The organism is Rhizobium mongolense USDA 1844 (assembly GCF_000419765.1).
In the GTDB taxonomy this organism is placed as follows: Bacteria; Pseudomonadota; Alphaproteobacteria; order Rhizobiales; family Rhizobiaceae; genus Rhizobium; species Rhizobium mongolense.
This window is the reverse complement of record NZ_ATTQ01000016.1, coordinates 56,694-114,364: the sequence shown is the minus strand read 5'-3', so window position 1 is coordinate 114,364 and position 57,671 is coordinate 56,694. Positions and strand designations below refer to the sequence as shown.

The following is a 57,671-nucleotide window of genomic DNA, read 5'->3' as shown; positions in this document are numbered from 1 at the left end:
CGAACTCGGTGCAGTCAACCAATATTGGGTTCACTACCGCCTTTTGGAAGACTGGGGCTATACCAAGCTCGCCAGGAAGGAGCGCGCCGAATCCATTGAAGAGATGCATCATGCCGACCGTCTTGTCGCGCGCATCATCTTCCTTGAGGGGCATCCCAACCTGCAGACGCTTGCTCCGCTGCGCATCGGCCAGAACGTCAGGGAAGTTCTGGAAGCCGATCTTGCCGGCGAGTATGATGCCCGCACAGCTTACAAGAAGTCGCGTGACATCTGTCATGACGCCGGTGACTATGTCTCCATGAAGCTCTTCGAGGAGCTCCTTGCCGATGAGGAAGGCCATATCGACTTCCTCGAAACGCAGCTCGACTTGCTCGAGAAGATCGGCGAAGCCAAGTATGGCCAGCTAAACGCCGACTCGGCCAACGAGGCCGAGTGACTGAACCCTCAAAGCCAACCGGCCGCATATATGCGGCCGGTTGGCTTTTCACGTCGAGGACGCGTGTTGCCGCAGGATGGAATTGTGTTCCGTCGAGCGCCGCATCCAGGTCCCCCAGCCAATTCCGGTTAATTTCTCTCAGTTCCTTGTTTTTTGGACGTGCCGGGTCGCGTTTTGGCGTCATCCGCGACCTGACGCACGCACGAGGTCGGCCATTTTCATTGCGAGTGCCGGTGGCGCCTCGATAATGCCGGAGGGAGGATCGGGATCTTCGATCCAAGTCTCCTCGTCCTTCGCGGGAACGGTGCCCTTCCCATCGCGCGGTGCCCGCCCGCCATAAGAGATGCCGAAAGCGAATGGCGTATCGTTGCTCTGACTTTGGTCGATTCGCTGATAGTCACGCGTCGGACCCAATCGACGATTCTTAGGCCGTTGCACCCTTGAGACTGGAGCCCTTGCCATGCCCCGTTCGAATTAGGTCTCAGCAAGCGAAGCCTGAATTGAGCCAGAAGCGGAAGGTGTGGAACGGGTGGAGTGGCGCTGCACTTGTCTGAAGCGTGCCACTCACGCGCACCAATACGACGCCACACTACAAGAACACAACCATTTGGTAATGTCTTTTCGATGTAGTTGAAATAAATAGGAACTTCATTTCGAAATGGCTGATTATGAGTTTGTTCAATTCAATTTCTCACGATCTAATCGATGCGTGGTTGCAGTCCAGTTCAATGGACAGCCCTGAAGATCTATATTCCCGGGTACTTGAAAGTTTGAGCATAAAGATGTCGATCTCGGTCGTCACCACGGCCGCTGACGATCCTTACGACTGGCACTTTCGTCGTATCAAGGATTTTGGGTTCAAGAGCCGAATGCTGGACCGATTGCGAGGACAATTGCCGAACTCCTACATGCGCGACCTCGACAGATCGTTCGTCGACGATGCGATCATTCCTACCTTTTCGCGCGCTGTGGAGTCGCGGCGCCCGACGATCGACCTTGTTAGGACAAAGCTTATCGGCGTTCGCATCGGTTACGAACGCCTGATCCTGCCGCAGAAATGCGATGGCAAGCCGGCATGGTGTGTCAGCTTTATCGAGGGCAGGTACTTCATTCCTCCGGTGCAGGAGACAAAGGTTGACATGACGGATGAAGGAATCATTCAACTCCTCATCGAAGGTCAGACTGCGAAGGAAATTGCAGAATTTCTGAACTTGTCGCCAAGAACCATCGAGCATCGCATCGACAAGATGAAGTTGCGGCCCGACGCCAAGAATCTCGTGCATCTGGTGGCGAAGCTCGTCGCCACGCAGTTGGATCGTCGACAGTCAGGCAAACACGTCTGAGAGAGGACCGCTCATGTTTCACTATCTGGCAGCCTTTCTTGCGCCCGCGGCGCGTGCCAATAGTGCCTCAATAGATAAGCCGGTGCTCGCCGATGCGATGCTATAAAGTGCCTTGGTGACATCCTTCGTCTTGAAGGCAATGCCATTGTCGCCGCGGTCACGATCGAATCCGAGCGGGTTCCCGAACCTGTCTACAATGATGTGAACGCCATAGAACATCTGGCCGAAATCACGGTTGACTGGCTTGTAGAAGTTTGCGCCCTCGGAAGTGTCCAGATCTCCATCGAAGTTGGCGATGAACATCTGCGTCACTGCATATCTGTCCTGACCGCGATCGGTGACGATCTCACCGAACTTGCAGCTACCCAAATAGGGAATCCCTGGCAGGAGAGAGGACCGAATGGTCTTGCGCAACTTGTGCCCAGCGGGAAGTTTGGACGTGAACAGATCGCTGGCATCATCGCCCAGAATGGAGAGGTTCTCTTTCGTGGCAGCGGCGACCTCGGCAGCCGCCATATTGGCGGTGATCGTTTTGAACTTCCGTCTCGATGTGGCCATCGGCTCCGGTGCAGCGTTTTCCCCATGGAACCAACGGGAGTACTTGGTAGTCGCAACTTCGGCATCGGACGAAGTAGAGGCCACGGAGAGCGATGCCCGCGCGATCTTGGTCACCTCTTCACCGAAGCGTTCACCGTACTGGAGTTTCGAAACTGCGCTCATTGGCACCTCGCTGTTTTTGCTGTCTTGCTGGGGACGACCCTATGAGGGAGTCCTTAATGAGGCGCCTTTGACCGATCGGTAGTTTTACCCTTTATCGTTTCATCGGAAGTAGCAGTTAACGTCTTTTCGGGACTTGCAGTTCAGCGAACTCCTAAGGTGAGCAAAATTCGAGTGTAGGCAGATCTCATACGAACCGGCTTGTGGACTCGTTGCGCCCTTCTCTATGTTGTTATTTACTAATAATTCAGCATGGGTTGCGGTTTGTGACTGCCCGCGGGGTTGGAGGGTAAAACTACCGTGTTGATTTCTTCAACACTTAAAACTTTGAATGGAAATTACTTCAGGCGAGCAATCGACAGGTCCGGTCTCGCTGCTGATGTCCCGCGAATGCGGCAACGGCAATGTGGGGGTTGGCTGATGCCATGAAAACAAACCCGCCAATGATGGGCGCACCACCTCGACCAATCGATCATGCGTTCTTCTCAGAGGCAGTTTCTCAAAATGACAGATATTTCTTCCTCCGCCGTCAACCCGACTGACAATAAAACGCTTGGCTATATCGCTGGCATATTGATGATCCTATGCGCGCCTGCTGGCGTCATCATCAGCTACATAGACCGTGGGAAGGCGACACCGCTCGTTGCATCCCACTATAATTATCTGATTGGCACGTTCTGGAAGGGCCTGCTGTTCATGATGATTAGCGCTGTTCTAACGTTTCTGGTGATTGGCATTTTTGCCTATTTCGCCACGTCGCTCTGGTATCTTTTCCGCTGCATAAAGAGCTTGGTCTACCTACATCGCGGTGAACCTATTGCCATCCCCTCCACTTGGCTGGCCTAACATTTAGGCTGTCGCATGCGGAACAGCGAAGCCACGAAAAGTAAAGATCGTGTGTGGCGTTAACCTCCATGACCTCGTCAATATGACCGGCATGTCCCTTGGGGGCCGCTACAATAATCTCACCTAAAAAACAGGACATTACCATGAACAACGAGATCGCCTCGAGCGTACAGCCGGGTGTTCCGGCCTCTATTCACACCGTCAAGATGCGCATCGCGCTGCTTATTTTGGCGCTTGCCAGCGTCATCTTCCCGGCGGTCACGGTCAAGGCCATGGGCATGTTCAGCCAAGGCGTCAGTCTGCCGGCTCTGGCAGGTAGCATCGCATACCTCATCCCCGTGGTTTTCGCCGCCGCTCTCGCCGCACCTTTCACGGCACAGCTTCAGCCCTATTCTCGTGTTGTCGACCTGGTAGCCGCCGCAGTCGGCGTCCTGTTCCTGGTCTGGGGAGTTTGGTCGCTTGTCGACGCATATAGCACGATGGCCCAGCAGGAACGCGCGCTCTCCTCCCTGATTGGTGGCAGTTCGGCGTTCCAAGCTCCCCGCGTCAGCGATTTCGGCTCGTTTACGCCGTCGATCGGCGCCTTCGCACTGCTCGCGACTGCCGTTCTCTCAATGCTGCAAGCCCGCAAGGCCCTCGAGAAGAGGGCGTGAAATCCGCGTGACTAGAGAGAGGCATATCTGCTGCGCAACCACCAACAAATCGAACGACCAGGAACACGACTATGACCGTATTTGACACCAAGAAAATATACATCGGCCTTGCCGCGGCCTGCATTTTGGCCGGCTCTACGCTCGCTTCCGCCGCCGCTGACTTTAGCTACAACGCCCTTCTGCCGGTCTATCTGAAGCTCGACAGAACGCTGATGCCGAACGACATCGTCGACGGTTATATGGAAACCTACCGCCCTGAAGTCTGGTCGCGCTTCCGCGATGACGAATTCGAGCTGCAAGAAAAACGAGAAGAAACTCTGCAGATTATGAAGGACGCCATTGCCGCTGCCAACCCGGACGAAGTGTTCACGATCCAGACCCGTTTCGAATTCGGAGATTACAATTTCGAAAGTGAGAAGTTCGATTTCCAGCCGCTGGGGGAAGGACTCTATTTCAACGTCGATCAATGCTGTACCTCGCTGCCCCGGCAATTGAAGGTGTTCTTCGCCAACCCAAAAATCATCGACGGTATCCCTATGGAAAAGGCCAAGGCCAAGGCGTTTCTCAACGCCCGAAAGTCTTCATACGGCACAGTCGACCGTGTGGTTCTCGCCAAAGTGAACATCCGCATGAAAGAAGTGCGCTCGCGCGGCGAGATGGTGGCGGAAATCCAGGAAATGCAACTCTACGATCGCGAAGGGCGCAGCCTGATTATGAAGCTCGACGGCGTGCAGGCAACAGCGGTTTCCCAGTAAGGCAAACGGCAGCTCCTCGGAAACTCTGTAATCCGGGCGTGAACCTATAGCCTCTGCCTACGAGCGGCAGGGGCGCGTTCATCGAGATTATCCATCCTTCAAGGAAGGGTTGGCTCCGTATCATCGAACGAACGGCGTTAGCCCGAAAACACTTTACCGGCCTGAGCCCGGAGGCGAACCTGAATGTCGAGCATTCTTTCCATCTTCTTCTTGGCAGCAGCTATTCCGGCTATGCCGCCAGCACCCATCGGCGACACTCTCCCAGGTTACCCGAAGTCTCCTGACGCTATCATTTTCGAGTTCACCGATATGGGCGGCACGACGTCATCCGCCAAAGCGAAAGTCACCCCTGAATCCGCTTTGAGCTGGTGTGAAAATTGGCGTGCCGGCACTGGCGAGAACATGCAGGCCTGCGCCAAGGCGGTGTTGGATTCCGATGCGGGCCGTGTTTACGAAGCCTCAGCCAACTGCCAGACCGGTGACCTGTGGGTTGATGGCAAGCATTACCTGTTTAATGGCCCAGACGAGAGCAGTCAGTTCTTCGCGGGTTATGCGAGTGTTAGAGATGCCGAAACAGGTAAAAACGTGGGCATGTCGAATGCCGAGGGCGGCCGCGAGCTAGGCGCCAAATGGCTGAGCCTGTGCCCGATGGGACTGCCCTACGATGTCTTTCCTGTGCAAAGCACGTTCAAACCTGGACCGGACGAATCTCTTTTCGGGGAATATATGGGTCACAATCGCTCTGTTATGTTCCACCATGAGAAGCATCATGTGATCGTTTACTCCGACCCTAAGCCTGCCATCGCCGGCGCCATAAGGCCGGACACAGTCCTCTTTCGCGGGTGGCACGTTCCAGGTGAGTGGTATTCAGGCGTCGCCTACAGTTTCAAAAAGAACTGCGACCCGGCTCCTTACCTCGTCAGTGGCCACTACCAGGGAGGCCCGACACTTACACTTCGGGGCAAGGCGCCGATACGCGATGGCTGCAAAGTCGTTGGTTACAGCGATAAAGGTGCGAACGCCAATCTGGTCTTTGACCTTGCTCAGCATTGAAGCCGGCTTGCTGCTGGAGACAGGCCGAGGGCGGGACTTACCCTTGCGGCTGAGCACCCGGGGTAAAAATCGCCCTGCTTCCAGATGCCCGCGACCGGGCTGGATGGGGATCCTCCTGCGGAGAGGAACTATTCCCGCTTCGCACCATGTGTGACGGCCCGCGGTTAGGAAGAGTATTTGACGTTTTTGCATGCTGCTGGTCGGAGCTGCCATATTCGGCCTTTGGATGCGCCACAAAACTGGCCGCAGGCCATAATGCTCTCCGTGGATCGGGTCCCGGTCAACATGTGCGCGGCGTCGCCGGGGGCGAACTAGGGCACTACCTAATGGCGGCCCCCACGCCGTCGGGAACCTCGGCCCTTGCGCGTGCTTGGCCGAGGATCCAACCTTCCCACTGACCAATAACCCTATCATCCGGCACGCCGTCACCACGATAGCCATCGACCACATCAAGCATACCGAACAGGCCGACCGTTGCGTCGAAACGGTCCTCGCCGGTCTTGTCTGACCCAAATCCGTCGGAAATGGCGCAGAGTATCGCCGTCCCGTCGAACTGTGGGCGTGCAGCCAGCCAACGGATGAGATGGTGGCCTATGAATTGACGGCCTGATTGCTGTCGTTTGCTCCAGATGGGTCGGCGGGGGATACCGAGCTGGCCATAGACGTCGCCGGGATAGGTCTCGGCGATGATGGTGACGTCAGGGTTCGCGAGGGCGTCGATCCCACCGTCGAAAGGCCAGAGGGCGATCTCAGCAAGGTTGGGGATGATGATCTCGCGCCAACCGGCTATCGCGGCCTTACCCACCTGATTGCCGCCCAATGTCCAGAAAATCATGCAGGCATTTCCCCGCTCGCCAGTGGCACGCTCGCAATGTCGGAGAAGATCGTTACCTGTCGCGACTCCCAGCGCGTCGAACAGATGCTGGCGTTGCGTGCCGCCCGGGCGCTTTGGATAGAACGGCCGGTGCAGCGAGATCTGGCTGCGATGCTCGGCGACCAAGAACCACTCGGCAAAGGAACCCGTGCCGAAGGTTTGCAAGGCCTCTCGGAAAGAAAAAAGCCCGATCGCCCTGCCATAAGCCTCTGGTAGTCCGATCGGAAAGTCGAAGCCCACAAGCGTCGCACCATCGACGTTGGCACGTTGCCGTAGCCGGGAAAGCAGTGTCGCCGTATCACTGACGGGTTCCGGCGCCGATATTATCCAACCGCTGCCGTCGCGAACAGCGACGCACTTCCAGCGTTTCTGTCGATCGACGCTCCAGTCGCAATGTGCGACGAGGGCTACGGACATCATCCCCTCCCGGATTCGATCGGCGCACTCGCTGACCCGGTGAGTAAGGTCGGGGCGACAAGATAGAGGATGGTGGCGATCACCACGACGCCAGTAAACCCCATATGCATGGCAAGCAGTACGGCGAGGATTGCGCTCAGCACCGATGCACAGCCATTGATCGCCCACGCCCAGGGAATAAACGCCTCCGAGCAGGCGCCAACGTGACCGAGGCCGAGGGGGAAGGGCATGCCCATGAAGACGGCGAGCGGCGCTATGAGGAGGAGTGCGATCGCGATCTTCGCGGCATCCGGGAGTGCCAGCAGCCGTTCGAATACCAAAGGTAGCGCGAGCAGGTAGCTGGTAGCCAGGCATGCGATCACCCCGACGGCGAGTGCAATGCCGCGCACCGCTGATCCGCGTCCGACGAGCGCCATCCAGCGTGCGGCTACGGCGCTACCCAGACCCGCGAAGGCAAGGAATCCCGCAAGCACGACGGCGACAGCGTAAAGCGGATGGCCGAGGAACAGCACGAAGCGCTGAATGAAGGCGATCTCGATAAAGAGGAAGGCCAGGCCCAAGGCAAGGAAATAGAGCCCGAAGCGCAGCCGATGTACTCCTCTCCCGAGTGCCCGCCGGCGAAGCCAGAGCGGCAGCAGAATTAGGACGACGCTGAGGATCGCGGCCTGGACGAGCGTCGTCGCGAGGATCAGGTAGCCCCAGTCGAGCATCGCTGCCCCACCTTGGGTGCGCAGCGTCAAGAGTTCGGGCAGGGCGCGCCAGCGGAAAAAGTCGAAGAAATAAGGCCGATCGTCGGTGGCCGGTGCAATATCGAACTTGTAGCGCTCGATGAAGTCGGCCCGCTCGGGGCCGAGGAGAGCGAGGGCTCCCTCGTAGAGATATTCCTGGTCGAGCTGGTTGAAGCGGTTCACGTCGGCTGACGAGATGCCCGGCGCCCAGGAAATGTCAAAGAAATTCTCGGCCGCGAAGCCGCGGATGGCTGCGACGTCTTCGCCGGTGAACGCCGACTTGGCGACGAGGAGGGTTGCAGTGTTCCAGCTGCGGATCAGCGCGAGGTGCTGGCCTGCCTCGGCCACGCCATCAGCTTCAAGCGCTGCGGTAGCGGTGGCGAACAGCTTGAGGATGTCGCGTGGCGGCGCCCGCAGCCATCGCGTGATGGCAATGATACCACCCGGTCTCAACACTGCGAGGTAATCCCGCAGCGCCTCCAGTGTGTAGGTGTAGTTCTCATGCATGGTCTGTACGCCGGCCGCGGCCGCACTGAAAGAGTCAAGAAGCGGCATCTGGATCAGGTCGTAACGCTCGCCAGTAGCCGCGGTGAAGGCGCGCGCCTCGGCCAAATGCAGATGCACATTCGGGCGGCTAAAGATGCCGCCGGCGAAATCCGCGAAGCGATTGCGAACAAGGTCGATCATCTGCGGGTTGAGCTCTACGGCGTCCACGGTGTCGGCTCCGGCGCGTAGCGCGAGCAGCACCTGCTCGCCGCCGCCGGCACCAAGGATCAGCACTCGCGGCCGACTAAGGACGCGGTACGGGAGCGCTGCCGTTGTCCGGTCGAGATATGCGACTGTCGCCGGATCGCCGCCATAGGCGGTGATCGTCGTAATGCTGTCGCCATCGGTGAAGACGGCGAGTTGCGCGGGCGGCTCTTGGGTGTTGGCGAGGCTGAGGCCCGGCGCGTACCGGAAAGGCACGGTCGGGCTCTCGACGATCGTCAGCAGTCCCAACGGGCTTGATCGCTCCTCGACCACTCGCGCGTTCGGCACTTCGAGCGCCATGCGCAGGCCCTTGTATTGCGACATATGCGGGCCGGGGGCCGTCCAGGATGGTGGTAGCCACACCGCGATGAGCAAGGCTGCAAGCCCCAAACTGCCCACGGCGAGCCACCGATGACGAGCCATGTCCGTGGCGGCGAGGGCCGCCGCAGCGAATCCCAGCGCTGCGACGAAGTACAGTGCTGCAGGGGGAGGGACAAGGAACAAGAGCCCGACGGTACCCAGCGCACCGATCCCTGCGCCGACCAGGTCGAAGGCATAGACGCGTCCAATCCGGCCAGGGTGGCGGATAAAGGCAAGGCCGATACAGGTTGCACCGAAAAAGAACGGCAGAACCAGGAGAGCATAGTTGGCCGCGAGCCAACCGAGCTGCCCCGGATTCCAGATAATCTCGAGCGCGTTGAACGGAAGCCGTTCGGCACCGGCGACACTGGCAACCGCAGTAATGCCGAACAGGGCTGCCGACGCTGCGAACGCGGCGGGATAGCGCTCCACCAGAGGGCGGTGGGCAAACGCAAGGAATGTACCGCTCGCGCCGATGCCTAGGAGCGCGATGCTTATGATCATATAGGCGAAATGATGCCACTGAATGATCGAGAAGAGCCGCATCAGTAGCACTTCGTGGGCCAGGGTCGCCGCCGATATGAGACCGACCGGCAGCAGGCGACCCGCTCTCATCGGGCCTGACCTCCCCTCAGCGGCACAAAGCTCACCGGCAGCAGCTGCCGGGTCGTGATGCTTCCGTCCACTCGCTTCTCGACCAGCATGAGAAACTGGGTCGCGAAGGGACCTCCAACGGGGACGACCATCCGGCCGCCCTTTGCGAGCTGTTCGACCAGCGGCGGGGGGATGTGGCTGGCAGCGGCAGTCACGACGATCCCGTCGAATGGCGCGTGCGCAGGCCAACCATAGTAACCGTCGCCTACCTTCACCTCGACATTGTCGAAGTGGAGCTCTGCGAGCCGGGCGGCTGCCCTTTCGCCCAGTTTCGGTATGATCTCAATCGAGTAAACCTTTGCTGCGAGGGGCGACAAGACGGCTGCCTGATAGCCCGAGCCAGTGCCGATCTCGAGGACAACGTCACCAGGGCCGACGTTGATCAGGTCGGTCATCAGCGCGACGATGAAGGGCTGCGAGATTGTCTGACCGTATCCGATCGGCAGTGGTCGATCTCGATAGGCCGCCCTGCGCAGCTCCTCGGGCACGAAGAAGTGGCGCGGCACCTTCCCCATGGTCTTCAGCACCACCGGATCGATGCCTTGGCCCTCGACGGCTGACGGCGCTGAGCGGGCGTGCATATTGATTGTTTCGATCATCGCCGTACGCTCGGCGAGGCGGTCCTGAGGGGACGCAGATGTCGAAACCACAGCGGCAGCGCCCGCCAGAACCGCGGCCAATAACGTTTGGCACTGGGCTAGTGGACGCATGACTTTCTCCCGTCCAAGGCAAAGAGTATAGTGGCTGCGGAGGCAATTTTGAACAGGGTTCGCTTGGCTCTCAGCCGCTCTCCGGCTTGAGACTTCGCAACAAATGCGACCTGGCTGATGGAAAGTGGCCGCGCCTGCTATAACCGTCCGCTCTCGATGAATTGCAGAACCTTCAACCAATTGAATCAAAAGAATTTCTATGTCGAACACGATCGGACAAAGGGAGGATCGGGAGGCGAAGAAGGACTGCGGTTGAAAGGTTTGCCGGCGGCTATCCTGTTTTCTTCAAATTTCCAAACTTGAACAGGAAAGGCCAAAATCATCCACGGCAAGCCTGGCGTCCTCGGTTGTTCGGGGCCCGGCAAATCGGACTTGGATTGAGAGACTGCTGCCGCCGTCAGTCCGCCGCTCGCAGGTCGGCCAAGTGACTGAATTCCGAAACGACCCGATCGTAGACGGCGCGTTTGAAAGGCACGATCAGCCCAGGCAGCTCGTGCATGGATTTCCACTCCCAGGCATCAAACTCTGGCTCGTGGCCGCCGGGCGGCGGGTTGATGGCGATTTCGCTTTCGTCGCCTTCGAAGCGAAAGGCGAACCAGCGTTGCGTTTGGCCGCGAAACTTTCCCTTGAGGCCAATGCCGATCAGCTGCGGCGGAAGATCATAGTTGATCCAATCTCTCGCCTCCGCGAGCAAGGTCACCGTTCTGATACCGGTTTCCTCGTAGAGTTCGCGGTATGCCGCTTCGAGCGGATCCTCGCCCTTGTCGATACCACCTTGCGGCATTTGCCACAGTTGTGGTGAGCCATCATATTCGGAATTGCCAACCGGGACACGCCGGCCCGCCCATACAAGACCGTCGCGGTTGAGGATCATCACGCCGACGCAGGGACGGTAAGGAAGGTCTTCGGCTTTGATTGTGGCCTGGTTCAAGGGGAAGCTCCTCAAGGATTCTTTGGATCTGTAGAAAGTGCTGCGATGCCGACGATCTCGATGCCGCGCATGCCCGCCTCTTCGCTCCATTTGGATATTGCCTCAATACTCTCGTCGAAAGCCGCCGCAACGCCAATTGCCTGGCCGTTGCGCTTGGCAATGCGCTCGAGCTCGTCAAGCCTCTTCAGGATGGCATTGACATCGACCTGACCATCGAGCTGCAGATCTGCAAACGCATAGGGAAGCTCTGTTCCCTTCGCCACAGCTTCCGTCTTTGATTGGGCAGACGAACCGTCGTCGAGAAACAGCAGGCCGCGCTTGCCGATATCGCGCATCACCGGCTCCATCGCGTCTGGATTGGAGAGGAAACGCCCTCCCAGATAGTTCATGATGCCCGTATAATTGGTGATTTCGCCCATCGCGCGGTGCAGGTTTTCGATATTCCTTGCTGGCGACTTCGAGGTCAGCAGTGTCTCGGGGCCGGGATCGTTTGCCGGATAATCGAAGGGTTCCAGTGGAACCTGCAGGAGGATCTCATGGCCGCTGCGGCGCGCTTCCTGCATCCAACGCTGCAGGCTGTTGCCGCTCGCGGCGAATGCGAGGGTGACTTCCTCCGGAAGTTCCTTGATGGCGCGCTGCGTACCCGTCTGACTGAGGCCGAGACCGCTGACCACGATGGCCACACGGGTACCGCGTGCGCCGGACCATGGACGCGCATACTGATCCATCGGGCGACGGCCATCCGGCCCGATGACGGGTAGGGGACCAAACTGGCTGTCTTCCAGAAGGCTCTCATTCGGCATGGCTGCCACGCGCGGATCCTGGCCGACCTGCATGGCGTCCACTAGCGCCGGGCCGTTGTCATCGCGGGGCCGCGGGCTGTATTTGGTCACAACCGAGCCGTCCCCGGTCACCATCCGCTCGACATTCGCACCGGAATGCGGATCGGAGCGAGGCATGCCATTTGCGGCCTGGCTCTGCGGCGGGGGGTTCTGGACGGTATCTGTTGGTGGTGACGCCGCTCGATCGGCCAGAGGGGGCTGTGTCCGCTGAAGGCCATCGTCATTGAGCATCGTGTAGAGAGAAAAGCCGCCGATCGCGATCAGACAGAGGCTGGCGGCAATCCGGCCGATCCGCAGGATATTCGGCCGCTTTCGGCCAGCCTTGCGGTTCTGGCCCAATGGTGCATGCAAATCCGTTCCCAATTTCCTCGCCCGCTCCAAAACCGGGAAACAGCAAAAAATCAGGCCGGATCAAAAATCCGGCCTGATGACCCATGAAAGTTACTTGGCGGAAACCGCCTTGTCCGGATTCGGGGGGAAGGCCGGGTCGGTCTTCTTGCCGCGAAGCAGGTCGAACGCATAATTCAACTGCACGTCGTCCTTGGGATCCGGGGGAACATAGGCAACGGAACCTGAGCCTTCATCTGTCTCGCTCTGACCCTTGATATGGCCGCGCAAGCTGGATTCGCCCTCGGTTGCCATCTTGTCCTTCAGATCGTCCGGCAGCGGCTCTTCGACCTTGATGTCCGGCGTAATGCCGGTGCCCTGAATCGAGCGGCCCGACGGCGTGTAGTAAAGCGCGGTCGTCAAGCGGAGTGCGCCGTTTTCGCCAAGCGGAATGATCGTCTGGACGGAGCCCTTGCCGAAGGACCTCGTGCCGAGAACTGTCGCGCGGCGTAGATCCTGCAGGGCACCGGCGACGATTTCCGAAGCGGAGGCTGAGCCGCCGTTGACGAGCACGATCACCGGCTTGCCATCCGTGAGATCGCCGGGGCCGGCATTGAAGCGGCGGGTCTCGTCCGGATTGCGGCCACGGGTCGAGACCACTTCGCCGCGCTGCAGCAGAGCGTCAGAAACCTTGATTGCCTGATCGAGCAGACCGCCGGGATTGAGACGCAGATCGAGCACATAACCCTTGAGCTTGTCGGCCGGAACCGCCGCCTTGATCTTGACGATCGCCTTTTCGAGGTCCGGATAGGTCTTTTCGGTGAAGGAGATGACCCGCAGATAGCCGACATCATCCTCGACGCGAGACTTGACGGCCTGTACGGCGACGATGTCGCGAACGATCGTCAACTCGATCGGCTTATCCGCACCCTTGCGGATGAGCGTGAGCTTGATCGGGGTGTTGACGGCGCCGCGCATCTTTTCGACAGCTTCTTCGAGCTTCAATCCGCGGACTGACTGGCCGTCGATCTCGGAAATATAATCGCCGGCAAGAACGCCTGCCTTGGCCGCCGGCGTATCGTCAATCGGCGTGATGACCTTGACGAGTTCGTCTTCCATCGTGACTTCAATGCCGAGCCCGCCGAATTCACCCTTCGTCTGGGTGCTCATATCCTCGGCATCCTTGGCATTCATATAGCTCGAATGCGGATCGAGGGACGAAAGCATGCCATTGATGGCATTTTCGATCAGTTTGTCTTCTGCCGGCGGTGTGACGTACTGGGCGCGGACGCGCTCGAAGACGTCCCCAAACACGGAGAGTTCCTTGTAGGTGGATGCCCCGGCCGCTTCGGCCGGCACTCCTGCCGCATAAATTACGCTCATGGCAGTCGCACCCATCAATGCGCCGACCAGAACAAGAGAAGCCCTACGAATCATTGCGTGCCTTTCCAGTGTCTTTGGCGGACCACCACGGTCGGGAATCGACCGGTTTTCCGTCTTTTCGAAATTCAATGTAAAGCGTTGGCCGGTTGGTTTCCAGCGCCAATGCTGTTGCGCTCGCGACTCTTTTTGCACCCATCACCGCAAGCGGTTCGCCTGCGAAAACGAATTTTCCTTGGCGCGTGCTGATTATGTCCATTCCAGAGAGGACCAAGTGATATCCGTCGCCTGTATCGAGGATGATCATCTGGCCGTAGCTGCGGAAGGCGCCGGCGAAAACCACCAGTCCATCCGCCGGCGCAGTCACCACCGTATCCGGATTGGTGGCTAGCGTCATGCCCATGGCCTCGTGTCCGGTGCCGTCGGCGTCGCCGAAGTGGCGCAGAATATCGCCCGCCACGGGCAGCTCCAATTTCGCCTTCAATTCTCCGAACGGATATGCGGGCGCAATGCGGTTTTTATCGGGCACACCGCTATCGGCAAGTGCCCTGGCCTGTGCCCGCTGCTCGTCCGTGAGCAGCTTCCGGTTCTCTTCCTCGCGCCGGGCCGCTTCAGCGGCTCTGCGCACGGAGGCGATCTCGGATTCCATCGAAGCCACGAGGCCCTCGAGCGTTGTCGCTTTGCCTGCCAATTCCTCAGAGCGTTTCTTTTCGGCTTCGAGATCGGCAGCGTTGCTGCGGCTTAGCTTGTCGTTTTCGGCAAGGAGCAGGTCCATGCGCCGCTCCTCTTCGATACCATTCGTCATGGTGGCGGTCAGATTTGCCTTCTCCACCACGCTCGCAGCCTGCAAGGCCGCGAGGTTGGCGAGATCTGCGGCAAGCTTGTCGGTCTCCTTGCGCATGCCGGGCACGACAGCACCCAGCAGGATGGCGCTACGGACCGAGGCAAGCGCATCGTCCGGCGTCACAAGCAGAGCGGGCGGCGGATTGCGGCCCATGCGCTGAAGGGCGGCGAGCACTTCGGCAAGCAGCCCGCGCCGCTCATGAAGCGAGCGGCGGATGGCATCTTCCTTGATGCCAAGATCGGCAAGTTTCTTTTCGCTTTCGAGGATCTGTTTTTCGAGCGCCTTGCGCCGCGCGGCGGAATCGATCAGCGCCTGGCGGATGTTTGTGCTGCTTTTGTCCAGATCGGCGATGCTTTTTTGCAGCGCCGCCACTCTATCTGACGAAAGATTGATCGTTTTTGATATGGCCTCGAGCTCAGTGCGCGTCTCGTCGCGCTTATTTTTGAGCTCGGCAGCCGGGTCCGGCAACGTCTGATCGGCCTGTTCAGATGTTCCAGCCACAGGCGCTGCGACTGGTGCATCCTGGGCGAACGCGCCCGCTCCACCAAAATCGAACTGGGCGAAAATGACTGTCGCGCCGAGGCCAGCCGCGAATGCGGGCAGGATCAGTCGCGTTCGCTTGCGGGCAGTTCTCGTCATGCGTGTTCAGGGGCAACTTTCAAATCGCGCGAAGACTATGCCGATTTGCCGTCATTTGCCAGAAAGATTGGCGAACAAGGCCACAATTGGCAAAACACGGCTGCGTGACTGATCAGACGCGGTGATAGGGGTGACCGGACAGGATAGTGACGGCGCGGTAGAGCTGTTCGGCAATGAGCGTCCTCACCAACTGATGCGGCCAGGTCATCTTGCCGAGGCATAGGGTCATGTCGGCACGGTCGTAAAGCGCGGGGTCAAGGCCGTCAGCTCCGCCGATGGCAATCATCAGATCCCGCTTTCCCTGGTCGCGATAATTGCCGAGGACCTTTGCAAAAGCTTCGCTGTCCAACGCCTTGCCGCGTTCATCGAGGAGAATGAGAATGCTGCCTTCAGCCAGCGTCTTTTGAAGCATGGTTGCTTCTTCGCGCTTGCGCGTTTCTGCATTGGCGGCGCGACTCTCAGCAACCTCGGCAACGCGGGAGAATTCGAGACCGATCGCAGGACCAGCCTTGGCAAAACGGTCGAAATAGCGGGCCGCAAGATCCTTCTCGGGGCCGGACTTCAGCCGTCCCACCGCAAAAAGACCAACCCGCATCCATCCGCTCCTGTCCTGCGCCCAGAAGGCACAATACCGGCTTTGGGCCGGGTCCTCATGCTTCCGGCCTGTTTACTGCCGCGCTCAGGCGCCGGACAAGCCGGCCCGGCTATCAGTGCCGCGTTTCTTCGTCCATATCCGGCGCTGCCCACATCTTTTCGATGTTGTAGAACTCGCGGATTTCGGGGCGGAAGACGTGCACGATGATATCGCCGGTATCGATCAGGACCCAATCACCGCCGTCCTTGCCCTCAACGCGGGCTGCGCCAAAGCCCTCGTCTTTCAAGTCGGTGAGCAGATGATCCGCGATCGCCAGGACATGGCGGTTCGATCGGCCGGAGACGACGACCATATAGTCTCCCAGCGCAGATTTCCCAGCAATGTCGATGGTGACGATATCTTCAGCTTTGGAGTCCTCAAGGCTCGTGAGGACAGCTTGCAGAGCGCGGGCGGCAGCATCGGCGCCACGTTCCAGGCTCTTCGGGACAACGGCGAGCGTTCTTCCCTTGGCGTGTACTGTTGTCAGTGCTTTTCCTTTCCTGCAATAACAGAACATGCGCATCACTGATTTGGGCGAACCAAATCATGGTTAAGATAGGCATCAAACCGTTAATCTTTCAAGACACGAGCCGGTTATCATTTCGCGAAGACTTAAATTCGCGTTCAAGATTTATGTCGTTACCGGCAGCAAGGCGCCTGTGTACAGCGCCAACGGCCAAGGGTAAAGTGGTTGCGATTTTCCGTAACTGCAGAACCGAATGGACAATACCGCCAGAAATCAACTCGTTCCCATCCTACGCATCAGCTTTCCACATGAGGATCGGCTGGGCCGCGGCAAGATGGAACTCCTGGAGCACATCCGCGAAACCGGCTCGATCTCGGCAGCCGGCAGGGCGATGGACATGTCCTACCGGCGCGCCTGGTTGCTCGTCAGCGACATGAACCGCATGTTCAACGCGCCGGTCGTCGAATCACAGCGCGGCGGCCAGAAGGGTGGCGGCGCGGCGCTGACGTCATTTGGCGAGGAGTTGCTGTCGCGGTTCCGACATATGGAGGACGCCATGCGAACTGCCCTTGCGGGTGATCTTGCCTGGCTGGAAGGCAACCGCAGTCAGGCCGAGGCGGCAAGAAAATAGTCAAGGCTGCAGCGCGACTGTCTTGATGACAGCGAAGACAGGCTTGTTGGGCACAAGATCGAGCCTCTCAACCGACAGTGCCGTGATACGCGACAGGATGATATTGCCGCCGCAGTCGATCTGGACCTCGACCGTTCCGTCTTCCGCAGGCGATATCTGTCGGACGATGCCGTCGATAATATTCAACGCGCTTAAACCTTCCGGCCTGATGGTCGCCAGCATGACATCGCGGGAAGGAATGTGGACGCGAACGCGCTTGCCCGGCGGCACCGTGGCACCCGGTACATAAAGGCGGGACGTCTTCAATGCGAGCGTCGCAAGGCGATGTTTTTCATCGAAGCTTTCGACAACGCCTTCCAGAAGGGCGCCTGCTTCGCGCCGGTCTTCGGCCGCCGAAGGACGGCTCAGCACATCGGTCGCGCTGCCTGCCGCCTCAACCTTGCCATCGCGCATCACGACGACCTGATTGGCGAGGCGCGCCACTTCGAAGATCGAATGGCTGACATAGACGATCGGAATCTGCGTCTCGTCACGCAGGCGTTCGAGATAAGGCAGGATCTCGGCTTTGCGGGCCTCGTCAAGCGCTGCGAGCGGTTCGTCCATCAGCAAAAGACGCGGAGAGGAAAGCAGCGCACGGCCGATCGCCACCCGTTGCTTTTCTCCGCCTGAGAGATTGGAAGGGCTCCGATCGAGCAGGTTTTCGATACCGAGCAGGTCGACGATGTGGTCAAAGTTTCCGGTTGGCGAAGCCTTCGGCGCGAACCAGCTTCCATAGGAGAGGTTCTTTCGAACGCTCAAGTGCGGGAAGAGCCTGCCATCCTGGAAGACATAGCCGAAACGGCGGCGATGGCGGGGAACAAAGATGCCTTTGGCCGTGTCGGTGAGTGGCGTACCGTCGAGGAGAACCCGGCCTTCATCCGGTCGGACGAGGCCGGCAATGATGCGGATCATCGAGGTCTTGCCCGAACCGGACCGGCCGAAGAGGGCGGTCACGCCGACTTCGGAGGTAAAGGCTGCATCAAGGGTGAAGGCGCCGAAGCGGTGCCTGGTTTCGATGGTGAGCGTCATTCCGGGTCTATCCTCCGGCCCGCGAGATGCGCCATGAATTCAGACGCAAGCAGCGCTGCCATGGAGATGACGATAGCAACCAGGGTAAGGCGCATAGCGCCGGCATCGCCACCTGGGACCTGGGTGAATGTGTAGATGGCGGACGACAGCGTCTGAGTCTCGCCCGGGATGTTCGATACGAAAGTGATGGTTGCGCCAAATTCGCCCATGGCCTTGGCAAAGGAGAGGATCATCCCAACGATGATTCCAGGTGTCGTCAGCGGCAGCGTGACGGTGAGGAACACCCATAGCGGGCTCGCGCCAAGGGTGCCTGCCGCTTCCTCGATCCTGCGGTCGATCGCTTCGATCGAAAGCCGTATGCTTCGGACCATCAGCGGGAACCCCATGACCGCACAGGCGAGAGCTGCGCCCGTCCAACGGAAGGAAAAGACGATCCCGAAATATTGATCCAGCAAGCTGCCGATCGGTCCCCTGCGTCCGAAGACGATCAGAAGAATGAAACCGGTGACGACCGGCGGAAGGATCAGCGGCAGATGAACGATGCCATTGACAACAGCCTTGCCATAGAAGCGGCCGCGGGCAAGAAGCAGCGCAACCGCAATGCCGAAAGGCAGGCTCGCGAACATGGCGACAACAGAAACCCGCAGGCTGAGCAAGATCGCCGTCCACTCATCATTGCTCAGGCCAAGATCCAAGTTGGGTATCTCCGATAGATCGATTCGAAGCTGCAGATAAAATCCCTATTCACTTCAGGATCGTAAAGCCCTGCGCAGTAAAGAAAGGGGCGGCCTTATCCGACTTTAGAAACTTTAGATAGGCAACCGCGTCCGGGTTCTTGCTGGCGGCAAGCAGCGCGATGGGGTAAATGATCGGCGGATGCGAATCGGCTGGAAACATCCCGACGATTGCGACGCCTTCATCTGCCGCCGCATCTGTCTGATAGACGATGCCATAAGGCGCTTCGCCGCGGGAGACGAGCGCAAGAGCAGCACGCACGCTTTGCGCACCGGCAATCTTCGGCTCCACCGATGTCCAGACGCCGAGCTTTTCGAGCGCGGCCTTGCCATATTTGCCGGCGGGGACGGATGTCACTTCTCCCATGGCGAGCCTGCCATCGCCAAGAAGACCGGAAAGATCGAAACCCGGCTTGATATCGACCTGCTTTGCCTTATCGTTGGCAGTCACCAGCACGATGCGGTTGCCAAGGAAGTCTGCGCGGGTGTCGTCCCTGATCAGGCCTTTCTTGGCGATGTAATCCATCCAGTCGAGGTCGGCGGGGATGAAGATGTCGGCTGGCGCGCCACTTTCGATCTGCTTGGCGAGTGCGGAGCTCGCTGCATAGGAAGCAACGGCTTCCTTGCCGCTTTCCTGTGCCCAGGCTGCATCTGCGGCATCAAGCGCATTCTTGAGGCTCGCCGCCGCAAAGACGGTAATTCTATCTGTGGCGCCTGCTGGCTGCGGCAGCAGCCCGGCAGCGCCAATCCAGGCCACGGAAAACATCCCGACGACGCGTTTCATCCACTGCCGGCGATTATGCATGTCTTCAATTCTCCTTCGAAATATTCAGCGGAATATATCGATATCGATAGAATTGGCTAGGGATATGTGTTGAGGAATATATCGGCTTCCAGATTGTTTGAAATCGGCCAGACGGACGGCAGCTTGCCGCAGTACAACGGTCGGGTTTGCAGTTTTCCTGCGGGGGCGAGGGCGTGATTTTAGTTGACGCTCGGCCGGTGCGAACGCGCCTCGCACGAGGACCCCAGCGGTTGTCGACCTCTCGGAGCGACTCGCGACCCAACGGCGTGGGCGAGACAGAAAGTGCCCCAGTTGACTCTCAACCACAGCGGCTCAACACTGATGGGTTGCCACTTTTCAGAACAAGTTGGTTAGGGAGGAAGCAATGGAAGCCATCAATCGTAGATCCACAATCGCACTCGGCCTTACAGCGGCCGCAACGCCTCTGATCGCCTGGGCGACACCTGCTGCCGCCCAGACTTCCGGCAGTGACGAGGGCAAGGAGCTCGCGCCGGGTGTCAGGGAGATAACGCATGGTGAGCGGGCTTCGGTCATCCCAGCTTATGCGATGGTCAAGCTGCGCGATGTCGTTATCCAACCCGGCGCGAAGACGCCGGACAATATGATGGCGAATGACATGCTCTGCCACATGACTGAGGGAGAACTTTCGGTCGTTCAGAACGAAAAGAAGTTCACGGTCAAGAAGGGCGACGTTTGGACCTGCGCTAAAGGGAATACGACCGAAGGTACCCAGAACACGAGCAGTGCGGTCGCGATCATGCGTGTCATCGATTTGATGACCTCGTAAGGAGGCGACGCGCCGAAGTGGGCAACGGCGGCTCTAAAGAGGGAAGCCCCGAGGCGTCGCTGCCGTCATGCGGGCGATCTGCATGCAAGGATGTCTGGCGCCTGCACGTTCCGATAGACGTACGGCAGATAACCACGGATAGGTCACTGCCAGGAGGATTACCATTGGGCGGCTTGAAGGTTGAGCGCTGCGGCAGTGGAGGGTGGCTCTTGGGAGAAAGGCTATGTCTAGCTGGAACTCAGGCCGCATGATCGGTAAGCCTCCATTGAAGCCGAAGGAGGTCCGGGCGCAGGCTTGTCGGCGCTTTTAGGGAGCGCGAGGGGTTCCAAGTAGTGCAGAGTTCGACCCCCTGCGAGATATGGCGGAAAACACCAGGTGCGGCATCGGATGGAGCGAGGGCTCTGAACGCTTGGTCCAAGATCTGCTTTTGGGCGCTCGTTGGCCGTTCCAATCGACGGCAGTTCTTGTGAGCTTTCCACCCTGAAGAGACATCTGACAATACCCGGTCAGGAATCGATCCGAAGCTGCCCTCAAGGAGGAATAATTTGCCCGATCGAGGACTTTTCGTTGGCGAATGGTCTGGGAAACGATGGAATTTTGCCTTTCAAAGCAGCGGAGGACGCATGTCTGTCCCGTTTGATTTTAGATGGAGACTCCGGCCCCGCGGAGTCCGTCCACCAGCCGATCGAGCAGATCGGGATCCCGGTAGGGTAAAGTCCTCTTGAGGTGATCGACAGAAAAGTTCGGGTTAATCTCCAGTATCTCCCGCCAATAGCGCCGCGCTTCTTCGTGGCGCCCGGTGCGACCATAGAGGCAGGCGAGATAGAAGCGCGTCATGTCCGATCGCGGCGCAAGCGTCAGCCGACGCGTGAAGGCGATCTCGGCCTCGTCAAAGCGCCCGAGGCTCAATAGAGCTCTCCCCAGGAAATGCAGCGACAGGTCGAATTGCGGGTCAAGCCGGTGCGCTCGTGTATACAACGCCAGGGCGTCTTCGTGCCGACCCTGGAAATCTCTTATAGTGCCAAGTGCGGTATAGGCGTTGGCCGAATTGGGGTCGAGTTCGATCGCCCGCTCTGCAGGACGCTCCGCCTCGTCCAGACGCCGCATCCAGGAAAGGGCAAGCGCGAGCGTGAAATGGCCTTGCGGCTCGGTATCGTCCGTATCGATTGCCTTTTCGGCCAGCTCGAGCGCCTGTGTGAGATTGTCAGGCGTCGCGCCGTTCCACAGGTTGATGAAGTCGGTTAAGGCGATGATCGAAAGCGAAGCATAGGCAGCCGCCAGTCCCGGATCGATCGCGATGGCGCGCTGCAGCATGCTGCGCGCCTCCATGGACGACACGGCGTTGAACTGCAGGGTGATCTGACGCGAGCGGACGAGCAGGTCATAGGCTTCCGGATCGACCTTGCTGCGGCTCTCGCGCCGTTCCTCTTCGCCGGCCGTCAGCTTCACTCTGAGCGCGTCAACGATAGTGCGGGTGACTTCGTCCTGAACCGCGAAGATATCTTCAAGCCCGCGATCGTAGCGCTCGGCCCACAGATGACCGCCGGTCGTGCCGTCGATCATCTGGGCGTTGATGCGGATTCGGTCGGCGGCCCTGCGCACGCTGCCTTCCAGGACGTAGCGGACGCCGAGTTCCCGGCTCACCTTGCGGATGTCCGGCGTCTTTCCCTTGTAGGCGAACGAGGAATTGCGGGCGATCACGAAGAGGCCGGAAACCTTTGAAAGATCGGTGATGATGTCCTCGGTGATGCCATCGGCGAAATATCCCTGTTCCGGATCGCCGGACATGTTATCAAACGGCAGAACGGCTATCGATGGCTTCTTTGGAAGCTGCGGCGGGGTTTCGACAGCGGTCTTGATGGGACTCGTGCGGTCGTTCGGCGACCAGGTCCAGATGTGCACCGGGCGTTCGATGTTCTTGACCTCGTGATAACCGCGGTCGATGAACTCGAGGCCGATGCGACCGTGCATATATTCATGAATTCCATCCGAAATTGCCATGCCGCCGGGATCGGCAAGCGCTTCGATACGGGTAGCCACATTGACCCCATCGCCATATAGATCGCTGTCCTCGACCATGATGTCGCCGAGGTTAACACCGACACGAAGCACGATAGCCTGCTCTTCCGGCATGTCGCTGTTCGCGGCCTCCATCGCCTGCTGAAGTGCTGCGGCGCATTCGACCGCGTTGACGGCGCTGCCGAATTCGACAAGCACACCGTCGCCAGTCCTCTTGAAGACGCGGCCCTGATGGATTGCGACGAGCGGCTCCAGCACCTCTTTCCACCGCGCCATGAGCAGCGTGTGGGTGCTTTTTTCGTCCCGCTCCATGAGCCGGCTGTAACCGACAACGTCAGCGGCCAAAATGGCAGCAAGCCTGCGTCTGATGGATTCGTTGGCCATATGCAAAGGCGCCTTTCTAGCACCCATTAGTCAAATTTTAATGGCGTCTTGCTTCCATGTCTATTGCAGTGCCGTCAGTGTGTGGTGCGTTTTCGCAGTTGAAGGGACGGATCGGGACTTCCGCTGCCCCACCCTTCTACGACCTTGCCTGTGGGACGCAACCAATCTCCGCCAGAGAACTTGCGCTCGTTCGCCGTTTGATCTTGCTAATGTCCGTGCCCCTTTAATATTCAGGGGCTATGTTGCCGCTGCGATTTCATCGGTATCACGTATCATCAGCGTGTGACGCCAAGGCATCTGACCTGATGGCTTTCGATCGATGATCCACTCAGAGATGAGCGCCTGCCGCTAATTGAAATGCCGCAAAAAGCGGCAACACCGCGGTATGGATTCGAGAAGCCTTGCGCACATCGCATTGCTGCAATGCAATATACGATATTACAGATTTCCGAAGTTATGATAAAACATACTTATCGAAACGGCGATCTCCTCCTCCCAAAGCCGTTAGATATGGGTCGGCAGCACTCCTCCTCCCAGCTGTCGATCAAGTTTATAAAGCCCGACGGATCCTCCCCCGTCGGGCTTTTCATTTGTCAACCTTCCTGAAATTGCCGCTACTCAGCCGCTTTGCGAATAGCGGTCGAACTCAATGCCGATCGCGGGCCATGAATAAAGGTCCAGGCAGGGGCGGATTTTTTCCAGAGCACGCGGGCATCGTCCTCGTCGATACGGGCGAAGTCGAAGGTCTTTGCCATTTTCGACGAGAGATAGGAAAGCGTCGCCCCGGGTCGATCGATGACGGCGATCGGGAAGGTGCGGGCGATCTCTTGCCACTTTTGCCATTTGTGGAAGGCCTGCAGGCTGTCGGCACCCATGATCCAGATGAAATGGATGTTTGGATTGCGCGCCTTTACCCTTGCAAGTGTATTTGCCGTGTAACTGACGCCGAATGCCTGCTCGAATGCAGTCACCTTGATATGCGGATCGGTTGTGATCGCTTCGCTGAGTGCGATCCGCTCGGCAAGCGGCGCAAGATGATTGCGGTTCTTCAGCGGATTGCCAGGCGTCACCATCCACCAAAGTTGGTCGAGGCCGAGGCGCCGTATGGCGATCTCCGCAACCAGCGCATGCCCCTGGTGCGGTGGATTAAAGGAACCGCCGAAAAGACCGACGACCATGCCGCGCTCGGTGTGCGGCATGCGAAGATAGCGACGATCTATTTCGTCTGTCGTCACGTCAGGGCCGCGTCTGTCCGGTGCCGCGCACGCGGTATTTGAAGGAGGTAAGTTGCTCGACACCAACAGGACCGCGGGCATGCATCTTGCCCGTCGCAATGCCGATTTCCGCACCCATGCCAAACTCGCCGCCGTCGGCGAATTGTGTGGAAGCGTTGTGCAGCAAAATGGCCGAATCGATCTCGGTGAAGAATCGCTCGACGACGGCCGGATCATCCGCGATCACGGCTTCCGTATGGTTCGACGAATAGTTTTGGATATGTGCGATCGCGCCGGAAATGCCGTCCACGACGGCAACGGAAATAACTGCATCGAGATATTCGGTCGACCAATCCTCCTCGGTCGCCGGCTTTATGCCCGGGGCAACCTTCAACACCGTGGCGGATGCGCGGATTTCACAGCCGGCCTCGGCCAGCACTTTAAGAAGCGGTGTCAGATGCGTGCCGATTGCAGCGCCGTCGACAAGCAGGGTTTCCACGGCGCCGCAGATGCCTGTGCGGCGCATCTTGGCGTTGACGATAATCCTCTTTGCCATTTCGATATCGGCAGACTTGTCTACATAGATGTGGCAAAGACCTTCGAGGTGGGCAAAAACCGGCACGCGGGCTTCGTTCTGCACGCGGGCGACGAGGCTCTTGCCGCCGCGCGGAACGATGACGTCGATTGCACCTTCCAAGCCCCGCAGCATGGCGCCGACGGCGGCACGGTCCGAAACCGGAACGAGCTGTATGGCATGCTCCGGAAGATCGGCTGCCTTCAGCCCTTCAACGAGGCAGGCATGGATTGCCTGCGACGAACGGCGCGAATCCGAACCGCATCGCAGGATCACAGCATTGCCTGCCTTCAGGCAAAGCGCACCGGCATCTGCCGTCACATTCGGCCGGCTTTCGAAGATGACGCCGATGACGCCGAGAGGCGTGCGGACCCGCTCGATCTTCAGTCCGTTCGGCCGATCCCAGGCGGCAATCACTTCGCCGACCGGGTCCTTCAGCGCGGCAATCGCCCGAATGCCTTCCGCCATTTCCGTGATGCGCTGGTCATTCAGTGTCAGGCGGTCGATGAAGGAGGCAAGCATATCGGTGCCAGCGACATCCTTCAGATCCTTGGCGTTTTCGGCAAGGATGTGCTCCTTGCTTGCGAGGATCGCGTCGGCCATCGCATTCAGCGCCTCGTTCTTGGCCTCGGTGGACGCAAAGCCTAACGGTCGTGCCGCAGCCTTGGCCTTGCGGCCGATGTCGTTCATCAGCGCGTCAATGTCAGGGCTGTGCACAACGGTCTCAAGCATGGGCCGTGTCCTTCTTCTGTCTTTCCGATTTCGAATTTACCTGTGACGTCATCACCATATCGTCGCGATGGATCATGGCGGTACGGCCGGGATAACCGAGGATCGCTTCGATCTCCGTTGATTTTCGGCCAACGATCTGGCGGGCGTCTTCTGCGTCGTAGCTGACAAGGCCGCGGGCGATCTCGCGCCCAGAAGGGCCGATGATTGCCACGGTGTCCCCTCGGCTAAAAAGCCCGATCACCTTGCGAACGCCGGCGGGAAGCAGGCTCTTGCCCGCACCCAGCGCCGTCACGGCGCCGTCGTCGACATGCAGTTCTCCGGCTGGCTGCAACTGACCTGCGATCCAGGTCTTGCGCGCGGTTACGGGGGTGCCGGAGGGTGCAAACCAGGAGGAGCGCGCGCCGTTCGAAATCGCCGATAGCGGGCTATCCGTTTTGCCGGAAGCGATGATCATTGCGCAGCCCGACGTCGTCGCGATCTTGCCGGCGTCGATCTTCGTGCGCATGCCGCCGCGCGAAAGCTCGGAAGCGGCGCCGCCTGCCATGGCTTCGATCTCCGGAGTAATCTCGGCGATCGTCTCGAGGAATTCCGCCTCTGGATCGAGGTGCGGCGGCGCCGTATAAAGCCCATCAATATCGGATAGAAGGATCAGCAGGTCGGCGCCCGTCATCGTTGCGACACGGGCCGCGAGGCGATCGTTGTCACCATACCGGATTTCGCTGGTCGCGACGGTGTCGTTCTCATTGATGATCGGAACGGCGCCGATCTTCAGCAACTGGTTGATCGTGGCGCGGGCGTTCAAATAGCGGCGGCGTTCTTCAGTATCACCGAGCGTCAGCAGGATTTGGCCCGCCACGATCTCATCGCGCGAAAGGCTTTCCGACCACGCACGCGCGAGAGAAATCTGGCCGACGGCTGCGGCCGCCTGGCTTTCCTCCAGTTTCAGCGCACCAGAAGGCAGATCCAGCACAGAGCGGCCAAGCGCGATAGCGCCCGAGGAGACGACGAGCACATCCGCGCCTCTTGCCTTCAGTGCGGCAATATCGGCGCACATTTTATCGAGCCACGCGCTTCGGAGCCCGGTCTTGCGGTCAACAAGGAGTGCTGAGCCGATCTTGATGACGATGCGGCGGTAGCGATCGAGCGGCTTACGCGTCGTCATCCGTTCTGTCCTCGTCGGCAGCGATCATGTCGCGATGCCGCAGCTTCGGCGCTTTGGCCGGCTTCTCGCCGCCCGCATTCGCTTCGACAATGATGTCGCGCAGGGCCCGCAGAACCTCGGTCATGCCCTTGCCGGTCACGGCCGAAATCTGGAACGGCGTCTTGCCGCAAGCCTTGGCGAGCTCCTTCGTCTTCTTCTTCAGCGTCGCGTCGTCGAGCACGTCGATTTGTGAGAGCGCAACGATTTCCGCTTTGTCGGTCAGTTCGTTGCCGTAGGCCTCAAGCTCGTTCTTCACAGTTGTATAGGCTTTGCCGACTTTTTCCTCCTGCGCCGAGACCAGATGCAGCAGCACGCGAGTACGCTCGACATGGCCGAGGAACCGGTCGCCGATGCCGACGCCCTCGTGCGCGCCTTCGATCAGCCCCGGGATGTCGGCGAGAATGAATTCCTGTCCGTCGATGGTTGCCACGCCGAGATTCGGATGCAGCGTGGTGAAGGGATAATTGGCGATCTTCGGTCGCGCGCGGGTGACTGCCGCCAGGAAAGTCGACTTTCCGGCATTTGGCAGACCGACGAGGCCGGCGTCCGCAATCAGCTTCAGATGCAGCCAGATCGTCTTTTCCTCGCCAGCAAGGCCGGGATTTGCCCAATCCGGTGCCTGATTGACCGAGGATTTGAAATGCGCATTCCCAAAGCCGCCGTTGCCGCCGGCGGCAAGCCGGAAACGCTGTCCTTCTTCCGTCAGGTCGCAGATCAGCGTTTCCTGGTCTTCTTCGAGGACCTGTGTTCCGACCGGGACCTTGAGCGTCACGTCGTCGCCATTGGCGCCGGTGCGGTTTTTGCCCATGCCGTGCATGCCGATCTTGGCCTTGAAATGCTGCTGGTAGCGGAAGTCGATCAGCGTGTTAAGCCCGTTGACGGCTTCAACCCAGACATCGCCGCCGCGTCCGCCGTCGCCGCCGTCCGGCCCGCCGAACTCGATGAATTTCTCGCGCCGGAACGAGACGCTGCCTGCGCCCCCGTCACCGGACCGGATATAGACCTTTGCTTCGTCGAGAAATTTCATTTTACTTCCATCATCAGTGGCTTTTTACGCGCCCCATCCTGCCGCTTTCGATATAGGCGGTTCAAGCTAAGGTCAAAGATTATCGTGAAGTTTGCGAGCTATAACATACAGTACGGCTTCGGTCTTGATGGGATTTATGATCTTGGCCGTATTGCGGACAACCTCGATGGCGCGGATATCATCGCGCTTCAGGAGGTGACCAGAGGCTTCTCGCGAAACGATTTTTCCGACATGGCGGCCGATCTCGCGGCCTTCTTTCCCAACCATTTCTGGGTCTATGGCCCGGCCTGCGATCTGCATGTCGACGCCGGTGACGAGGGCTTTCCGCCGCGCGGCACGCGCTTCCAGTTCGGCAACATGATCCTTTCGCGTTGGCCGATCCTGTCGGCGCGCACCCTGCTTTTGCCGCGCAGCCGCACAGTTTCGAAAATCAATCTGCAGCGTGGGGCGAGCGAGGCCGTCATTGATACGCCGGAGGGCGCGTTTCGCGTCTATTCCGTTCATCTCGATCACGTTTCGCCCGATGAGCGTATCCGCCAGCTCGCCTATTTGAACGAGCGCATCAATGCGTTTCCGTTCGAGGGCGGTTGCGTGACCGGTGCCAGCGAATTCGAGATTGCGGATCTGCCGCTTCCGGAAGACTACGTCATCTTGGGTGATTTCAACATGGTGCCGGAATCGCCGGAATATTGCTCGTTTGCCGGGACGAGGGAAGGATATTACGGCCGCGTGCCGCGCATCGGAACACCTGTCGATGCGCTGGCCGCTCTCGAAGGCTATGCGCCCGCAAGCTATAGCTGGGTGGACCCGAAGAATCACGGCAAGCGCATGCATCTCGATTACTGCTTTGTCAGTTGCGGCCTGCATGGCCGCCTGAAATCTGCTCATGTGGACACAGCTTCGGTGGGCTCCGACCATTTCCCTGTCTGGGTCGAGATCGGCGGATAGGAAAACACCGCAGCGCCGGCTGCGGTGTTCTTGTCTGGTCAGGCAGCCTTCGTGATCTGCAGAGCGCCGGGCTGAAGCACGGTTTCGACGTGCGATACCATGGTGTTGCGGGCGAAGCTGTAGATCTCCACACATCCCGTCATCCGGAAACCCAGCTTCTCCTGCAATCTCAGCGAGGCTGGATTGTCCGCAAACACGCCCGAATGAACGGCGCTTTCCGGCATCCGCCGGGAAAAGCGCTCCAGCACGGCTGCGACAGCCTCGCTCATAAAGCCGCGCCGCCAATAGTAGCGGTTCAGCCAGTAACCAAGGTGCCAGCGGCCGTGGCGGAGCTCGACGGAGACAACGCCGATATGCGTGTCGTCGCCATCGGTGACCGCCAAGTGCCAATCCGGCAGACTGCCGGACGTCACGGGCACCAGCCAATCAAGCGCGTCCTGCCTGTCATAGGGCGCGGGCACGCGGGAAAGCATGCGAGTGATTGCGAAGTCGGACAGCGATTCCGCAATTGCATTCGCATCGGCCAGCCTGTGCGGGCGGAGCGTCAGCCGGGGCGTGGTGACGACCGGCGCGGGGCCGGGCGTCACTTGCTCGCTCTTGGGTCGCTGCAAGATGGCGGCGCTCATCACAGGCTCCCCCAACTTCTCAGCGACATCCAGGTCTTCCGGTCGAGCCGGTACCATTCCACGGGCACGTTGCTGCCGAGTGCCAGAGACGCGGCAAGGCCTGAGCCCTGGAACTGGAAGCCGCACTTCTGGATAACCCGCCGCGATGCGATGTTCATCACCCGGCAACGGGCATCGATCTGATCGACGTTTTCGCGCGTGCGAAAGACCATATCGACCAGAGCGTGACATGCCTCGGTCGTATAGCCCTGGTTCCAATAGGGTTCACCGAGCCAATAGCCGATTTCGACGGTACGCCCGTCTGCATGCGGCTCAACTCCGCAACACCCCATGAAGGCGCCGTTTTCAGCTTTGGTGATGGCATAGACGCACTTACCAATCTCGCCATTCTTCGTCCGACGCACGAAGTCGGCTGCATCATTGGCGGTATATGGGTGCGGCATACGCGATACCATCGTGGCGACTTTGGCGTTGTTGGCGAGATGGGAAAGGGCGTCAATGTCTTCCTCGTGGGGCGCGCGCATGACGAGCCTTTCCGATAATAAGACAGGGCAATCGGTCCTTAACCGCTCCGGCCTCAGCCGTTCTTGGGGTGACCGTGATTGGTCAACCCTTATCAGTTCGCCTTGCATGTTCAGTCCTCCTTATGGACAAAGAAAAAGGGGAGACGGTGCCCCATCTCCCCTGTTTTCTGGACTGAACCTGGTACGGCCAGCCGGGTCGATGAGACGCCGGCTGTTTTAGAGCGCTACCGGCTTATTCCGCTGCTTCCGCTTTCGGCATTACAGACACGTACACGCGACCATTGGCCTTCGTTCGGTAGTCCACATTGCCTGCCGTAAGCGCAAAAATGGTGTGGTCCTTCCCGAGGCCGACATTGGCGCCCGGATGCCACTGCGTACCGCGCTGACGCACGATAATGTTGCCTGCGATGACGGCTTCGCCGCCGAACTTCTTCACGCCAAGGCGCTTGGATTCGGAATCACGACCGTTACGCGATGAACCGCCAGCTTTTTTGTGTGCCATTGGAGTTCTCCTTTAAACCTTTAGTCCCGTGATCTTACTTGGCAGCCACGATGTCCGTGATGCGGACGACCGTATGATGCTGGCGATGGCCGCGCGAACGCTTCGAGTTCTGACGGCGGCGCTTCTTGAAGGCGATGACCTTCTTGCCGCGGTTGTGCTCGACCACTTCGGCCTTGACGGAAGCGCCCGTGACGAAGGGAGCACCAATCGCAGCGTCGGCGCCTTCGCCGATTACGAGGACTTCGGTGAATTCGATGGAGTCGCCAGCGGTTGCTTCAAGCTTTTCGATGGTCAGCACGTCGTTGGCTGCCACACGGTACTGCTTACCGCCGGTCTTGATGACTGCGAACATTTTTTAATCCTTTCATGTTCGATCCAGCTCTCCCCGCAAACCGCAGGTGGCTGTCTTCTTATCAGTCGAAGTTAAGCAGGGATTTCAGGGCGTTCGCCCGGAACTCTGTCTGCCGGTGAAACCCCGCGCGGGCGCGAGGCTGGCAAGGCACGGACTTCTCCATACCTATTGCGTGAGCGGGATACGCGAGTGTCAAAAAGCTGTCAAGGCAAAAGGATGAAAAGCTTTACAATTTCGTCTTGCCAGCCCGCCTTTTGATCGCTATGAGACAGCCCGCGCGAAACAAGCGCCAACCAGCACCGCGGAGAGGTGGCAGAGTGGTTGAATGCACCGCACTCGAAATGCGGCATGCCTGCAAGGGCATCGGGGGTTCGAATCCCCCCCTCTCCGCCAGATTTTATTTGAAATCAAATGATTGTGAAACCTCGGCATCTGCCGAGAGCCTTTGGCGTCGAGTGGCTTCGATCACAAATCATCGCAGGCCACGCTGACGGCGCGTCCGTTGTAGTTGGGCACTATTCAAGCCGTTGTGATGTGATTCAGCCGAAGCTCTCGACTGCCCTCTCAATCCCGGGCCGGGCCTTCGCCAGGTCATCGCGGTTCATGACCGCCTTGATCTCAACACTGGCATCAAACGCAAGGAACCATGGCTCAGCAACGGCCGGCATCTCCGAGGTGTCCGTCATGTCGAAGAAAATCAGGCCCGTTCTTTTCCCGTCGAATTCAGTGAAGTAGGCCGCTTCGGGTTTGAGATCAGCAAGGATGGATTGAATCTTGGTGACGAGGCTGCCGTCTTTGATTGCTGCGTTTCCCTTGTCAACGGGAAGCGAAACTTTGAGCATCATTCGCATTTCTATTCTCCTTTTTCCTGCATATGTTGCGTTCAGCGACGCCTCATGCCCGACGAGCGGGTCGATGAGGCCGTGCTTTACGCTTCTTTAAGCATCTCCGTATATAAGAATACGATGAGATACGTCATCGCTGCTTTTATTCTAGCGTGTTTCGTTACCTGGGATTTTGCCGAGAAAAAGGGATCCTTCTCTTTGGCGGCTCTGGATACCATCACTCATTATGCGAAGCAGCCATCTCGAATTCTACAAAGGCTAGCGCCTCGATAATAAGGAGCGCACGCTCCCTTATTCCATACGCATTGGAATCTTGGAGATTTGGATTTTCTAACTTGCGTTCGGGATTTCTGCCGCATCCATAGCTCAGAGGCCGATGGCAAGCACAAGTGCGCCGGCGCAGTATGAAGCCTCGCTGTAGGCTACGTTGAACCAGAAATCCTCCCGTTCTCAATCAACCGAGATTTGCCTCGGGCGCTGATCTGGGACACAGCGGGAGGCACTTTTCATCCAAGAACGCAGTAGCAGTTCGAAGCACGTAACGCTTTTATTAGATATTAGATATACGCTTACAAGGAGAAGTATTAGCAGACGTGAGGAGTCGCTAATCGTGGTTCTGCGTATTCGAAAATCCTTGCTTCGAAAAGGAATGTATATTGAAGCGGTAGAATGCGCTGACTTGGAGTTCTCCGGACGACGCTTCCTGCTTGAAACGGATTCCGCCCTGCATTCCATACTCGCCTCTTCGGCGGAATACGTTCTGATCAACCGTGCGAAAAGCAATGTCGATTGCGGCTTGCCTGTTTGCCGCCAGCCGGACGAGCACGTCCAGCCCACATCCCTGCGTGAATCAGACCAGCGCACACGGATCCAGCATGCGGTATCTCAAGTAACCGCGACTTTGCGGGACGGTTTTGACGAGATCAAATCAGGCAAGTTCGATATCGATCGATTCGCCCCCGCCGCCATGAACATCACCGCTTCCTTAATCGCCTCGCCCCATGTCTTGGTCGAGGTCACGCGGCTAAAGACCAAGGATGAGGGAACTTATATCCACTCGCTCGCGGTCAGCGGGCTCATGACGGGGCTCGGTCACCTGTCGGACCTGGGAGAGGAAACGACAAGGGAATTAACCATAGCCGGGCTGTTGCATGATCTTGGCAAGTTGCTGATACCCAACGCTATCCTCAACAAGAGCGGACAGCTGACAGAGGCCGAGCGGCATGTAATGCGCACCCATCCTGAGCGTGGCTACCTCCGCCTTAAGCAGCACCCGGAGGTATCTGACCTGATTCTCGAAATCTGCCGATTTCACCACGAAGCCCTTGACGGAAGCGGCTACCCGCTTGGCCTTCGAGCTGATCGACTGAGTTTGCCTGTTCGCATATGCACCGTGTGCGACGTGTTTGACGCCCTTACGAGCGTCCGCCCCTACAAGCGCGCATGGACCAGCACAGAAGCGCTGAAGTGGATGTTCGATAGGGGGCATCTCTTCGACAGGAGACTGGTCCTGCGGCTCGGAAGCCTGATTAACTAAGTGCAGTTTGGTCTGATGGTTGCCGAGGATCCGTTCCAGGAGTTCAAAAGTCGATCCGGCTCGCCGAGCAGTGAATAAAGGCATGAGATTTTAATAGGTGAGGATGCCGGGATAATCCTTGGCTCTCCTCCCGGGGGGCGTCCTACGCGCGATCTTCAACATCCGCTGGAGACCGCATCGCGACAATCAGAAATCTAAGAGGGCGTCTTGTTGGTGCCGTTGCAGATGATCCTTCGTCACTGTCCTGCGGCCGTCCAGAATCCGGCCTTCTTCGCGTGCTTGCCTCTCAGATCTGCAACATAGCCGGGATGTGACGTAAAAGTGTCGAAGTCGCAAATCTTCGTCGACAGTCGCTCACATTGAACCAGATGTCGCGCGGCAAAGCGATAGCGACTGGATTTCGCTCGATCGAGCGTAAAGTCAATCATAGCCCGCAGGACGATGGTCGCTGCCAACGGATACTTCTCCTGCAGATGCTCGGACGCCGGTGTCAAAAGTTCGTAGTGATCGCCATCAAGTTCGGCTGCACGCGCGCGAATGAGAGTCGCAGCCCTGTCGAGCGCCGGCCATGACAGCAGGAAGGCGAGCGCCTGGTGGACATCCGAGAAGTGGCTCACACAATCGAAGGCGTTTTCCTCTGCTTCGAGATCATCGAAATCCGGTAGGCGCTTCAGAAAAGCTCGCAGGTGCCGCTCGTTCAGCGATTGTTCGAAGCACTGCCAACGAAAGGCCTGCGCTTCGTCCCTCCGCCCCAGAGCTTCAAGCACCTCGAGGCGGGCTTTTTCCCACTCGAACGGGGATTGTCGGCCCTTCATCTCAATGCGATTGATGGCATCCCATGCCTCTCCGGCCCGGCCCGCCTTCAGCAGTCGCTGGGCGATTTCTGCCGCAATCATCGGCACGGATCTCGCCTGCTCGCTCTGCTGCGCGATGAAGGCATCAACGTCGCCCTGGGCATCGGCGATCTGCTCCAATGCTGACCTGATGGTTCTGTCGCGATGGCGGAGATTGAATTCGTCTTCGTAAACCGGGCCACTGCTTGCCCAACCGATCACGGCAGGGCCTGCCTCAGTCGGCGTATCGACCGGCGCTTTTGCCCAATCGTCGAACAACGACTTCAGCCGGTCGAGGCCTTCCGCACCCAGCGCCGGCGACAGATTCTCGATCAGGCGATCATACTGTCCGTAGCCATTGTCCTGCAGCGCGCGGAAGGTTTGTTCGCCGAGCAGGCGCGGGTCCGGTCTTGCCGCGCTCGCTATCGTGCCCAGATCAACGCAGGCCTGATGAAAGACATCCATGATCGTGCCGTTGCCATCGTCGCATCGCTCGAAAATCGAACGCGCCAGGCCCATGAAGCGCCACATCACCTCCACCGCCTCGTCCGGATCGCTGCTGGCGATCGTATCAACGATCACGTGCCGCTGCGTCTCCAGATCGCTCTTCAAGGCCCTCACCCGGCGCCAGTTGATCATGGAGCGGGAGCGCTCGATCGATGAAAGCCGCTTTGTTACTTCCCTTGCAACTTCAGCGCTGCTCTGCGTTCCGGCGAGCTCGATCCGCAGCCGGCGTTTGGTCGCGGCGCTGCCCGTGCTGATCTCGATCAGCAACTCGGCCAGCCTCTCGGCGCCTAGCACTTCCAGGTTCTTGGCGTTCAGCGTCGTTTTCGGTGCCATCCATTTTTCCAAGATTTCAGTCGTCGAGAACCATATACCCCGGCAGCATTCAGGGCGACAACGGGTTGTGCTTTACGTCGACAACCGTCCGTCGACGAAACATCGATGTGTGCCAGGGATAATCCTTGGCGCCCCTTCAGGGTATCCTAGGCGTGATCTTCAACATCGATTGGAGATCACATGGCGGCGACAATCAGGAAACTCAGGGGACGCTGGCAAGCAGGTCCGCCGGCGCGGCATGAAGCTATGATTTCCAGTAGTAGACGGCGAATCGTCTTTGGCCTATCGATGGCCCATGCGATCGTCCTTGGAACATCTGCCGGAGAACAAGCAGCGCGAGCTTGCCCGCGTCGTTGCGATCATCCATGAGGAGTTCGCCGACGCGCTGTCAGGCACGTCGGCCGCCTTCAAGAAACGCGGCCGGATCTTAAAGATCATCCTGTTCGGCTCCTATGCCCGCGGCACCTGGGTCGACGAGCCGCACACGATGAAGGGCTACCGCTCCGACTACGACATCCTCGTCATCGTCAATTCCAAGCAACTGGCTGACCCGCAATACTGGGACAAGGCGACCGACCGGCTGATGTGGGAAAAGGATGTGAAGACGCCGGTCGGGCTGATCGTCCACGGTGCCAGGGAGGTGAATAATTTCCTGGCCGACGGCCAGTATTTCTTCGTCGACATCTTGCGCGAGGGCATCGTGCTCTACGAGCTCGACGACCGGCCGCTCGCCGAACCGAAAAAGCTCTCCGCCGTCGATGCGTATAGAGTGGCGAAGGAGCTTTTTGAGAGGCAGTTTGCAAATGCAAAGGATTTCGCCGACGGAAGTAGATTTTATCTGAACAAAGCCAATTTACCCTTGGCCACGTTCATGCTTCATCAAGCGGTCGAAACGGCCTATTCCTGCTTGCTCCTGACGCTGACCAACTACAGCCCGCCGTCGCACAATCTGAAATTCCTGCGGGGGCTGGCTGAAGATCAGGACCGCCGGCTGATCGACGCCTGGCCGCGCGACCAGCACCGCTATACTGCCTGGTACAACATCCTCAACGAGGCCTATGTGAAGGCGCGATACTCGAAACACTTCGCGGTCACCGAAGAGGCGCTTGCCTGGCTGCTGGAGCGGACGGAACACCTTCACCGGCTCGTCGAGGCCATTTGTAAGGAGCGTTTGGCGGAACTGGAGCAGGCAAGCGGCGACAACTGACAGCCCGCCTCCCGTCTCGCTTGCTTCCACCGGGCGTGGGTAGCGCTGCCGGAGAAAATTTCCGGCGTGTTTGTCCGGTGCCATAGAGCTTTTGCGGACATTGGCATGGTGCGCTGCAGCATGTTTTGCGGATTCCTTCTTTTTCTTGCCGTCGATCTCCTCTAAGTCTTCTCAATCCGATGTGGTAACAAAGGTGATATATGGCAGGTGAAACTGTTCTCGTGGTCGGCGGAGCCGGCTATATCGGCTCTCATACGTGCCTTGACCTGGCGAACAAGGGTTACAAACCCGTCGTCTTCGACAATTTCTCGAATGGTCATCGTGAATTCGTCAGGTGGGGTCCCGCCGAGGAGGGCGATATTCGTGACCGCGCCCGGCTCGAGGAGGTGCTGGCCAAGCACAAGCCTTCGGCGATTTTGCATTTTGCAGCGCTGATCGAAGTCGGCGAATCGGTGAAGGATCCTGTTTCCTTCTACGAGAACAATGTTATCGGGACGCTGACCCTGCTTTCGGCCGCGCAGGCCGCAGGCATCAAGGCTTTCGTCTTCTCATCCACCTGCGCGACATACGGGCTGCCGCAGAGCGTGCCGCTTGACGAGACGCACCGGCAGGTGCCAATCAATCCCTACGGGCGCACGAAATACATCGTCGAGCAGGCGCTCGCCGATTACGATCAGTACAAGGGTCTCCGATCCGTGATCCTGCGGTATTTCAATGCGGCGGGCGCGGATTTCGAAGGACGGATTGGCGAGTGGCATCAGCCCGAAACCCATGCCATTCCGCTTGCAATCGATGCGGCACTCGGCCGCCGGCAGGGTTTCAAGGTCTTTGGTAGCGACTACGAGACACGCGATGGCACCTGCGTGCGCGACTATATCCACGTGCTCGATCTGGCGGATGCGCATGTGCGCGCCGTCGAATATCTGTTGAAGGGCGGCGATTCCGTTGCGCTAAACCTCGGGACGGGGACGGGCACGACGGTCAAGGAGTTGCTCGGGGCGATCGAAGATGTGTCGAAGCGCCCTTTCCCCGTCGAGTATATCGGGCGCCGGGAAGGCGATTCGCACACGCTGGTTGCCAATAACGACAAGGCTCGCGATGTGCTTGGCTGGGCACCGCAATATGATCTTTTGCAGATCATCCAGTCGGCCTGGAACTGGCATTCCAGATCCAATCACTGAGGCGGCTTTCATGAAGAGGCCGAACGTCCTTCTCATCACCGCGGATCAATGGCGCGGTGATTGCCTTTCGGTCGCCGGCCACGCCTGTGTCAGGACGCCGAATGTCGACGCGCTGGCAAGGGAGGGCGTGCTTTTTCGCAATCACTTTGCCGGCGCGGCACCCTGTTCGCCGGCGCGGGCGACGCTTTACACCGGCCTTTACCAGATGAACCACCGGGTTTGCCGGAACGGCTCGCCGCTCGACCGCCGCTTCGACAACCTGGCACTGGCGGCAAGGCGCGCCGGCTATGACCCGACGGTGTTCGGCTATACGGATACCGCGCCTGACCCGCGCGAACTTGATAGGAACGACCCGCACCTTGAGACCTACGAAGGTCTGCTGCCAGGGTTTACCGCGCGCCAGCTCCTGCCCGAGCATGAGAAGCAGTGGCTTTCGTGGTTGCGTTCACGCGGGCATCGCGATGCAGTCAGCCGGGACATCCATGTTCCGCCTGGTGCCGCCCGCGGCGAAATTTCGGCGGAACCGACCGCTTACTCCAGGCAAGAAACGCAGACTGCTTTTCTTGCCGGCGAATTCATTCGCTGGCTCGGCGAACAGGATGCGCCGTGGTTTGCCCACGTTTCCTTCCTGCGGCCGCATCCGCCATTTTCGGTGCCTGAACCTTTCGGCCGGATGTTCAAGCCGGTCGACGGACCGGAATTTTCACGGGCGAAAAGCCGTGAGATTGAAGAGGCCCTGCATCCTTATCTTGGCTATTCGATGCCGAAGAACGACAAGGGCAGCTTCATATATGGCGCCGAGGGTTCGGTCAGCGACTGGGGAACCCAGGACTTCGCGGCGATCCGGGCGATCTATTATGGGATGATTGCCGAGGTCGATGCGCAGCTCGGCCGGATCTGGCAGGCGCTGAAGGATGCCGGCGTGTGGGACGATACGATCGTCATCTTCACCTCCGACCATGCCGAGATGATGGGTGATCACTGGACGCTTGGCAAAGGCGGTTTCTTTGATGGCAGCTATCACATTCCCCTGGTCATCCGCGACCCGAATGCGACGGTGAGGGGTCATGTGGTCGAGCGCTTCACGAGTGCGGCGGATATCTTTCCAACGCTTTGCGAGAGCCTGGGCGTCGAGACAGCCAACCATGTCGACGGCCGCTCATTGCGCTCGTTCATCGATCATGGAGATGCGATCGACTGGCGAGAGGCGGCATTCTTTGAATTTGATTTCCGCGACATCGCCAATGGCGAAGCGGAGCGCCACTTTGGCCTGAAATCGAACCAGTGCAATCTCGCAGTAATCCGGGACGAACAGTTCAAATATGTGCATTTTGCCGCCCTGCCGCCGTTGCTCTTCGATCTCAAGGCCGATCCGATGGAGCTCAACAATCTCGCTCCCGATCCAGCCTACGCGGCGACGCGCCTGGAGTGCGCCGAAAGGCTGTTATCGCTCCGGGCGCGGCATCTCGACCAGACGCTCGCCTATACGGAGCTGACGAAGGACGGGCCGGTCGCGCGCCGGCCCTGATTACTCACGAGAAGCGGCCAAGATAGTCAATCTTGCCGACCGGTACGCCCTGATTGCGCAGGATCGCGTGTGCCGTCGCGACGTGAAAATAGAAGTTCGGCAGTGCGAAGGTCGCGACATATTCGTCGCCGCGGAAGGTCATCTTGTTGCCGCCGGGCGCGATCGTCACTTCCTTCGTTTCCGTGCCTTCGAGCGCTTGCGGTGCAATCGTCGCGAGATAGGTTTCGGTCTTGGCGATGCGCTCGCGCAGTTCGGCGATCGTCGTTTCGCTGTCCTCGAATTTCGGCGCTTCGGTGGCGGTCAGGCGGGCGACTGCCAGCTTGGCGCTGTCGCTCGCACGTTGATATTGGCCCGAAAGCGGCAGCATATCGGGCGCAAGCCTGGCAGCGACCAGTTCATTCGGATCGATCCCCTTCTCCTTGGCGTAAGCCTCAGCCTTTTCGAGGTAGTTTTTTAGTGTCGTAAGCCCGCGCTGAAACATCGGAACGGTCAGGCGGTACATGGAAATGGACATGGCTTCTCCTTGGAGATTTTTCGTGGGCGCAGCGGTTTTGATCGTCACGTCCGCACATTTAGGCGCGCGCTGTGACGATTTCATCGCCTTGCCCGCCCATAGCTTCATATTTCCAGTGCGGCTTTCGGTCTTCATTTCCTTAAAAAGAGTTGACGCCGCGTGCGGAAAATGGAATGAATATTCCGCGAAACAAATTTTACGGTTTGTTTGTTCCGTTTTGACGGAAGCTGCGGAACGGGAGTGGCAGCGCGACGCAATACGGCTTTTGGGCAGCGCCCGAAGTTCCGGCGTGAGGAGGGTGCAGCCGGACACCGCTTTGTGGAGGAAATAGAATGAGAAAGTTTATCCTGGGCACTGCGATGGCGCTCGTCATATCGACGGCGGCTCACGCGGAAACCATTGGCGTTTCCATGGCGCTTTTCGATGACAACTTCCTGACCGTTCTGCGCAACGGCATGCAGGATTACGCCAAGACGCTGGATGGCGTAACGCTGCAGGTGGAAGACGCTCAGAACGACGTCGCCAAGCAGCAGAGCCAGATCCAGAATTTCATCGCATCCAAGGTCGACGCCATCATCGTTAATCCGGTCGATACCGATGCCACCACCGCCATGTCGAAAATTGCTGCCGATGCCGGAATTCCGCTCGTCTACGTGAACCGCGAGCCGGTGAATGTCGATACGCTTCCGGACAAGCAGGCCTTCGTCGCTTCCAACGAACAGGAGTCCGGCACGCTGGAAACGAAGGAAGTCTGCCGCCTTCTCGGTGGTAAGGGCAAGGCTGTCGTCATGATGGGGGAGCTTTCCAACCAGGCTGCCCGCATGCGCACCAAGGACGTCCATGACGTCGTCGCGACTGACGAATGCAAAGGCATCGAGATCGTCGAAGAGCAGACGGCCAACTGGTCCCGCACCCAGGGTTCGGATCTGATGACCAACTGGCTCTCCAGCGGCATTGAATTCGATGCCGTCATCTCAAACAACGACGAAATGGCAATCGGTGCGATCCAGGCGCTCAAGGCTGCCGGCAAGGATCTGAGCAAGATCGTCATCGGCGGCGTCGATGCCACACAGGATGCGCTCGCCGCCATGCAGGCCGGCGACCTCGACGTGACGGTGTTCCAGGACGCTGCCGGTCAGGGTAAGGGCTCGCTTGATGCGGCTCTGAAGCTCGCCAAGGGCGAAAAGATCGAGAAGAAGGTCTATATTCCCTTCCAGCTCGTCACGCCGGAAAACGTCAAGGACTTCGTTGCCAAGAACTAAGGCGAAGAAATTGCGGATGCGGGCCTAGCCGGCTCGCATCCGCTTCGTCCGTCGTCGGATATCCGGAGAGGAGATGAGATGGCTGTCAGCCCTTCCACTATGGCCGCTGTTCGTGCAAGCGGAGCGATTCCGAACGCGGAATATCTCCTGAGCGCTGAAGGCATCCGCAAGGAATTTCCCGGTGTGGTCGCACTCGATGATGTGCAGTTCCGGCTGAAGCGCGGCTCCGTGCACGCGCTGATGGGGGAGAACGGCGCCGGCAAGTCGACATTGATGAAGATATTGGCAGGCATCTATACGCCGGACAAGGGTGACGTGCACCTGAAGGGCGTGGAGATCCAGCTTAAATCGCCGCTCGATGCGCTGGAAAACGGCATCGCCATGATCCATCAGGAACTGAACCTGATGCCTTTCATGACGGTTGCTGAAAACATCTGGATCCGCCGCGAGCCCAAGAACCGGTTCGGCTTTGTCGACCATGGCGAAATGTACCGGATGACCGAAGAGCTTTTCCAAAGGCTCAACATAACCATCGATCCTGACATCGAGGTTCGGCACCTCTCGGTCGCAAGCCGTCAGATGGTCGAGATCGCCAAGGCGGTTTCCTATAATTCCGACGTGCTCATCATGGACGAACCGACATCGGCGCTCACCGAGCGCGAAGTGGCGCACCTCTTTGAGATCATCCGCGGTCTGAAGGTGCAGGGTATCGGGATCGTCTACATCACCCACAAGATGAACGAGCTGTTCGAGATTGCCGATGAGTTTTCGGTGTTTCGTGACGGAAAATATATCGGCACGCACGCATCGACCGACGTCACGCGCAACGACATCATCCGGATGATGGTCGGCCGTGAGATCACGCAGATGTTCCCGAAGGAAGTAGTTCCGATCGGCGACGTGGTGCTGTCGGTCAACAATCTCTGTCTCAACAACGTCTTCTATGAGGTCTCCTTCGACGTGCGCGCGGGGGAAATCCTCGGTGTTGCAGGCCTCGTGGGCTCGGGCCGTTCGAACGTTGCCGAGACGCTGTTCGGCGTAACGCCGGCAAGCTCCGGGACGATCGAGCTTTTCGGCAAGAAGGTCGATATCAGCTCGCCGACGGTGGCGATTAGGAACCACATGGCCTTCCTCACGGAGGACCGGAAAGAAACGGGCTGCCTGCTGATCCTCAACGTGCTCGAGAACATGCAGATTGCCGTGCTGCAGGACAAATTCGTCAAGGGCGGCTTCGTGCAGGAAGGCGCGATAGAAGGAACATGCGAGGACATGGCGCGCAGGCTGCGCGTCAAGACGCCGAACCTCGATGAACGCGTCGAGAACCTGTCGGGAGGCAACCAGCAAAAGGTGCTGATCGGGCGCTGGCTGCTGACCAACCCACGTATCCTCATTCTCGATGAGCCGACGCGGGGTATCGATGTCGGCGCCAAAGCGGAAATCCACAAACTCGTGACGGAGATGGCCCGAAACGGCGTCGCGGTCATCATGATCTCGTCGGAGATGCCCGAAGTGCTCGGCATGAGTGACCGCATCATGGTCATGCACGAAGGACGCGTGACAGGTTTTCTCAATCGCGACGAAGCAACGCAAGTCAAGGTGATGGAGCTCGCCGCGCAGTGATTGCGGCCCAGTCAATCGCCGGAGGGAGGTTAACATGAATACCGAGGCAGCCGAAAGCCAGGCCACGCTCGCAACACGGCCGAGGCGGCACCGCGTGCCGCCGGAACTCACCATCTTCCTGGTGCTGATCGGTATTGCGCTTGTTTACGAAATTCTCGGCTGGATTTTCGTCGGCCAGAGTTTCTTGATGAACCCGCAACGCCTGACGATCATGATCCTGCAGGTGTCGGTGATCGGCATTATTTCGGTTGGTGTTACACAGGTCATCATCACCGGCGGCATCGACCTCTCCTCCGGCTCCGTCGTCGGCATGACGGCGATGATCGCAGCGAGCTTCGCCCAAGCATCGACATGGCCGCGCGCGCTTTATCCAGGCCTCACCGACATGCCGTTTTTCGTGCCTATCGGCGTCGGCCTGCTGATCGGCCTCCTGGCCGGCTACATCAACGGACAGTTGATCGCCAAGACGAAGATTCCGCCCTTCATCGCTACGCTCGGGATGATGGTCTCGGCGCGCGGTCTTTCCAAATGGTACACGAAGGGCCAGCCGGTATCAGGGCTTACGGATCAGTTCAATTTCATCGGCACGGGCATCTGGCCGGTCGTCGTTTTCCTTGTCGTTGCGCTGATCTTCCACATCGCCCTTCGCTATACGCGCTACGGCAAGTTCACTTATGCGATCGGCGCGAATGTGCAGGCGGCGCGTGTTTCCGGTATCAATGTCGAAGCACACCTGATCAAGGTCTATGCGATCGCCGGCCTTCTGGCAGGTCTCGCCGGCGTCGTCACGGCGGCTCGCGCTCAAACGGCACAGGCCGGCATGGGCGTGATGTACGAACTCGATGCGATCGCCGCTGCCGTTATCGGGGGGACGTCGCTGACGGGCGGCGTCGGCCGCATCACCGGTACGGTGATCGGCACGGTCATTCTCGGCGTGATGACGTCGGGCTTCACCTTCCTGCGGGTGGATGCCTATTACCAGGAGATCGTCAAGGGTGTGATCATCGTGGCGGCGGTCATCGTTGACGTCTACCGACAGAAGAAGCGGACAAAGCACTGATCGAGAATGGGGCCTTCGGGCCCCGTTTTCATTCAAGCCAAGGCACGTTTACCCATCCGCTATAAATTTCTGAGAAGGGGGCTGGCCAATTCTGCCAGCTTTTCTATTCTGCACGCTTGTCATTTGCTCGGCAGGGCAGAGCAGGAAAACAGATGCAGCTTGTATTTGATGGCCATAATGACGTTCTCCTCAGGCTTTGGACACATGAAAGGGATGGCAACGACCCGGTTGCCGAATTTCTGAACGGGACGACATCAGGCCACATCGATGGGCCACGCGCGCGGCAGGGTGGTCTCGCCGGCGGCCTTTGCGCCATCTACGTGCCCTCCGGCGATCTCGTCTTTGCCGATCCCGATCAAAACGGACATTACGAAACGCCGCTGGCCGCACCTCTCGACCGGCTGCCGTCGCTTGGCGTCGCGACCGAGATGGCGGCGATTGCACTGCGTCTCGACAAGGCAGGTGCCTGGCGCCTCTGCCGGACGGTGAAGGACATCCGCAACGCCATGGCAAGCGGTGTTTTTGCCGCGGTCATGCATATGGAAGGCTGCGAGGCGATTGGGCCCGATCTATCCGCGCTCGAGGTCTTCCATGCCGCAGGCTTGCGCTCTCTGGGACCTGTCTGGAGCAGGCATAACGTCTTCGGACACGGCGTGCCCTTCGCCTTCCCGATGTCGCCAGATACTGCGCCGGGGCTGACCAGTGCCGGCTTTCAGCTGGTGCGCGAATGCAATCGCCTGGGCATCATGATCGATCTGTCCCACATAACGGAGAAGGGCTTCTGGGACGTCGCGAGGACAACAGATCAACCACTGGTCGCTACGCATTCGAACGTGCATGCGCTGACGCCGGTGGCGCGCAATCTGACGGATAAGCAGCTTGATGCGATCAGGGAGAGCAAGGGGCTAATCGGTCTCAATTACGCCACTGCGATGCTGAGGCCGGATGGCCGCTCCGAAGGCGACACACCGATCAGGGACATGATCCGCCATATCAACTATCTCGTCGACCGCGTTGGGATCGATTGCGTTGCGCTCGGATCCGATTTCGACGGCGCGACCATTCCGGAGGAAATAGGCGACGCGGCTGGCAACCAGAAGCTGATTGCCGCTCTCCGGGACGTTGGATATGGTGAGGAGGATCGACGGAAACTCGCCAGCGAGAACTGGCTTCGTATCCTGGCTTCGGCGTGGGGGGAGAAGAACGCCTAGCCAAAATATTGCTTTGTAATCAATCAATAACAGGGGACCAGATCAATGATGATTACTAAACTCAGCCGCAACTTTCGTGCCCTTTCTGCGGGTGCCGCGCTTTCGCTGCTCATGCTGACGGCACCTGCCGCTTTTGCCGAGACGCCGAAGGATACGCTCGTCGAAGGTTTCGCCATCGATGACATCATTACGATGGATCCAGGTGAGGCCTTCGAGCTTTCAACGGCGGAAATGACAACCAACTCCTATAGCCTGCTGGTCCGCCTCGACCTCAACGACACGACGAAGGTCAAGGGTGATCTTGCCGAGAGCTGGAGCGTCTCCGATGACGGCCTGACCTATACGTTCAAGCTGAAGCCCGGTCTGAAGTTCGCCTCCGGCAACCCGGTCACCGCTGAAGATGTCGCCTGGTCCTTCGAGCGCGCCGTCAAACTCGACAAGAGCCCGGCATTCATCCTGACGCAGTTCGGCCTGACCGGAGACAACGTGACTGAAAAGGCCAAGGCTGCGGACGAAAACACGTTCGTCTTCACGGTCGACAAGGCCTACGCGCCGAGCTTCGTCCTGAACTGCCTGACGGCGACGGTTGCCTCCGTGGTCGACAAGAAGCTGGTGATGGATCACATCAAGCCGATGACGCCGAGCGCCGAATACAAGTATGACAACGACTTCGGCAATGAATGGCTGAAGACGGGCTATGCCGGCTCCGGCGCCTACAAGCTTCGTGAATGGCGCGCAAACGAAGTCGTCGTGCTGGAGCGCAACGACAATTACTACGGCGACAAGCCGAAGCTGAACCGCGTCATCTACCGCAACATGAAGGAAAGTGCCGCGCAACGTCTGGCGCTGGAGGCAGGCGACATCGATATCGCGCGCAATCTCGAGCCGGGCGATCTCGACGCTGTTTCGAAAAACGCTGACCTTGCGGCGACGAGTGCACCGAAAAGCACGATCTATTATGTCAGCCTCAACCTCAAGAACGAGAAGCTGAAGAAGCCGGAGGTGCAGCAGGCCTTCAAGTATCTCGTCGATTACGATGCGATCAGCTCGACGCTCATCAAGGGCATCGGCGAAATCCACCAGACATTCCTGCCGAAGGGCCAGCTCGGCGCGCTTGACGAAAATCCGTTCAAGCTCGACGTCGCCAAGGCAAAGGAACTGCTGGCAAAGGCCGGTCTTGCGGATGGCTTCTCGGTGACGATGGACGTGCGGAACACTCAGCCTGTCACCGGCATTGCCGAATCCATGCAGCAGACGCTGGCGCAAGCCGGCGTGAAACTCGAGATCATTCCGGGCGACGGCAAACAGACGCTGACGAAATACCGCGCCCGAACGCACGACATGTATATCGGCCAATGGGGTTCCGACTATTTCGACCCGAACTCGAATGCCGATACCTTCACGGCGAACCCGGACAATTCGGATGCGGGCACGAACAAGACGCTCGCATGGCGCAATACCTTCGAAACGCCGGAACTCGACAAGCAGGCTAAGGCAGCACTGCTTGAGCGCGACGGTGCCAAGCGCGCCGCGATGTACCAGGATATCCAGAAGAAGTACCTGGAAAACAGCCCCTTCGTCTTCATCTTCCAGCAGATCGAAGTCGCCGGCTATCGCAAGAACCTGAAGGACTTCAAACTCGGACCAAGCTTCGATACGAACTTCGTCGGCCCAATCGCCAAGGAATAATCCGGCAGGATTCGTTCGTTGAGCATTATCGAAACAAAAATGGAGGCGCGGCCCGCCAAGGGTCGTGCCGTTCCACTCGCGAAAGCAATCGGGCGTTTCCTGATCGCTGCCGTGACGACCTATCTCGGACTTCTGGCCGTCACCTTCTTCATCGGACGTGTCGTGCCGATCGATCCGGTTCTTGCAATCCTTGGCGACCGCGCACCGACGCATGTCGTGGAGCGCGTGCGTGAAGAGCTCGGCTTCAATCTGCCGCTCTATCAGCAATTCTTCATCTATATCAAAGGTATCCTTTCCGGTGATTTCGGCAATTCGGTGCTGACCACCAATCCGGTGATGACCGATATCCGTCGCGTCTTTCCGGCAACGATTGAGCTTGCGACCCTCGGTACCATTATTGGCGCCCTCATTGGCATCCCGCTCGGCGTGCTTGCGGCTGTGCGGCGCGGCAGCCTTGCCGACCAGATCGTGCGTGTCGTCGGGCTTGTCGGCTATTCCGTGCCAATCTTCTGGCTGGCCTTGATCTCGCTCGTCATATTCTATGCGCAACTGCGCTGGGTGGCCTTCCCGGGACGCATCGATATTGTCTTTGAATATACGTTCACGCCGATTACCGGCTTTTATCTGATCGACAGCGTCTGGCAGGGGCAGTGGGACGTCTTTTACGACGTCTTCCGGCACATTATCTTGCCGGCATCGCTGCTCGGCTATTTCTCACTCGCCTATATCAGCCGGATGACGCGCAGCTTCATGCTGAACGAGCTCAGTCAGGAATATATCGTGGCTGCGCGTGCCAAGGGGCTTTCGGAAACCCGGGTAATTTGGGGCCACGCATTGCGCAATGCCGCGGTGCCGCTTGTGACGGTGATTGCGCTCTCCTACGCCGGGCTTCTCGAAGGCTCGGTGCTGACGGAGACGGTGTTCTCCTGGCCGGGCATTGGCCTCTACATCACCAATTCCCTGCAGAATGCCGATATGAACGCGGTTCTCGGCGGCACGATCGTCATCGGCACGGTGTTCATCGGCATCAACCTCCTGTCCGATCTTCTCTACCGGACGCTCGATCCAAGGACGCGAAGCCGATGACGGTTCCAGCCAGCCAGCCAGCGCCGATGAGCCGCCGCGAGTGGCTGCTTTCCGATCGCCCGCAATCACGCGTACAAGCCCGTCTCGGGCGCGCCTATGTGACCTGGCGGCAGTTCAGTGCAAACAAGCTTGCCGTCCTTGGTCTCATTATCATTATCGCGCTGCTCTTCGTTGCCGCCTTCGCGGATCTCTTGGCCACGCATTCGCCGGTGGTCGGCGATCTAAAGAATGCGCGACTTCTGCCGCCGGGTACGGGCGAGTATCTGCTCGGCACGGACGACCAGGGTCGCGATATCCTTTCACGCCTGATCTACGGGTCGCGGCTGACGCTCTTCGTCGTCGTGCTGGTGGCGATCATCTCGGCGCCGATTGGACTGATTGTCGGCACGGTCTCCGGCTATGCCGGCGGATGGGTGGATGCAGTGCTGATGCGCATCACCGATATCTTCCTGGCGTTCCCGAAGCTGGTGCTGGCGCTTGCCTTTGTCGCGGCACTCGGGCCGGGCATCCAAAACGCGATCATCGCGATTGCAATCACGTCCTGGCCTCCTTACGCACGCATCGCCCGGGCGGAAACGCTGACGGTGCGGCGCTCGGATTACATCTCGGCGGTCAAGCTGATGGGTGCATCGCCGGTCCGCATCATCATCCGTCACGTCATGCCGCTCTGCCTCTCGTCGCTGATCGTTCGCGTAACGCTCGACATGGCGGGTATCATCCTGACGGCCGCCGGTCTCGGCTTTCTCGGTCTCGGCGCGCAGCCGCCACTGCCGGAATGGGGTGCAATGATCGCCTCGGGTCGCCGTTTCATTCTCGATCAATGGTGGGTCGCAGCCATGCCGGGTATTGCGATCCTCATCGTCAGCCTCGGTTTCAACCTGCTTGGCGACGGCCTTCGCGATGCGCTCGATCCCAAGGAGAGCGGCCAATGACGGCTTTGCTGACGGTCGACAATCTGAAGGTCAGCTACCCGACGCGCACCGGCGTGATCGAAGCTGTTCGCGGCGTTTCCTTTACACTGGACAGGGAGCGCCTCGGCATTGTCGGGGAGTCGGGATCCGGCAAGTCGCAGACCGGCCGAGCGATCATGGGGCTCACGCCGAAGCACGGCATCGTCACGGCCGACAAGCTCGACTTCAACGGCATCGATCTCATCCAGGCTTCAGCGAAAGAACGGCGGCTCCTGCGTGGCAAGCGCATCGCCATGGTGTTGCAGGATCCGAAGTATTCGCTCGATCCGGTGATGTCGATCGGCCGGCAGATCTGCGAGACGCTGAGAACGCATGAGAAGGTCAGCAAGGCCGAGGCGACCGAACGGGCGCTTGCGATGCTGGAGGCGGTGCAGATTCGCGATCCGAAGCGTGTCTTCGATCTCTACCCGCATGAGGTCTCAGGCGGCATGGGCCAGCGTGCAATGATCGCCATGATGCTGATTGCCGGGCCGGAACTGTTGATCGCTGACGAGCCGACCTCGGCGCTCGACGTCACCGTGCAGCTCGACGTGTTGAAGATCCTGGACAAGCTGGTTTCCGAGCGCGGCATGGGGCTCATCTTCGTGTCGCATGATCTGCGTCTTGTTTCCTCGTTCTGCGACCGCGTCATCGTGATGTATGCCGGAAGGATCGTTGAAGAGCTTAGGGCATCTGACCTTAAAAATGCACAGCATCCCTATACGCAGGGACTTTTGAACTGCATGCCGCAAATCGGAGAAGATCGCCATCCGCTGCCGGTGCTCGACCGCAAGCCGGAGTGGGCTGCATGAGTGCGGCGCTTTCGGTCGAAAATCTCAGCGTCGTCTATGACGATTTTCATGCGCTTCAAGATGTCAGCATCGCGGTGGCATCCGGCGGCTCCTTCGGGCTGGTTGGGGAATCCGGCTCCGGCAAGTCGACGCTGCTGCGTGCGATAGCGGGCCTGGCGCCGGTCAAGGGTGGCGCAATTCGCGTTCATGATCAGCTGCTGCAGGGTGCAAAACGCAGCAAGAGGTTCTATCGAAATGTCCAGATGGTGTTCCAGGACCCTTATGGCTCGCTGCACCCACGGCAGACGATCGACCGGCTGCTGCTTGAGCCATTGGCAATTCACGGGATTGCCGACAGCGAGAAGCGCATCGCGCGGGCACTGGACGAGGTCGGCCTTGGAAACGGCTTCCGCTTCCGCTATCCGCACCAGCTTTCCGGCGGCCAGCGGCAGCGTGTGGCGATTGCGCGCGCCCTGATCGTCGAGCCGTCGATCCTGCTGCTCGATGAACCGACTTCGGCGCTCGACGCTTCCGTGCAGGCGGAGGTGCTCAATCTACTGGAACAGATCAGGCGCGACCGCAAACTGACCTTTGTCATGGTGAGCCACGACCTTGGTGTCGTTACCCATATGTGTGAAAGGCTTGCCGTGATGCGCAACGGCGCCGTCGTCGAACGGCTGACCTCTGATCAACTGGCCAGCGGGGACGTTCATGAGGATTACACGCGAAATTTGATGATTGCGAGCAAAGGCTTCGTCAAAACCAGAAATGCAGATTTTTCAAATATTTGAAATCCTTTCGGGTACTGGCCATTCAAGGTTAAGCAGCCGTTAAAAGACGACTATTCGACTAGACTATTGACAGCCGGTTTTCATCTGTCATGATCCTGTTAACGAGTGTTAGCTTTCGTGATCGTGGAGGTGAGGCATGTTCTTTCTCGGCGGAATGACCATGGGATATCTCGATCCTCCGGCCAAGGTCGAACGGGGCGAGCAGACAAGCGTTTCCATTCCCGCTGAAAAAGATCGCCGATTGATCGAGGCTTCCTCGGGTGCCCAAAGAGAAGAAAACGCAATCGAGCGTTCGTTGATCTGGGCATGGCACACTCTTTGCTGAGCCGGGTCAGATTTTCTATCCCTCGCGCTCTGGAAGGAAATTTATCTCTACCTAGCTTATAGAGAATATAGGAATATCAGTGCCGGCAGACCGCCGCGCCAATAATAAGAGACGGAGGCAACACATGGCAGACCTGGGTATTTCGCATGCTCAAGCGAACTATTATGGTTCCGTACCGGCCAAGAAGCCGGCTTCAATGCGCCAAAAGCTTCATTTTGCGCTGAATGCCACCCTGTTTACCGCGGCGTTCGCTTTTGTTGCAGCCTTGGTCTGCGGCGTTATCGGCTGATCGAGCTGTCGTGCAGGCATGTTGCCGGCACATTACGAATTCACTTCTCAAATCGCTGGCTGGGACATTCTTCTGCGTGAACCGGGAATTTTCGGCCAACAACAACAGCGGTCCAATCACGTTTGAAAATCCGGTGCCCGATGGGTGCCGGATTTTTCTTTTGAATAGCGAAGAACTGCCTAAATCGAGGCAAGCAAAGCTGGGCAATTCCGTGCCTCTTGACTTGAATTATCGGGAGGGTGTCCAACTTTCCCGGATGGTTCTTCGGGGGTGGAGGCAAAATGCAGCTCTGACCGGCAGAATCGTGCCATAAATCAGGCCTAAACCGTTTCGTATCGGAAATCTGTGGCTTTCGCATCTTCCTGGAAAGCCCCTTGGCCGTTCATGTCGCAGTCATAATTGCCGGTGCAAAAGGCTAGGCAAAATTACCATAACCTTAGTTTGGACCCAGAACCGAACCCATGACCATTTCCATTCCGTCTCCAAACCCGTCGCGCGAATCCGAAGTCAAGCACATCGATCACAGCGACTCGGTCCGCTCGACCTACCTGTCGATTGAAGACATCAAGGCGATGGGTGAATCGATCGCCCGCAAAGGCGTCGATTCGCTGCCGGCTTTTACTGCCTTCGATTTTTTTGCACGACATAAGGAGAACGAGAAGGAAATCCTGCGCGTTTACCGCACGACCGCGGCCGACGTGGAGGCGGGTGAGACAATAACGCCTGCCGCCGAATGGCTTCTCGATAACCACTATATCGTCGAAGAGGCAATTCAGGAGGTCCGCCGCGACTTCCCGCGGCGCTTCTATCGCGAGCTGCCGACCATCGACGTCGATGGTGTGCAGGTACCGCGCACGCTGGTGCTCGCCTGGCTCTATGTCGCTCACACCCACAGCACCGTTTCACAGGAAAGTCTAACGGCGCTTGTCGATGGCTTCCAGCTGGGTGAGACGTTGCGCATCGGTGAGCTTTGGGCAGTCCCCTCACTCGTGCGTTATGTTCTCGTCGAAAACCTCCGTCGCATTTCCAGCCGCGTTGAACGCAGCCGGCGCATACGCCGCCGTGCGAACGAAGCGGCCGATGAACTCGTGCGTTTGGACGATCCGACGAAGGCTGCGGAGTATCTGAGGACGCTCGAACCGCTTGCCGAGGACAATACCTTCTCGACGCAGTTCCTCTATCGCATGCGCGACGGTTCGCAGGCGTCTAGCCTTGCGATCGCTTGGCTCGACGAGCGTCTGGAAATGCTCGGCCGTGATACCGAAGAAGCGACGATGGCGGAGCATAGCCGCCTCTCCTCCGGCAATGTCACGATGGGCAACATCATCCGGAGCCTTCGCGAGATCGACGACGCGGAATGGTCGGTCTGGGTCGAGCAGGTCAGCCATGTCGACAAGTTGCTCTGGGAGAATTCCGATTACGGCATCCTCGATTCGGGATCACGCAACAAATACCGCAAACAGATCGAAAAGCTCGCCAAGCGCTCCCCGCTGACGGAAATGGAAGTCGCCCAGTTGGCGCTCGACATGACCAGCGAAGCCAGGGCCTCCGAGGAGCCGCAACCGCATGAGCCGAATGTCGGCGGCTTTCTTGCCGGCATGCACCGGCCGAAGCTTGAAGAACGTGCCAATTATCGTCCGACCTTCGTTCAGCATTTTGTTCGAACGGTCCGCAAGTTCAATTGGCTGTCGATTGCCGTCCCCGTCATGCTGCTTACCGTCATTGCGATGGCGATCGTCGGGCGCGTCATGGCCAATGCCGGCATGGGTACGTTGGAAATCGCCGTATTGCTGATCATGTTCTCTCTTCCGGCATCGGAGGGCGCGACAGGTCTTTTCAATACCTTGCTGTCCTTCTTCGTGACGCCATCGCGGCTTGTCGGCTACGAGTTCAAGGAAGGCATCCCGGAGGATGCACGCACGCTGCTTGTCGTGCCATGCCTGATTTCGAACCGAGACAGCGTCGACGACCTGGTTCGCAATCTCGAGGTTCACTATCTCGCCAATCCGCGCGGCGAAATCTATTTCGCGCTGCTGAGCGACTGGCCGGACAGTGACGTCGAGGAAACGCCGAACGATCTGGAAGTGCTGGACTACGCCCGGCGTGAAATCGCCAATCTTTCGGCACGTTACGCCTATGACGGCAAAACGCGCTTCTATCTCCTGCATCGCCGCCGCCTCTACAACCCGTCAGAGGGCGTCTGGATGGGCTGGGAGCGCAAACGCGGCAAGCTGCACGAGCTGAACATGCTTTTGCGCGGCGACAGCGACACGACCTATCTACCGGGCGCCAATATTGTACCGGCTGGCGTTCAGTATATCATGACGCTCGATTCCGACACGCGCCTGATGCGCGATGCCGTGACCAAGCTTGTCGGCAAACTCTATCATCCGATCAACCGTCCGGTGATAAACCCGAAGACCGGCCGCGTCGAAAGCGGCTATGGCGTGCTGCAGCCACGCGTGACCCCGTCGCTAACGACCGGCAAGGACGCTTCGGTCTTCCAGCGCGTCTTCTCGATCAACCGCGGCCTCGACCCGTACGTCTTCACAGTTTCCGATGTCTACCAGGACCTCGCCGGCGAAGGCACGTTTACCGGCAAGGGCCTTTATCATGTCGATGCCTTCGAAGCTTCGCTGAGGGACCGCATCGATGAGAATTCGGTGCTGAGCCACGATCTTCTCGAAGGTTCGATGGCGCGCTGCGCCCTAGTCACCGATCTCGAGCTCGTCGAAGACTTCCCGATCCGATACGAAGTCGAGGCTTCGCGACAGCATCGCTGGGCGCGTGGCGACTGGCAGCTTCTGCCATATATGTTCAATCCAAAATACGGCGTCACCGCTCTCGGGCGCTGGAAGATGTTCGATAACCTGCGCCGCTCGCTGACGCCGATCGCCTGGTTCTTCGCTTCCGTGCTTGGCTGGTATTTTATGGGCCCGCTTGGCGCACTCGTATGGCAGATCCTCCTGATCTTCTGCCTCTTCGTTGCGCCGACGCTGTCGCTCATCCACGGCATCATTCCGCGCACCAGCGATATCGTTGCACGGGCACATCTTTATACCGTGTGGTCGGATATCCGCGCTGCGAATGCCCAGGTGGCGCTTCGTATCGTTTTCATTGCCGATACGGCTTGCATGATGGCCGATGCGATCGGCCGCTCGCTCTACCGTCTTCTCGTCAGCCATAAATTGATGCTGCAATGGCGCACTGCTGCCAGCGTCCAAGCGGGTGGGCAGGGAACGATTCTGTCGTACTACGGCGCGATGTGGCACGCCCCGGTGCTCGCGCTGCTCGCACTCGGCTTTGCAGCACTTCCCGGCGACAACGCATTCCTCGTCGGCATTCCGTTCGCCCTGCTGTGGACCCTGTCGCCGCTCGTTGCCTGGTATGTCAGCCAGTCGGCAGAAACCGAAGACCGCCTGGAAGTCGCCGATTCGGTCTCAAGCGAGCTCAGAAAGATCGCGCGCCGCACCTGGCGTTACTTCGATACGTTCACCACGGCAGAACAGAATTTCCTGCCGCCGGATAACATTCAGGAGACGCCGCATGTCATCGTCGCGAGCCGCACCTCGCCGACCAATATCGGCGTATATCTGCTCTCGGTCGTTTCCGGCCGCCAGTTCGGCTGGTTTTCCTTCGAGGAAACGATCGAGCGGCTGGAGCAGACGATCGGGACCATCGACAAGATGGAGAAGTATCGTGGCCACCTCTTTAACTGGTACCACACCGATACGCTTCAGACCCTTGGGCCGCGATATGTTTCGGCTGTCGACAGCGGCAATCTCGCCGGTCACCTGATTGCCGTTTCGTCGGCTTGCCGCAATTGGGCCGAAGCGCCGTCGGCGCATATGCAGGGCAATCTCGACGGCGTCGGCGACACTGCCGGCATCCTCGGCGAAGTACTGGCCGACCTTCCGGACGATCGCAAGACGGTCCGTCCGCTCCGCCGCCGCCTGGAAGAACGGATCGTCGGCTTCCAGAACGCGCTCGCCGCCGTCAAGCGCGAGCACGAGTTCGCCTCGATCCGCGTCATCAACCTTGCGGTTCTTGCGCGTGACATCCAGAAGCTTGCGGCAAATCTCGATCACGAAGTGAAGTCGGCACTCAGCGGCGAACTTACCCGTTGGGCCGAAGCACTCGTCAAGATTTGCGAAGCGCATATTTCCGACAGCACATTCGACCTTTCGAATATCGATGCTTTGCGGCCGCGGCTGATCGCCCTTCGCGACAAGGCCCGCGATCTCGCCTTCTCGATGGATTTCAGCTTCCTGTTCCGTCCGGAACGCCGCCTTCTTTCGATCGGCTATCGCGTCGAAAGCGGCGAGCTCGACCAGGCCTGCTACGACCTTTTGGCGTCGGAATGCCGGCTGACCAGTCTCTTCGGCATCGCAAAGGGCGACTTGCCGACGGAGCATTGGTATCGCCTCGGCCGCCAGGTCGTGCCGGTCGGTTCGCGCGGCGCTCTGGTCTCTTGGTCCGGCTCGATGTTCGAATATCTGATGCCACCGCTCGTCATGCAGGAGCGCGGCGGGGGTATTCTCAATCAGACCAACAATCTGGTCGTGGTCGAGCAGATGAACTACGGGCGCAAGCTCGGTATTCCGTGGGGCATTTCGGAAGCGGCCTTCAATGCTCGCGACCATAACCTCAACTATCAATACACGAACTTCGGCGTGCCTACGCTTGGCCTGAAGCGCGGCCTCGGCCACAATGCCGTCATCGCGCCTTATGCCTCGATCCTCGCCAGCCAATACGACCCGCAGGGGGCACTCGAAAATCTGCAGCGCCTGCGCAAACTCGGTGCGCTCGGCAAATTCGGATTCCATGATGCCGTCGACTTCACGCCGACCCGCGTGCCGGAAGGCAAGAAATGCGCTGTTGTCTATAACTACTATGCGCACCATCACGGCATGTCGATCGCGGCGGTTGCCAATGTCGCTTTCAACGGGCATCTGCGTGAGCTCTTCCACTCCGATCCGGTGATCGAAGCAGCCGAACTGCTGCTGCAGGAAAAGGCGCCGCGCGACATCCCCGTGATGAGCGGCAAGCACGAATCGGATACGCCCGCCAGCATCCAGGAAGATCTGCTGCGGCCGGAGCTTCGCAAGATCGCCGATCCGCTTTCGCGCGATCGCGAACTCATGTTCCTGTCCAACGGTCACTATTCGATGATGTTGACGGCGACCGGTGCCGGCTACGCACACTGGAACGGCCAGGCCGTTACCCGCTGGAAAGCCGACCCAACGGAAGACCGCTGGGGAAGCTTCATCTTCCTGCGCGACACGGCGACCAACGAATGGTGGTCGGCCACCGCCGAACCAAAAAGCGTCGAGGGCGAAAAAGTCAATGTGCTCTTCGCCGACGAAAAGGCGGAATTCACTAAGGTCGTTGGCGACCTCAGCAGTGAATTGGAATGCATCGTTGCGACTGAGCATGATGCGGAAGGCCGCAGGCTGACGCTTCTCAACATGGGATCGGAAGACCGCTTCATCGAAGTCACCTCCTATTTGGAACCGGTGATCACATTGGATGACACGGACAATGCGCATCCGGCTTTCGCCCGCATGTTCGTGAAGACGGAATTCGGCAGACGCGGCGACGTCATCCGTGCCGAACGCAACAGACGCGATCCGGGCGAACCGAACATGAGCATCGCCCATCTGATCGTCGACAGTGCCGGTCCTTCCCGGCAAACGGAATTTGAGACCGATCGCCGCAAATTCCTCGGCCGCGGCCGTAGTCTTGCGGATGCGGCAGCCTTCGATCCTGGTGCGACGCTTTCAGGCACCGACGGCTTCACGCTCGACCCGATCCTTTCGCTGCGCCGCACGGTTCGTGTGCCGGCCGGCAAGAAAGTCAGCGTGATCTTCTGGACGATCGCCGCTCCTAGCCGCGACGAGGTGGACAAGGCTGTCGAGCGCTATCGGCACGCCGATGCCTTCAACCATGAGCTGGTTCAGGCCTGGACACGCACGCAGGTGCAGATGCGCCATGTCGGCGTGACGTCGCAGCAGGCTGCCGCCTTCCAGTATCTCGGCCGGCATTTGGTCTATCCGGACATGGACTTGCGCGCCGATGCTGCGGCAGTTCGAACCGGCATGCAGTCACAATCGTCGCTGTGGCCGCTTGCGATCTCCGGCGACTTCCCGATCTTCATGCTGCGCATCGATGACGACATGGATCTCGATATCGTTCGCGAGGCATTGCTGGCGGAGGAATATCTGCGCTCGCGTGGCGTGACGGCCGATCTTGTCATCATGAACGAGCGTGCATCCTCCTATGCGCAGGACATGCAGCATGCCGTGGACCAGATGTGCGAAAACGTGCGCCGCATTGGCCAGGCCGATGGCCTTCGGCAACACATCTTTGCCGTCCGGAAGGATTTGATGGAGGAGGCGACCTATCATGCCCTGATCGCCGCTTCGCGTGTCACCTTCCATGCCAAGAACGGCAAGGTCGTCGATCAGATCAACCGCGCCATCGCCCTTTCTGCGCCCTCCAAGGACGACTTGCCGGAAATGGAACGCGAGCAGCGCAAGACCCCCGTCAAGCGCGTGGCGCGTGTCGTGCAGCCCAAGCCGCCGGCGCTTGTGATCGAGGAGGAAGGCGATCTCGACTTCTGGAACGGCTTCGGTGGTTTTGCCCGCGACGGCCGCGAATATGTCGTTCGTCTTGCTGGCGGCACGGCAACACCGCAGCCCTGGATCAACGTGATCTCGAACGAGAAGTTCGGCTTCCATGTGTCTGCGGAGGGCGCGGGTTTCACCTGGAGCGTCAACTCGCGCGACTATCAGCTGACCTCCTGGTCGAACGATGCCGTCGTCAATCGCTCAGGTGAGGCGATTTACGTCACCGACCTGGAAAGTGGCGCGCTGATGACGCCCTTTGCTGGGCTTTCGCAGCGGAGCGATGTCCGCTTCGAGGCACGCCATGGTCTCGGTTACTCCGTCTTCTCCAGCGAGCAGAACGATATCGCGCTCGAAGTGACACAGACGGTCGATCGCCTAAGGCCGGTCAAGCTGCAGCGCGTCCGGTTGCGCAACATGGGCACCAAGGCGCGCAAGCTGCGGCTCTATGGCTATGTCGAGTGGGTTCTCGGCAACAACGCACAGCGTTCGGTGCCCTTCATTCTTTCGTCCCTTGACGAGGAAACCGGCGCACTCCTTGCCGCCAACCAGTACAGCATCGACTTCTCGAACCGGGTATCCTTCTTTGCCGCCAGCGTGAAGCCGTCGAGCTTCACCACAAGCAGGCGGGAGTTCATCGGCAAGGCCGGCACGATCCGGGCTCCGCAGGCGCTCAAGCCATCCGTTGCGCTTTCCGGCGCCACGGAACTTGACGGCGACCCGGCAGCAGCTCTCGCAATCGATGTCGAAATCGGCGCCGGAGAAGAGCGTGACGTCACGTTCTTCCTGGGCGACACGGCCTCGAGGCAAGAGGCCCAAACCTTGATCGCCGAGATCCGCAAGACCTCTGTCGAGGACACTGTTCAGGCAAACCGCGATTTCTGGCAGAGCTTTACGGGCAAGGTTCAGATTTTGACGCCGAACCAGGCCATGAACAATCTCGTCAATGCCTGGTTGCCCTATCAGAGCCTTGGCTGCCGCATCATGGCGCGGTCGGCC

The 57,671-nt window shown here is 59.0% G+C and carries 52 protein-coding genes and 1 tRNA gene (2 of these 53 cut by a window edge); 27 read left to right on the top strand and 26 right to left on the bottom strand.

The window, feature by feature from the left end:
* Positions 1-436: the 3' portion of a bacterioferritin gene (gene bfr / locus A3C3_RS0126285; protein WP_028740013.1), read on the top strand. It extends 50 nt beyond the left edge of the window; the window shows 436 of its 486 coding nt (coding positions 51-486); its start codon lies beyond the left edge, outside the window; it ends in the stop codon at positions 434-436.
* Between the two features lie 180 nt (positions 437-616).
* Here bfr and A3C3_RS0126280 read toward each other — a convergent pair whose 3' ends face one another.
* Positions 617-850 (bottom strand): hypothetical protein, encoded by a 234-nt coding sequence (locus tag A3C3_RS0126280; protein ID WP_022717556.1) that lies wholly within the window; start codon positions 848-850, stop codon positions 617-619.
* 368 nt (positions 851-1,218) lie between these two features.
* Here A3C3_RS0126280 and A3C3_RS0126275 point away from each other — a divergent pair, with 368 nt between their 5' ends.
* A complete protein-coding gene (locus A3C3_RS0126275) occupies positions 1,219-1,779 on the top strand; it encodes a LuxR C-terminal-related transcriptional regulator (RefSeq protein ID WP_022717555.1) in 561 nt (186 codons plus the stop codon).
* A gap of 21 nt (positions 1,780-1,800) precedes the next feature.
* Here the strand turns inward: A3C3_RS0126275 and A3C3_RS0126270 are convergent, their stop codons facing one another.
* Complete coding sequence (locus A3C3_RS0126270) at positions 1,801-2,499, bottom strand: DUF6656 family protein (protein WP_022717554.1); 699 nt, start codon at positions 2,497-2,499, stop codon at positions 1,801-1,803.
* 501 nt (positions 2,500-3,000) lie between these two features.
* Here A3C3_RS0126270 and A3C3_RS0126265 point away from each other — a divergent pair.
* The 4 genes from A3C3_RS0126265 to A3C3_RS42725 all read left to right on the top strand — a co-directional run bounded on the left by A3C3_RS0126265 (position 3,001) and on the right by A3C3_RS42725 (position 5,803).
* Entirely contained in the window at positions 3,001-3,342 is a 342-nt protein-coding gene (locus A3C3_RS0126265) for a DUF4870 family protein (RefSeq protein WP_022717553.1), read from the top strand.
* Positions 3,343-3,485: 143 nt separating this feature from the next.
* Positions 3,486-3,995, top strand: coding sequence for a hypothetical protein (locus A3C3_RS0126260; RefSeq protein ID WP_022717552.1), 510 nt, complete (start codon positions 3,486-3,488; stop codon positions 3,993-3,995).
* 212 nt (positions 3,996-4,207) lie between these two features.
* Positions 4,208-4,750, top strand: coding sequence for a DUF4852 domain-containing protein (locus A3C3_RS0126255; RefSeq protein ID WP_167521953.1), 543 nt, complete (start codon positions 4,208-4,210; stop codon positions 4,748-4,750).
* Between the two features lie 183 nt (positions 4,751-4,933).
* Entirely contained in the window at positions 4,934-5,803 is an 870-nt protein-coding gene (locus A3C3_RS42725) for a hypothetical protein (RefSeq protein WP_022717550.1), read from the top strand.
* A 319-nt stretch (positions 5,804-6,122) separates the two neighbouring features.
* Here A3C3_RS42725 and A3C3_RS39265 read toward each other — a convergent pair whose 3' ends face one another.
* The 9 genes from A3C3_RS39265 to rsfS form a co-directional block, all read right to left on the bottom strand.
* Positions 6,123-7,094, bottom strand: coding sequence for a hypothetical protein (locus A3C3_RS39265; RefSeq protein ID WP_022717549.1), 972 nt, complete (start codon positions 7,092-7,094; stop codon positions 6,123-6,125).
* The gene (locus tag A3C3_RS39260; protein WP_022717548.1) at positions 7,094-9,547 is read right to left on the bottom strand and encodes a spermine/spermidine synthase domain-containing protein; all 2,454 of its coding nucleotides are present in this window, start codon (positions 9,545-9,547) and stop codon (positions 7,094-7,096) included. The genes A3C3_RS39265 and A3C3_RS39260 overlap by 1 nt, the downstream gene beginning before the upstream one ends.
* The gene (locus A3C3_RS0126235) at positions 9,544-10,296 is read right to left on the bottom strand and encodes a protein-L-isoaspartate(D-aspartate) O-methyltransferase (protein WP_022717547.1); all 753 of its coding nucleotides are present in this window, start codon (positions 10,294-10,296) and stop codon (positions 9,544-9,546) included. Before A3C3_RS0126235 ends, A3C3_RS39260 begins: the two co-directional genes overlap by 4 nt.
* 397 nt (positions 10,297-10,693) lie before the next feature.
* A complete protein-coding gene (locus A3C3_RS0126230) occupies positions 10,694-11,227 on the bottom strand; it encodes an RNA pyrophosphohydrolase (protein ID WP_022717546.1) in 534 nt (177 codons plus the stop codon).
* Positions 11,228-11,238: 11 nt separating this feature from the next.
* Positions 11,239-12,432 (bottom strand): divergent polysaccharide deacetylase family protein, encoded by a 1,194-nt coding sequence (locus tag A3C3_RS0126225; RefSeq protein ID WP_028740011.1) that lies wholly within the window; start codon positions 12,430-12,432, stop codon positions 11,239-11,241.
* Between the two features lie 78 nt (positions 12,433-12,510).
* Positions 12,511-13,833, bottom strand: a complete 1,323-nt coding sequence (locus tag A3C3_RS0126220) for a S41 family peptidase (protein ID WP_022717544.1) — start codon at positions 13,831-13,833, stop codon at positions 12,511-12,513.
* Entirely contained in the window at positions 13,823-15,229 is a 1,407-nt protein-coding gene (locus A3C3_RS0126215; RefSeq protein WP_028740010.1) for a murein hydrolase activator EnvC family protein, read from the bottom strand. The genes A3C3_RS0126220 and A3C3_RS0126215 overlap by 11 nt, the downstream gene beginning before the upstream one ends.
* A gap of 142 nt (positions 15,230-15,371) precedes the next feature.
* Positions 15,372-15,854, bottom strand: a complete 483-nt coding sequence (rlmH, locus tag A3C3_RS0126210; RefSeq protein WP_022717542.1) for a 23S rRNA (pseudouridine(1915)-N(3))-methyltransferase RlmH — start codon at positions 15,852-15,854, stop codon at positions 15,372-15,374.
* Positions 15,855-15,966: 112 nt separating this feature from the next.
* Complete coding sequence (gene rsfS, locus A3C3_RS0126205; protein ID WP_028740009.1) at positions 15,967-16,410, bottom strand: ribosome silencing factor; 444 nt, start codon at positions 16,408-16,410, stop codon at positions 15,967-15,969.
* A gap of 202 nt (positions 16,411-16,612) precedes the next feature.
* Between rsfS and A3C3_RS0126200 the strand changes: the two genes are divergently transcribed.
* Complete coding sequence (locus A3C3_RS0126200) at positions 16,613-16,990, top strand: winged helix-turn-helix domain-containing protein (RefSeq protein ID WP_022717540.1); 378 nt, start codon at positions 16,613-16,615, stop codon at positions 16,988-16,990.
* Here the strand turns inward: A3C3_RS0126200 and modC are convergent, their stop codons facing one another.
* The 3 genes from modC to modA are packed head-to-tail and all read right to left on the bottom strand — an operon-like array spanning position 16,991 to position 19,597.
* On the bottom strand, positions 16,991-18,058 hold the full coding sequence (gene modC, locus A3C3_RS0126195; RefSeq protein WP_022717539.1) for a molybdenum ABC transporter ATP-binding protein: 1,068 nt from the start codon (positions 18,056-18,058) through the stop codon (positions 16,991-16,993).
* Positions 18,055-18,753 carry a molybdate ABC transporter permease subunit gene (gene modB / locus A3C3_RS0126190; RefSeq protein WP_022717538.1) on the bottom strand — a complete coding sequence of 233 codons (699 nt, stop codon included), beginning with the start codon at positions 18,751-18,753 and terminating at the stop codon, positions 18,055-18,057. Before modB ends, modC begins: the two co-directional genes overlap by 4 nt.
* Positions 18,754-18,802: 49 nt before the next feature.
* On the bottom strand, positions 18,803-19,597 hold the full coding sequence (gene modA / locus A3C3_RS0126185) for a molybdate ABC transporter substrate-binding protein (protein ID WP_022717537.1): 795 nt from the start codon (positions 19,595-19,597) through the stop codon (positions 18,803-18,805).
* A gap of 364 nt (positions 19,598-19,961) precedes the next feature.
* Here modA and A3C3_RS0126175 point away from each other — a divergent pair, with 364 nt between their 5' ends.
* Positions 19,962-20,384, top strand: a complete 423-nt coding sequence (locus A3C3_RS0126175) for a cupin domain-containing protein (RefSeq protein WP_022717536.1) — start codon at positions 19,962-19,964, stop codon at positions 20,382-20,384.
* A gap of 642 nt (positions 20,385-21,026) precedes the next feature.
* On the opposite strand, the gene A3C3_RS0126170 is transcribed toward A3C3_RS0126175, so the two are convergent.
* The 5 genes from A3C3_RS0126170 to obgE all read right to left on the bottom strand — a co-directional run bounded on the left by A3C3_RS0126170 (position 21,027) and on the right by obgE (position 27,535).
* Positions 21,027-22,787 (bottom strand): adenylate/guanylate cyclase domain-containing protein, encoded by a 1,761-nt coding sequence (locus A3C3_RS0126170; protein ID WP_028740008.1) that lies wholly within the window; start codon positions 22,785-22,787, stop codon positions 21,027-21,029.
* 614 nt (positions 22,788-23,401) lie between these two features.
* The gene (locus A3C3_RS0126165; RefSeq protein WP_022717534.1) at positions 23,402-23,986 is read right to left on the bottom strand and encodes a nicotinate-nucleotide adenylyltransferase; all 585 of its coding nucleotides are present in this window, start codon (positions 23,984-23,986) and stop codon (positions 23,402-23,404) included.
* A 37-nt stretch (positions 23,987-24,023) separates the two neighbouring features.
* On the bottom strand, positions 24,024-25,307 hold the full coding sequence (locus A3C3_RS0126160) for a glutamate-5-semialdehyde dehydrogenase (RefSeq protein WP_022717533.1): 1,284 nt from the start codon (positions 25,305-25,307) through the stop codon (positions 24,024-24,026).
* The gene (gene proB, locus A3C3_RS0126155) at positions 25,300-26,469 is read right to left on the bottom strand and encodes a glutamate 5-kinase (RefSeq protein WP_022717532.1); all 1,170 of its coding nucleotides are present in this window, start codon (positions 26,467-26,469) and stop codon (positions 25,300-25,302) included. Before proB ends, A3C3_RS0126160 begins: the two co-directional genes overlap by 8 nt.
* Positions 26,456-27,535 (bottom strand): GTPase ObgE, encoded by a 1,080-nt coding sequence (gene obgE, locus A3C3_RS0126150; RefSeq protein ID WP_022717531.1) that lies wholly within the window; start codon positions 27,533-27,535, stop codon positions 26,456-26,458. The genes proB and obgE overlap by 14 nt, the downstream gene beginning before the upstream one ends.
* A gap of 84 nt (positions 27,536-27,619) precedes the next feature.
* Between obgE and A3C3_RS0126145 the strand changes: the two genes are divergently transcribed.
* Positions 27,620-28,483, top strand: coding sequence for an endonuclease/exonuclease/phosphatase family protein (locus A3C3_RS0126145; RefSeq protein WP_022717530.1), 864 nt, complete (start codon positions 27,620-27,622; stop codon positions 28,481-28,483).
* Positions 28,484-28,521: 38 nt separating this feature from the next.
* On the opposite strand, the gene A3C3_RS0126140 is transcribed toward A3C3_RS0126145, so the two are convergent.
* The 4 genes from A3C3_RS0126140 to rplU all read right to left on the bottom strand — a co-directional run bounded on the left by A3C3_RS0126140 (position 28,522) and on the right by rplU (position 30,487).
* Positions 28,522-29,109, bottom strand: a complete 588-nt coding sequence (locus tag A3C3_RS0126140; protein WP_022717529.1) for a GNAT family N-acetyltransferase — start codon at positions 29,107-29,109, stop codon at positions 28,522-28,524.
* Positions 29,109-29,741 carry a GNAT family N-acetyltransferase gene (locus tag A3C3_RS0126135; protein WP_028740006.1) on the bottom strand — a complete coding sequence of 211 codons (633 nt, stop codon included), beginning with the start codon at positions 29,739-29,741 and terminating at the stop codon, positions 29,109-29,111. The genes A3C3_RS0126140 and A3C3_RS0126135 overlap by 1 nt, the downstream gene beginning before the upstream one ends.
* A gap of 124 nt (positions 29,742-29,865) precedes the next feature.
* Positions 29,866-30,135: a 50S ribosomal protein L27 gene (rpmA, locus tag A3C3_RS0126130; RefSeq protein ID WP_022717527.1), complete on the bottom strand. Its 270-nt coding sequence runs from the start codon at positions 30,133-30,135 to the stop codon at positions 29,866-29,868.
* 34 nt (positions 30,136-30,169) lie between these two features.
* On the bottom strand, positions 30,170-30,487 hold the full coding sequence (gene rplU / locus A3C3_RS0126125) for a 50S ribosomal protein L21 (RefSeq protein WP_022717526.1): 318 nt from the start codon (positions 30,485-30,487) through the stop codon (positions 30,170-30,172).
* Between the two features lie 303 nt (positions 30,488-30,790).
* Here rplU and A3C3_RS0126120 point away from each other — a divergent pair.
* Positions 30,791-30,880 (top strand) — tRNA-Ser (locus A3C3_RS0126120).
* A gap of 146 nt (positions 30,881-31,026) precedes the next feature.
* On the opposite strand, the gene A3C3_RS0126115 is transcribed toward A3C3_RS0126120, so the two are convergent.
* Entirely contained in the window at positions 31,027-31,338 is a 312-nt protein-coding gene (locus tag A3C3_RS0126115; protein WP_022717525.1) for a hypothetical protein, read from the bottom strand.
* Between the two features lie 604 nt (positions 31,339-31,942).
* Here A3C3_RS0126115 and A3C3_RS0126105 point away from each other — a divergent pair.
* Entirely contained in the window at positions 31,943-32,869 is a 927-nt protein-coding gene (locus A3C3_RS0126105; protein WP_022717523.1) for a cyclic di-GMP phosphodiesterase, read from the top strand.
* Between the two features lie 236 nt (positions 32,870-33,105).
* On the opposite strand, the gene A3C3_RS0126100 is transcribed toward A3C3_RS0126105, so the two are convergent.
* Positions 33,106-34,542 (bottom strand): DUF6880 family protein, encoded by a 1,437-nt coding sequence (locus A3C3_RS0126100; RefSeq protein ID WP_022717522.1) that lies wholly within the window; start codon positions 34,540-34,542, stop codon positions 33,106-33,108.
* 295 nt (positions 34,543-34,837) lie between these two features.
* Between A3C3_RS0126100 and A3C3_RS0126095 the strand changes: the two genes are divergently transcribed.
* The 3 genes from A3C3_RS0126095 (at position 34,838) to A3C3_RS0126085 (ending at position 38,458) form a co-directional block, all read left to right on the top strand.
* On the top strand, positions 34,838-35,749 hold the full coding sequence (locus A3C3_RS0126095) for a nucleotidyltransferase and HEPN domain-containing protein (RefSeq protein ID WP_022717521.1): 912 nt from the start codon (positions 34,838-34,840) through the stop codon (positions 35,747-35,749).
* 200 nt (positions 35,750-35,949) lie between these two features.
* On the top strand, positions 35,950-36,930 hold the full coding sequence (gene galE, locus A3C3_RS0126090; RefSeq protein WP_022717520.1) for a UDP-glucose 4-epimerase GalE: 981 nt from the start codon (positions 35,950-35,952) through the stop codon (positions 36,928-36,930).
* A gap of 10 nt (positions 36,931-36,940) precedes the next feature.
* Positions 36,941-38,458: an alkaline phosphatase family protein gene (locus A3C3_RS0126085; protein ID WP_022717519.1), complete on the top strand. Its 1,518-nt coding sequence runs from the start codon at positions 36,941-36,943 to the stop codon at positions 38,456-38,458.
* Positions 38,459-38,462: 4 nt separating this feature from the next.
* Here A3C3_RS0126085 and A3C3_RS0126080 read toward each other — a convergent pair whose 3' ends face one another.
* Positions 38,463-38,972 carry a DUF1993 domain-containing protein gene (locus A3C3_RS0126080; RefSeq protein WP_022717518.1) on the bottom strand — a complete coding sequence of 170 codons (510 nt, stop codon included), beginning with the start codon at positions 38,970-38,972 and terminating at the stop codon, positions 38,463-38,465.
* Between the two features lie 22 nt (positions 38,973-38,994).
* On the opposite strand from A3C3_RS0126080, the gene A3C3_RS0126075 reads away from it, so the two are divergent.
* The 13 genes from A3C3_RS0126075 to A3C3_RS0126015 form a co-directional block, all read left to right on the top strand.
* Positions 38,995-39,303 (top strand): hypothetical protein, encoded by a 309-nt coding sequence (locus A3C3_RS0126075; protein ID WP_145611937.1) that lies wholly within the window; start codon positions 38,995-38,997, stop codon positions 39,301-39,303.
* A 1-nt stretch (position 39,304) separates the two neighbouring features.
* Positions 39,305-40,234 (top strand): sugar ABC transporter substrate-binding protein, encoded by a 930-nt coding sequence (locus A3C3_RS0126070; protein WP_022717516.1) that lies wholly within the window; start codon positions 39,305-39,307, stop codon positions 40,232-40,234.
* Positions 40,235-40,312: 78 nt separating this feature from the next.
* Positions 40,313-41,854 (top strand): sugar ABC transporter ATP-binding protein, encoded by a 1,542-nt coding sequence (locus A3C3_RS0126065; protein ID WP_022717515.1) that lies wholly within the window; start codon positions 40,313-40,315, stop codon positions 41,852-41,854.
* Between the two features lie 34 nt (positions 41,855-41,888).
* Positions 41,889-42,914, top strand: coding sequence for an ABC transporter permease (locus A3C3_RS0126060; RefSeq protein ID WP_022717514.1), 1,026 nt, complete (start codon positions 41,889-41,891; stop codon positions 42,912-42,914).
* Positions 42,915-43,066: 152 nt separating this feature from the next.
* On the top strand, positions 43,067-44,125 hold the full coding sequence (locus A3C3_RS0126055; RefSeq protein ID WP_022717513.1) for a dipeptidase: 1,059 nt from the start codon (positions 43,067-43,069) through the stop codon (positions 44,123-44,125).
* 45 nt (positions 44,126-44,170) lie between these two features.
* Positions 44,171-45,814 (top strand): ABC transporter substrate-binding protein, encoded by a 1,644-nt coding sequence (locus tag A3C3_RS0126050; protein WP_022717512.1) that lies wholly within the window; start codon positions 44,171-44,173, stop codon positions 45,812-45,814.
* Between the two features lie 18 nt (positions 45,815-45,832).
* The gene (locus tag A3C3_RS0126045; RefSeq protein WP_022717511.1) at positions 45,833-46,900 is read left to right on the top strand and encodes an ABC transporter permease; all 1,068 of its coding nucleotides are present in this window, start codon (positions 45,833-45,835) and stop codon (positions 46,898-46,900) included.
* A complete protein-coding gene (locus A3C3_RS0126040; RefSeq protein WP_022717510.1) occupies positions 46,897-47,832 on the top strand; it encodes an ABC transporter permease in 936 nt (311 codons plus the stop codon). Before A3C3_RS0126045 ends, A3C3_RS0126040 begins: the two co-directional genes overlap by 4 nt.
* Positions 47,829-48,662 carry an ABC transporter ATP-binding protein gene (locus A3C3_RS0126035; protein ID WP_022717509.1) on the top strand — a complete coding sequence of 278 codons (834 nt, stop codon included), beginning with the start codon at positions 47,829-47,831 and terminating at the stop codon, positions 48,660-48,662. Before A3C3_RS0126040 ends, A3C3_RS0126035 begins: the two co-directional genes overlap by 4 nt.
* On the top strand, positions 48,659-49,432 hold the full coding sequence (locus A3C3_RS0126030; RefSeq protein WP_022717508.1) for an ABC transporter ATP-binding protein: 774 nt from the start codon (positions 48,659-48,661) through the stop codon (positions 49,430-49,432). Before A3C3_RS0126035 ends, A3C3_RS0126030 begins: the two co-directional genes overlap by 4 nt.
* Before the next feature lie 136 nt (positions 49,433-49,568).
* On the top strand, positions 49,569-49,757 hold the full coding sequence (locus tag A3C3_RS0126025) for a hypothetical protein (RefSeq protein WP_022717507.1): 189 nt from the start codon (positions 49,569-49,571) through the stop codon (positions 49,755-49,757).
* A 124-nt stretch (positions 49,758-49,881) separates the two neighbouring features.
* Complete coding sequence (locus A3C3_RS46225) at positions 49,882-50,046, top strand: hypothetical protein (protein ID WP_022717506.1); 165 nt, start codon at positions 49,882-49,884, stop codon at positions 50,044-50,046.
* Between the two features lie 461 nt (positions 50,047-50,507).
* Positions 50,508-57,671, top strand: partial view of a glycoside hydrolase family 94 protein gene (locus A3C3_RS0126015; RefSeq protein ID WP_022717505.1) — the 5' portion only. Its footprint extends 1,353 nt past the window's final position; the window shows 7,164 of its 8,517 coding nt (coding positions 1-7,164); the start codon lies at positions 50,508-50,510; the stop codon falls past the right edge of the window.

Bases quoted from the DNA above. Each gene is read 5' to 3' on its own strand.
- A3C3_RS0126275 (WP_022717555.1), top strand. From the start codon at position 1,219: ATGTCGATCTCGGTCGTCACCACGGCCGCTGACGATCCTTACGACTGG.
- A3C3_RS0126270 (WP_022717554.1), bottom strand. From the start codon at position 2,499: ATGAGCGCAGTTTCGAAACTCCAGTACGGTGAACGCTTCGGTGAAGAG.
- A3C3_RS0126265 (WP_022717553.1), top strand. From the start codon at position 3,001: ATGACAGATATTTCTTCCTCCGCCGTCAACCCGACTGACAATAAAACG.
- A3C3_RS0126260 (WP_022717552.1), top strand. From the start codon at position 3,486: ATGAACAACGAGATCGCCTCGAGCGTACAGCCGGGTGTTCCGGCCTCT.
- A3C3_RS0126255 (WP_167521953.1), top strand. From the start codon at position 4,208: ATGCCGAACGACATCGTCGACGGTTATATGGAAACCTACCGCCCTGAA.
- A3C3_RS42725 (WP_022717550.1), top strand. From the start codon at position 4,934: ATGTCGAGCATTCTTTCCATCTTCTTCTTGGCAGCAGCTATTCCGGCT.
- A3C3_RS39265 (WP_022717549.1), bottom strand. From the start codon at position 7,094: ATGTCCGTAGCCCTCGTCGCACATTGCGACTGGAGCGTCGATCGACAG.
- A3C3_RS39260 (WP_022717548.1), bottom strand. From the start codon at position 9,547: ATGAGAGCGGGTCGCCTGCTGCCGGTCGGTCTCATATCGGCGGCGACC.
- A3C3_RS0126235 (WP_022717547.1), bottom strand. From the start codon at position 10,296: ATGCGTCCACTAGCCCAGTGCCAAACGTTATTGGCCGCGGTTCTGGCG.
- A3C3_RS0126220 (WP_022717544.1), bottom strand. From the start codon at position 13,833: ATGATTCGTAGGGCTTCTCTTGTTCTGGTCGGCGCATTGATGGGTGCG.
- rlmH (WP_022717542.1), bottom strand. From the start codon at position 15,854: ATGCGGGTTGGTCTTTTTGCGGTGGGACGGCTGAAGTCCGGCCCCGAG.
- rsfS (WP_028740009.1), bottom strand. From the start codon at position 16,410: ATGTTCTGTTATTGCAGGAAAGGAAAAGCACTGACAACAGTACACGCC.
- A3C3_RS0126200 (WP_022717540.1), top strand. From the start codon at position 16,613: ATGGACAATACCGCCAGAAATCAACTCGTTCCCATCCTACGCATCAGC.
- modC (WP_022717539.1), bottom strand. From the start codon at position 18,058: ATGACGCTCACCATCGAAACCAGGCACCGCTTCGGCGCCTTCACCCTT.
- modA (WP_022717537.1), bottom strand. From the start codon at position 19,597: ATGCATAATCGCCGGCAGTGGATGAAACGCGTCGTCGGGATGTTTTCC.
- A3C3_RS0126175 (WP_022717536.1), top strand. From the start codon at position 19,962: ATGGAAGCCATCAATCGTAGATCCACAATCGCACTCGGCCTTACAGCG.
- A3C3_RS0126170 (WP_028740008.1), bottom strand. From the start codon at position 22,787: ATGGCCAACGAATCCATCAGACGCAGGCTTGCTGCCATTTTGGCCGCT.
- A3C3_RS0126165 (WP_022717534.1), bottom strand. From the start codon at position 23,986: ATGCCGCACACCGAGCGCGGCATGGTCGTCGGTCTTTTCGGCGGTTCC.
- A3C3_RS0126160 (WP_022717533.1), bottom strand. From the start codon at position 25,307: ATGCTTGAGACCGTTGTGCACAGCCCTGACATTGACGCGCTGATGAAC.
- proB (WP_022717532.1), bottom strand. From the start codon at position 26,469: ATGACGACGCGTAAGCCGCTCGATCGCTACCGCCGCATCGTCATCAAG.
- obgE (WP_022717531.1), bottom strand. From the start codon at position 27,535: ATGAAATTTCTCGACGAAGCAAAGGTCTATATCCGGTCCGGTGACGGG.
- A3C3_RS0126140 (WP_022717529.1), bottom strand. From the start codon at position 29,109: ATGAGCGCCGCCATCTTGCAGCGACCCAAGAGCGAGCAAGTGACGCCC.
- A3C3_RS0126135 (WP_028740006.1), bottom strand. From the start codon at position 29,741: ATGCAAGGCGAACTGATAAGGGTTGACCAATCACGGTCACCCCAAGAA.
- rpmA (WP_022717527.1), bottom strand. From the start codon at position 30,135: ATGGCACACAAAAAAGCTGGCGGTTCATCGCGTAACGGTCGTGATTCC.
- rplU (WP_022717526.1), bottom strand. From the start codon at position 30,487: ATGTTCGCAGTCATCAAGACCGGCGGTAAGCAGTACCGTGTGGCAGCC.
- A3C3_RS0126115 (WP_022717525.1), bottom strand. From the start codon at position 31,338: ATGCGAATGATGCTCAAAGTTTCGCTTCCCGTTGACAAGGGAAACGCA.
- A3C3_RS0126100 (WP_022717522.1), bottom strand. From the start codon at position 34,542: ATGGCACCGAAAACGACGCTGAACGCCAAGAACCTGGAAGTGCTAGGC.
- A3C3_RS0126095 (WP_022717521.1), top strand. From the start codon at position 34,838: ATGCGATCGTCCTTGGAACATCTGCCGGAGAACAAGCAGCGCGAGCTT.
- galE (WP_022717520.1), top strand. From the start codon at position 35,950: ATGGCAGGTGAAACTGTTCTCGTGGTCGGCGGAGCCGGCTATATCGGC.
- A3C3_RS0126085 (WP_022717519.1), top strand. From the start codon at position 36,941: ATGAAGAGGCCGAACGTCCTTCTCATCACCGCGGATCAATGGCGCGGT.
- A3C3_RS0126080 (WP_022717518.1), bottom strand. From the start codon at position 38,972: ATGTCCATTTCCATGTACCGCCTGACCGTTCCGATGTTTCAGCGCGGG.
- A3C3_RS0126070 (WP_022717516.1), top strand. From the start codon at position 39,305: ATGAGAAAGTTTATCCTGGGCACTGCGATGGCGCTCGTCATATCGACG.
- A3C3_RS0126065 (WP_022717515.1), top strand. From the start codon at position 40,313: ATGGCTGTCAGCCCTTCCACTATGGCCGCTGTTCGTGCAAGCGGAGCG.
- A3C3_RS0126060 (WP_022717514.1), top strand. From the start codon at position 41,889: ATGAATACCGAGGCAGCCGAAAGCCAGGCCACGCTCGCAACACGGCCG.
- A3C3_RS0126055 (WP_022717513.1), top strand. From the start codon at position 43,067: ATGCAGCTTGTATTTGATGGCCATAATGACGTTCTCCTCAGGCTTTGG.
- A3C3_RS0126050 (WP_022717512.1), top strand. From the start codon at position 44,171: ATGATGATTACTAAACTCAGCCGCAACTTTCGTGCCCTTTCTGCGGGT.
- A3C3_RS0126040 (WP_022717510.1), top strand. From the start codon at position 46,897: ATGACGGTTCCAGCCAGCCAGCCAGCGCCGATGAGCCGCCGCGAGTGG.
- A3C3_RS0126035 (WP_022717509.1), top strand. From the start codon at position 47,829: ATGACGGCTTTGCTGACGGTCGACAATCTGAAGGTCAGCTACCCGACG.
- A3C3_RS0126030 (WP_022717508.1), top strand. From the start codon at position 48,659: ATGAGTGCGGCGCTTTCGGTCGAAAATCTCAGCGTCGTCTATGACGAT.
- A3C3_RS0126025 (WP_022717507.1), top strand. From the start codon at position 49,569: ATGTTCTTTCTCGGCGGAATGACCATGGGATATCTCGATCCTCCGGCC.
- A3C3_RS46225 (WP_022717506.1), top strand. From the start codon at position 49,882: ATGGCAGACCTGGGTATTTCGCATGCTCAAGCGAACTATTATGGTTCC.